The 57,136-nt window shown below is 45.1% G+C and carries 37 protein-coding genes, 1 tRNA gene and 1 rRNA gene; 23 read left to right on the top strand and 16 right to left on the bottom strand.

Annotation, left to right across the window (positions count from 1 at the left end; genetic code table 11):
* Window positions 1-75, top strand: a 5S ribosomal RNA gene (gene rrf / locus ACVBIL_RS14945); the annotation flags it as partial.
* Window positions 76-1,333: 1,258 nt separating this feature from the next.
* Here rrf and mutT read toward each other — a convergent pair.
* The 9 genes from mutT to nadC all read right to left on the bottom strand — a co-directional run bounded on the left by mutT (window position 1,334) and on the right by nadC (window position 10,165).
* The gene (gene mutT / locus ACVBIL_RS14940) at window positions 1,334-1,723 is read right to left on the bottom strand and encodes an 8-oxo-dGTP diphosphatase MutT (RefSeq protein ID WP_447167767.1); all 390 of its coding nucleotides are present in this window, start codon (window positions 1,721-1,723) and stop codon (window positions 1,334-1,336) included.
* A complete protein-coding gene (gene yacG / locus ACVBIL_RS14935; RefSeq protein ID WP_447167766.1) occupies window positions 1,720-1,959 on the bottom strand; it encodes a DNA gyrase inhibitor YacG in 240 nt (79 codons plus the stop codon). Before yacG ends, mutT begins: the two co-directional genes overlap by 4 nt.
* Before the next feature lie 59 nt (window positions 1,960-2,018).
* Complete coding sequence (gene zapD, locus ACVBIL_RS14930) at window positions 2,019-2,753, bottom strand: cell division protein ZapD (protein WP_447167765.1); 735 nt, start codon at window positions 2,751-2,753, stop codon at window positions 2,019-2,021.
* An 8-nt stretch (window positions 2,754-2,761) separates the two neighbouring features.
* A complete protein-coding gene (gene coaE / locus ACVBIL_RS14925) occupies window positions 2,762-3,367 on the bottom strand; it encodes a dephospho-CoA kinase (protein ID WP_447167764.1) in 606 nt (201 codons plus the stop codon).
* 27 nt (window positions 3,368-3,394) lie between these two features.
* Window positions 3,395-4,306 (bottom strand): prepilin peptidase, encoded by a 912-nt coding sequence (locus ACVBIL_RS14920; protein ID WP_447167763.1) that lies wholly within the window; start codon window positions 4,304-4,306, stop codon window positions 3,395-3,397.
* A gap of 64 nt (window positions 4,307-4,370) precedes the next feature.
* Entirely contained in the window at window positions 4,371-5,639 is a 1,269-nt protein-coding gene (locus tag ACVBIL_RS14915) for a type II secretion system F family protein (RefSeq protein ID WP_447167762.1), read from the bottom strand.
* Window positions 5,640-5,783: 144 nt separating this feature from the next.
* Window positions 5,784-7,493, bottom strand: a complete 1,710-nt coding sequence (pilB, locus tag ACVBIL_RS14910) for a type IV-A pilus assembly ATPase PilB (RefSeq protein ID WP_447167761.1) — start codon at window positions 7,491-7,493, stop codon at window positions 5,784-5,786.
* A gap of 69 nt (window positions 7,494-7,562) precedes the next feature.
* Window positions 7,563-8,003, bottom strand: coding sequence for a pilin (locus ACVBIL_RS14905; protein ID WP_447167760.1), 441 nt, complete (start codon window positions 8,001-8,003; stop codon window positions 7,563-7,565).
* A gap of 1,277 nt (window positions 8,004-9,280) precedes the next feature.
* Entirely contained in the window at window positions 9,281-10,165 is an 885-nt protein-coding gene (gene nadC / locus ACVBIL_RS14900) for a carboxylating nicotinate-nucleotide diphosphorylase (RefSeq protein WP_447167759.1), read from the bottom strand.
* Between the two features lie 253 nt (window positions 10,166-10,418).
* On the opposite strand from nadC, the gene ampD reads away from it, so the two are divergent.
* From ampD to ACVBIL_RS14860, 8 genes are all read left to right on the top strand, one after another.
* Window positions 10,419-10,961 carry a 1,6-anhydro-N-acetylmuramyl-L-alanine amidase AmpD gene (ampD, locus tag ACVBIL_RS14895; RefSeq protein WP_447167758.1) on the top strand — a complete coding sequence of 181 codons (543 nt, stop codon included), beginning with the start codon at window positions 10,419-10,421 and terminating at the stop codon, window positions 10,959-10,961.
* A 93-nt stretch (window positions 10,962-11,054) separates the two neighbouring features.
* Complete coding sequence (gene ampE / locus ACVBIL_RS14890) at window positions 11,055-11,906, top strand: beta-lactamase regulator AmpE (protein WP_447167757.1); 852 nt, start codon at window positions 11,055-11,057, stop codon at window positions 11,904-11,906.
* A 362-nt stretch (window positions 11,907-12,268) separates the two neighbouring features.
* Window positions 12,269-13,021: a pyruvate dehydrogenase complex transcriptional repressor PdhR gene (pdhR, locus tag ACVBIL_RS14885; RefSeq protein WP_447160783.1), complete on the top strand. Its 753-nt coding sequence runs from the start codon at window positions 12,269-12,271 to the stop codon at window positions 13,019-13,021.
* A gap of 110 nt (window positions 13,022-13,131) precedes the next feature.
* Window positions 13,132-15,792, top strand: coding sequence for a pyruvate dehydrogenase (acetyl-transferring), homodimeric type (aceE, locus tag ACVBIL_RS14880; RefSeq protein ID WP_447167756.1), 2,661 nt, complete (start codon window positions 13,132-13,134; stop codon window positions 15,790-15,792).
* A 13-nt stretch (window positions 15,793-15,805) separates the two neighbouring features.
* Window positions 15,806-17,692: a pyruvate dehydrogenase complex dihydrolipoyllysine-residue acetyltransferase gene (aceF, locus tag ACVBIL_RS14875; RefSeq protein ID WP_447167755.1), complete on the top strand. Its 1,887-nt coding sequence runs from the start codon at window positions 15,806-15,808 to the stop codon at window positions 17,690-17,692.
* A 243-nt stretch (window positions 17,693-17,935) separates the two neighbouring features.
* The gene (gene lpdA / locus ACVBIL_RS14870; protein ID WP_447167754.1) at window positions 17,936-19,363 is read left to right on the top strand and encodes a dihydrolipoyl dehydrogenase; all 1,428 of its coding nucleotides are present in this window, start codon (window positions 17,936-17,938) and stop codon (window positions 19,361-19,363) included.
* 212 nt (window positions 19,364-19,575) lie between these two features.
* Window positions 19,576-24,039 (top strand): EAL domain-containing protein, encoded by a 4,464-nt coding sequence (locus ACVBIL_RS14865; RefSeq protein ID WP_447167753.1) that lies wholly within the window; start codon window positions 19,576-19,578, stop codon window positions 24,037-24,039.
* Window positions 24,040-24,132: 93 nt separating this feature from the next.
* Window positions 24,133-26,349, top strand: coding sequence for a patatin-like phospholipase family protein (locus ACVBIL_RS14860; protein ID WP_447167752.1), 2,217 nt, complete (start codon window positions 24,133-24,135; stop codon window positions 26,347-26,349).
* Window positions 26,350-26,728: 379 nt separating this feature from the next.
* On the opposite strand, the gene hxpB is transcribed toward ACVBIL_RS14860, so the two are convergent.
* Window positions 26,729-27,409 (bottom strand): hexitol phosphatase HxpB, encoded by a 681-nt coding sequence (hxpB, locus tag ACVBIL_RS14855; RefSeq protein WP_447167751.1) that lies wholly within the window; start codon window positions 27,407-27,409, stop codon window positions 26,729-26,731.
* 403 nt (window positions 27,410-27,812) lie between these two features.
* Between hxpB and acnB the strand changes: the two genes are divergently transcribed.
* Window positions 27,813-30,410 carry a bifunctional aconitate hydratase 2/2-methylisocitrate dehydratase gene (acnB, locus tag ACVBIL_RS14850; RefSeq protein WP_447167750.1) on the top strand — a complete coding sequence of 866 codons (2,598 nt, stop codon included), beginning with the start codon at window positions 27,813-27,815 and terminating at the stop codon, window positions 30,408-30,410.
* A gap of 169 nt (window positions 30,411-30,579) precedes the next feature.
* Here the strand turns inward: acnB and rsd are convergent, their stop codons facing one another.
* Window positions 30,580-31,047 carry a sigma D regulator gene (gene rsd / locus ACVBIL_RS14845; protein ID WP_447167749.1) on the bottom strand — a complete coding sequence of 156 codons (468 nt, stop codon included), beginning with the start codon at window positions 31,045-31,047 and terminating at the stop codon, window positions 30,580-30,582.
* 529 nt (window positions 31,048-31,576) lie between these two features.
* Between rsd and hemE the strand changes: the two genes are divergently transcribed.
* The 3 genes from hemE to ACVBIL_RS14830 all read left to right on the top strand — a co-directional run bounded on the left by hemE (window position 31,577) and on the right by ACVBIL_RS14830 (window position 36,305).
* On the top strand, window positions 31,577-32,641 hold the full coding sequence (hemE, locus tag ACVBIL_RS14840; RefSeq protein WP_447167748.1) for a uroporphyrinogen decarboxylase: 1,065 nt from the start codon (window positions 31,577-31,579) through the stop codon (window positions 32,639-32,641).
* A gap of 376 nt (window positions 32,642-33,017) precedes the next feature.
* Window positions 33,018-35,405, top strand: coding sequence for a putative bifunctional diguanylate cyclase/phosphodiesterase (locus tag ACVBIL_RS14835; protein ID WP_447167747.1), 2,388 nt, complete (start codon window positions 33,018-33,020; stop codon window positions 35,403-35,405).
* Between the two features lie 96 nt (window positions 35,406-35,501).
* A complete protein-coding gene (locus ACVBIL_RS14830) occupies window positions 35,502-36,305 on the top strand; it encodes an SDR family oxidoreductase (protein WP_447167746.1) in 804 nt (267 codons plus the stop codon).
* A 31-nt stretch (window positions 36,306-36,336) separates the two neighbouring features.
* Here the strand turns inward: ACVBIL_RS14830 and ACVBIL_RS14825 are convergent, their stop codons facing one another.
* The 4 genes from ACVBIL_RS14825 to purH all read right to left on the bottom strand — a co-directional run bounded on the left by ACVBIL_RS14825 (window position 36,337) and on the right by purH (window position 43,368).
* Window positions 36,337-36,555, bottom strand: coding sequence for a hypothetical protein (locus tag ACVBIL_RS14825; protein WP_447167745.1), 219 nt, complete (start codon window positions 36,553-36,555; stop codon window positions 36,337-36,339).
* Window positions 36,556-36,788: 233 nt separating this feature from the next.
* A complete protein-coding gene (locus ACVBIL_RS14820) occupies window positions 36,789-39,779 on the bottom strand; it encodes a hypothetical protein (RefSeq protein WP_447167744.1) in 2,991 nt (996 codons plus the stop codon).
* Window positions 39,780-40,251: 472 nt separating this feature from the next.
* Window positions 40,252-41,553 (bottom strand): phosphoribosylamine--glycine ligase, encoded by a 1,302-nt coding sequence (purD, locus tag ACVBIL_RS14815; protein WP_447167743.1) that lies wholly within the window; start codon window positions 41,551-41,553, stop codon window positions 40,252-40,254.
* A gap of 225 nt (window positions 41,554-41,778) precedes the next feature.
* A complete protein-coding gene (gene purH, locus ACVBIL_RS14810) occupies window positions 41,779-43,368 on the bottom strand; it encodes a bifunctional phosphoribosylaminoimidazolecarboxamide formyltransferase/IMP cyclohydrolase (RefSeq protein ID WP_447167742.1) in 1,590 nt (529 codons plus the stop codon).
* 367 nt (window positions 43,369-43,735) lie between these two features.
* Between purH and zntR the strand changes: the two genes are divergently transcribed.
* The 10 genes from zntR to selB all read left to right on the top strand — a co-directional run bounded on the left by zntR (window position 43,736) and on the right by selB (window position 56,761).
* Window positions 43,736-44,212 (top strand): Zn(2+)-responsive transcriptional regulator, encoded by a 477-nt coding sequence (gene zntR / locus ACVBIL_RS14805; RefSeq protein ID WP_447167741.1) that lies wholly within the window; start codon window positions 43,736-43,738, stop codon window positions 44,210-44,212.
* 29 nt (window positions 44,213-44,241) lie between these two features.
* On the top strand, window positions 44,242-45,651 hold the full coding sequence (locus tag ACVBIL_RS14800) for a permease (RefSeq protein WP_447167740.1): 1,410 nt from the start codon (window positions 44,242-44,244) through the stop codon (window positions 45,649-45,651).
* Between the two features lie 191 nt (window positions 45,652-45,842).
* Window positions 45,843-46,499, top strand: coding sequence for a thiol:disulfide interchange protein DsbA/DsbL (locus tag ACVBIL_RS14795; protein ID WP_447167739.1), 657 nt, complete (start codon window positions 45,843-45,845; stop codon window positions 46,497-46,499).
* A gap of 54 nt (window positions 46,500-46,553) precedes the next feature.
* Window positions 46,554-46,940 (top strand): thiol-disulfide oxidoreductase DCC family protein, encoded by a 387-nt coding sequence (locus tag ACVBIL_RS14790; RefSeq protein WP_447167738.1) that lies wholly within the window; start codon window positions 46,554-46,556, stop codon window positions 46,938-46,940.
* Between the two features lie 726 nt (window positions 46,941-47,666).
* Window positions 47,667-50,684, top strand: coding sequence for a formate dehydrogenase-N subunit alpha (gene fdnG, locus ACVBIL_RS14785; protein WP_447167737.1), 3,018 nt, complete (start codon window positions 47,667-47,669; stop codon window positions 50,682-50,684).
* A gap of 2 nt (window positions 50,685-50,686) precedes the next feature.
* The gene (gene fdxH, locus ACVBIL_RS14780; RefSeq protein ID WP_447167736.1) at window positions 50,687-51,589 is read left to right on the top strand and encodes a formate dehydrogenase subunit beta; all 903 of its coding nucleotides are present in this window, start codon (window positions 50,687-50,689) and stop codon (window positions 51,587-51,589) included.
* 5 nt (window positions 51,590-51,594) lie between these two features.
* Window positions 51,595-52,239, top strand: coding sequence for a formate dehydrogenase subunit gamma (locus ACVBIL_RS14775; RefSeq protein ID WP_447167735.1), 645 nt, complete (start codon window positions 51,595-51,597; stop codon window positions 52,237-52,239).
* Window positions 52,240-52,241: 2 nt separating this feature from the next.
* A complete protein-coding gene (gene fdhE, locus ACVBIL_RS14770; protein ID WP_447167734.1) occupies window positions 52,242-53,255 on the top strand; it encodes a formate dehydrogenase accessory protein FdhE in 1,014 nt (337 codons plus the stop codon).
* Between the two features lie 117 nt (window positions 53,256-53,372).
* Window positions 53,373-54,857 carry an L-seryl-tRNA(Sec) selenium transferase gene (selA, locus tag ACVBIL_RS14765; protein WP_447167733.1) on the top strand — a complete coding sequence of 495 codons (1,485 nt, stop codon included), beginning with the start codon at window positions 53,373-53,375 and terminating at the stop codon, window positions 54,855-54,857.
* Window positions 54,854-56,761 (top strand): selenocysteine-specific translation elongation factor, encoded by a 1,908-nt coding sequence (gene selB / locus ACVBIL_RS14760; protein WP_447167732.1) that lies wholly within the window; start codon window positions 54,854-54,856, stop codon window positions 56,759-56,761. The genes selA and selB overlap by 4 nt, the downstream gene beginning before the upstream one ends.
* Here the strand turns inward: selB and ACVBIL_RS14755 are convergent.
* Window positions 56,739-56,833 (bottom strand) — tRNA-Sec (locus ACVBIL_RS14755). The genes selB and ACVBIL_RS14755 overlap by 23 nt on opposite strands.
* Window positions 56,834-57,136 lie beyond the last annotated feature (303 nt).

Here is a 57,136-nt window from a genome sequence, read left to right as displayed (position 1 = left end):
GAACTCAGAAGTGAAACGCAATATCGCCGATGGTAGTGTGGGGTCTCCCCATGTGAGAGTAGGTCATTTCCAGGCGCTAAATACAAAAAAGCCCGCTACGATGTAGCGGGCTTTTTTACGTCTTGAATTTGTCGTTTCCATACGTACTCCAAGTTCAATAGTGAAAAAGCCACCTACGCTTTATACGATAAGAGCGGGTGGCTTTTTTGTACAGGAAGTACTTATCCTTGAATGCCATGGATGGTATAGGAGAGGAGTTGCGTTTGGGTGTTTGTAAAAATAATGCATGTGTAACTTAGATTGTTAATCTCTACCCGTTAAGGCGACAGCTTCACTTATAGTAGGCATAAATGTCATTCTTGATAAAGAGTCGATGTCGAGTCGATTATTGCTCCTGCATAACCGACACTTCCGTCATCTGATGTTTAGGATTAACAAATGCCTTGGTGGCATGGATGCCAAGGAAAGGCCTTGGCGGTCACCGCTTCTCCGCGTTCACTCTTCACTTAAAGCAGAGGGGCTGAATACTACGTATTCAAAGCGCCCAACTTTCACCCCCATGTGTTCGCTGCGCGAACCGAGGGCGATTATATGCTCCTCGGTAACTGCTCCTGCGTTACTCTACCTCCTATATCCATATAGTCGTGCATAATCGACACTTCCCACATCCATTTGGGTCGTAGGTCATTTCCAGGCGCCACTTTTATTTCACTTTTGTAAAAGTGAAGACAAAAAAGGATTCTCAAAAGAGAAGTGAGAAAGCCCGCTACGATGTAGCGGACTTTTTTACGTCTGGAATTTAGAAAATGACCCTGCTGCCTCAGCCCGCTTTCAGCTAGTTCGGGCTTTTTTCGTTTAACGACTTTTGAAATGACACTAGTACATGGGGAAATAAAGAGTCCGAATGCAGTGAGGCTCAATACCCATGTGGAGTAGGGCGAATATCGCGCTAGCGATGTGTTTATGATCGCGAAGCTTTAGCGTAGCTGGCCATTTCCAGGCTTTAAGTAATGCCATTCCATCTTAACATCCAGTCATTCTTGCCCGGTATCTTCGACATAACGACATCACTCTCTTTCTATAGCTGATGAAATTATTCTAGGCTTCAGAACACGCGTTCATTATATCCTCATAAACTTGAAAGCAGTGGTTTGCTAACTGGTGCTGTCGCAACCAGCTCCATACTTGCTATATCGGATTTAGCTCCGGTGAGTATGGTGGTATAAAGCATTACAAGAGGGAAATAATATAGAAGGGAGAGTTGTAGTAAAAGCTGAGCCACTTTTGTGGCTCAATGCTGTTTATGGCTCAAGGCTGTTTGCAGATAAAGTTACTAGCCGAGGATTTTGGTTAAGATGGCTTTATTGGCTTCGGGGAATTCATACTGAGTAAGCTTTTCTTTATCAACCCACCTAACCTGCTGGCCTTCTAAACCTTGTGCTTCGCCGCTAAAATGGGTTACCCAGTGGATATCTAAGAAGACTTGTTTATCACCATAGTCATGGTGGATCTCCATCATCGGCTCAGTGCTTATGACATCTAAATTTACTTCTTCTTTAAGCTCTCTGATTAGTGCCTGCGAGGTGGTTTCAGCATCTTCTACCTTACCACCAGGAAACTCCCATTTTCCACCTTGGTGCAGATGTTCGGGACGTTTAGCCAGCAAAATCCTTTTAGTTGAATCTTGGATGACTCCCACGGCGACGTGGATCAGTTTGCTCATCGGTTTTTGTCTTCGTCGAAGTTGCTTTGGTCTAGAAAAAAATCAGCTTCATCGTAGCCTAACTGATCAAGCATGTCAGGATCGAATTCTGGTTTGACTGGAATGGCATTTTTCTCTGACGCCCAATCTCCAAGATCGATTAATTTACAGCGGTCACTGCAAAACGGCTTGAATTTAGATTCAGCATTCCAGATTACGGGCTTTTGGCAAGTCGGACATTTTACTGTTAAAGACATAATGAACCTTGTCAGTTTACAAGCTGACGTTTAGAAGTGTATGGGTAGATTTTAAAGCGTTAAGGGCAGGTTGCCAACTCGAAATCGATAGCTTGATCAGAATGCTTCTGTTGGTCGAACTGTACAAAGTGTATGGCGTAGCGGTTTCTGTGGCCACTAATGGTGGGGTAACAACCTTGTTCAGCGGCGAGTTTGACTCTTATGAGTGATAAAGGTTGATCGCTATTACCTTGAAAAAAGCCGCCACTAGCTTGTTTTACTTGGTATTCTGTTGCCTGTCTCGTTAGATCAAGCAGTAAGTTTATTGGTGATAGTAAGCTCGCAAAGTGACTTACCCAATCTTGATACTCACTTTGGCGCACTTGCCAAGGTTTGGCTAACCAATAATGCAGCTGCGGTAAGTCGAAATTACAACTTGCGCCGGGCATATTGAATCTTTGTCTGAGGGCTGACAAGAAGCGATCTTGTTTTAGTTCATGCCCCGGTCGCTGAGAGGCTTGGAGTATGTCTCTGCAAGTTGTTAACTTGGTTATATAGAGCTCTACTTGCTCATCTTTTATAGAGGGCAGAGATTGCCATTTTGACAAGGCAAACAGTTGTCTATCTAGGTCTTTGAGCACTTCGCCGCGGTAATCGCAACGTTCGCTGAGTTCACATAAGGAGAAAAGTGGATAAAAACAGCGGTGCTGATGATCTTGCTCGAGATTAGCCTGTACCTGCTGCGCCAAATATTCTAGGCGCAGGTAACTCCGAGTTTTTTCATTTAGAGGCTGTTCATAGATCAATTTAGTCATGGCGTTATTCAAGAATTACTGGATAATTTTAAATAAAAGTTATGTAGTGCGTGTACCTTGCACTTTAACGCCGATATCTCTCCCTGGTTGTCTATGACATCATCAGCTTTTGACAGTTTCTCGGCTCTAGGAGCCTGACTGCCTATTATATTTTTTACCTGCAGTGCAGTAACAGCATCTCTGCTAACCGTTCTTTGCTGCTGCAGCTCCGGTGAAATATCCACCAGAAGTGTTCGTTGTACTAACCTATCTAACCCGTTCTCAAATAGCAAGGGTACAACCATAATTACATAATCTGATTGTGCATTTTTGCACTGTCGCAACATTGATTCTCTGATCATTGGGTGTAATAGGTTGTTTAACCACAGCCGCTCAGTGTTATTTGAAAAAATCTTTTCTCTGAGCATAGCTCGATCTAGATTGCCGTCAGCAAGTAGTGTGTCTGAGCCAAAGTGCTCTGTAATCTTTATAAGGCCTGTTGAGCCTTTAGCTACCACTTCGCGGGCGATGATATCGGCATCAACGAGTGTAATCCCGAGCTCAGCAAAAAGATTTGCGACTGTTGTTTTTCCGCTACCTATCCCGCCTGTTAGTCCAACTATATAGTCAGCCATAGTGACTCCTTTGCTCTTTATGACCTTTTATAAGGTAGAAAGATACCAGTTGGTGATGCTTTCGCCCCAGATCATCGCTATCCAGCCTGCTGCAGCGATGTAAGGCCCAAACGGGATTGGGTTACCATGATTTAATTTTTTGAACACGATAAGTGCGATACCCACTACGGCGCCAACAAGCGAGGAAAGTAATATAACCAGAGGCAGCACTTGCCAGCCAAACCAGGCGCCAAAAACGGCTAACAGCTTAAAGTCGCCATAGCCCATGCCGTCCTTGCCTGTAAGCAGTTTAAACAGCCAAAACACGCTCCACAAACTTAAGTAACCCGCAGCTGCACCAATTAACGCATCAGACGTTGTCGCAAAGGTGCCACTTAAATTAACGATGAGCCCAAGCCATAATAATGGCAGGGTAATCTGGTCAGGCAGCAGCATTTCGTCTAAATCGATACCAGTTAAGGCGATAAGGCAAAATGTCAGTAAAGTGGTTAGCGCGAACTCTAAAGTTGGGCCAAAATGCCAAGCTAAAAAGGCAACGAGTACGCCAGTAATGAGTTCAACAATAGGGTAGCGAGCCGAAATAGGATTGCTACACGCCGCGCATTTGCCCTTTAGCATTAACCAGCCAAGAATGGGCAGGTTATGCATTGGCTTGATATTGGTTTTGCATTTAGGGCAAGCAGAGCCGGGCATGACCAGATTATACTTTTCAGGGAAAGCATCGATTGGCGCTTCAAGCTGTTTTTTATTGCTATCGAACACTTCTTTTTTGTATTCACTTAAATAGTGATTACACTCTTGCTGCCACTCACGCTTCATCATCACCGGCATACGGTGAATAACCACGTTTAAAAAGCTGCCGATAACAGCGGCAAACACAAAGCTTAAGCTTATAAAAAGCCAAGGGGTCAGGCTAAAAACAGAAATTAGTTCAGTCATTATTATTCTTAAATTGTAAAGACGCGACAATAATTCCGCGTCTTTGGTATTTATTAAAGAGGCCCTATCCTACAACATTACCCATTTCGAAAATAGGCAGATACATACCGACAATTAGGCCGCCTACAACAGTACCAATCACCACCATCATAACTGGCTCAATCAGGCTTGATAAGCCATCAACGGCATCATCCACTTGCATCTCGTAGATATTAGCCACTTTGTTGAGCATGTTATCAAGTGATCCTGACTCTTCACCAATCATCACCATCTGAATTAGCATATCAGGGAACAAACCGGTTGTGCGCATGGCGACGTTCATCTGCATGCCCGACATCACTTCGGTGCGAATTTTTAAAATCGCTTTCTTGTAGACGGCGTTACCCGATGCGCCAGCGGCAGACTCAAGGCCATCAATTAACGGCACACCTGCAGCAAAGGTGGTTGCAAGCGTTCGGGCAAAGCGGGCCATAGCGCCTTTGTGTAAAATGTCGCCAATAGCAGGGATTTTTAGTATTAGTTCATCGACTCTATCGCGAAACATCTGCGAGTTAAGGTGTGCACGCTTAAAGCTCCATACGCCAACAATGATGGCGATAACGAAAATGTACCAGGACGCCTGTAACCATCTGGAGATATCGACTATTAACTGGGTAAAAGCGGGAAGCTCTGCACCAAAACCTGCAAAGATGCTTTCAAATTGTGGTACTACAAATAACAGCAGTAAGGCGGTTACTAAGATAGCCACAATCACAACCGCGGCAGGATAGAACATGGCTTTTTTTATTTTGGACTTTAAGGCTTCTGATTTTTCTTTATAAGTGGCGACCCTATCGAACACTTGGTCTAGCGAGCCGGAGTGTTCACCAGCACCGACTAAATCCACATAGAGGTCATCAAAGTATTGTCGATGCGGTCTTAACGAGTCAGAAAGTGGAATGCCTGATTGTACATCGTTAACTATGGTTGCTAACAGTTCACGCATTTTGGGTTTTTCATGGCCTTTACCGAGCATCTCTAGCGTGGTCACAATGGGGACACCTGCTGCCAACATGGTCGCTATTTGCCGGGTCATCATGGCGATGTCCATCGCGGTGATTTTCTTTTCTGATTTAAATAGCGGCGCCGACTTTTTACGAACCGCCTTTGGAATAACCCCTTGAGCTTTGAGCTGAGCCCGAATTTCGGCGCTGGAAATCCCTCGTAATTCACCTGAGGTTTTACCGCCATCGCGGTTGGTACCGCTCCAAGTATAGGTAACCACTTTAGGCTGAGTTTTTTGCGTTTTTTTTCGCTCTCTTACTTGCTTGGAGCTTTTGGTTGCGATTGCCATGGCGGCCCTTTATATCGTTATTCTATTTTGTTATTTTATAATCGTTATTTTAGGTAACGCTTCATGTCGGTTAATTTTGAGCTGCACATTTTAAGGCTGAACCATTTTATTGTGTCTATTAATGATGTCTATTAATGGTGTCGATTAAAAGCTGGTGACGCGGTTAATCTCTGCAATGCTAGTGACGCCCTGGATGACTTTTAACAGGCCGGAATCACGCAAATCACGCATACCTTGGCTTTTGGCTTGCTTGAGGATCTGCAAGGAGTTGCCGCCTTCCATAATGGTGCGGGCAATTTCATCTGACATTTTCATCACCTCATAAATACCGACACGGCCTTTATAACCGCCAGAGCAGAGATCGCAGCCGACAGGTTTATGTGGCGTAATGCCAGCATCGACTTGCTCTTGATTGAAACCAAGCTTTAATAGTTCCTCTGCGGGGATTGTTTCTGGCGCTTTACAGTTAGGGCAAAGGCGCCTTGATAGACGCTGGGCGATGATTAAATTTACCGAGCTGGCAATGTTGTAACCGGGTACGCCCATGTTGATTAAACGGGTCAGGGTTTCAGCTGCAGAGTTGGTGTGCAGGGTCGATAGCACCAAGTGACCAGTTTGCGCCGCTTTAATGGCAATTTCAGCGGTTTCTAGGTCTCGAATTTCGCCCACCATCACCACATCAGGATCTTGACGCAGGAATGAGCGCAGCGCCGAGGCGAAGGTTAAGCCAGCCTTGAGGTTAATGTGGACTTGGTTTACCCCTTCTAGGTTTATCTCTACTGGATCTTCGGCGGTCGAGATATTGCGCTCTTCGGTATTAAGAATGTTAAGGCCGGTATAAAGCGATACGGTTTTACCTGAGCCCGTAGGGCCAGTCACCAAGATCATTCCTTGAGGCTTTTGCAGCATCTCTTCATACAGTAATCTCTGGTCATCTTCATAGCCGAGCTTTTCGATGCCAAGCTGGGCTGATGATGAGTCTAAAATACGCATTACAATCTTCTCGCCCCAGATGGTGGGCAAGGTGCTGACGCGAAAATCGATAGATTTAGTGCGAGATAGCTTCATCTTGATGCGGCCATCTTGCGGTACGCGGCGCTCGGCGATATCAAGTTTTGACATCACCTTTAAACGAGCTGAGATTCGATTGGAAAGATTAACCGGTGGCTCGGAGACTTCGTGCAGAATGCCATCGATGCGAAAGCGGATGCGGTAACGTTTCTCATAAGGCTCAAAGTGTAAGTCTGACGCGCCTTTACGGATAGCATCGGTGAGAATCTTATTAATATAGATAACGATTGGCGCATCGTCTTTACCGCTACCATCTTGCTCTTCATCACGTTTACTGGTATCAGTAACTTCGATGCTAGCTAGTGCTTCTGCATCGATATTATCAAGATCTAGGCCGCTGATATCATCTTCTAACACTTTCTCTAGCGCTTTAGTGAGCTTATCATCTTCAACTAGAATCGCTTCAGCGTGCAGACCAGCGCTAAATTGAAAATCCTCTAGCGCTGCGATATTGGTGGGATCGGACGTAGCGATATAGAGGCGGTTACCGCGTTTAAACAGTGGTAGACATTTATGCTTCTCTATAAGTTTCTTATTGAGAAACTCTTCTGGAATAGCGCCGATATCAAATTCATTGAGATCAAGTAATGGGGTGCCATATTCTTCATAGCAAAGCTCGGCAATCTCACGTGCGGAGATAAGTTTGCTGCTGATTATGGTACTGACTAAAGAGGTCTTGTTTTTACGAGAAGTGGTTACAGCGGATGCAATCTGTTCTTCGCTAAGTAAACCTTTGCGAATAAACAGGGTGGATAAACCTAGGTGCAGTCCAGTGGTAGGCATCGGTCGTCCTAAGTTGCTGATTTAAAATGTGAAAGAGGAGTGCGTCCTCTTTCACATTGTGAGCTTATTCTAGCAAATGGCTGGCGAAGCTGTTGTACATGTACCGCCTTTAGTCCATGTTACTTTTCCATTACCATCAATCGCAGCTTGCATCGTGTATGTTTCATCACCGTCGAAACCATTGCCACTAGGTGCTGTAGCTGTAATCAAACCAGCTAAAACAGATAGACCTGAAACTGTTGCTGATCCAGTAATATCTGCAGGTATAGACCAGCCATTACCATTGCCTAGTGCAGTACATGTTGCTACAGCACTTAAATCCATTGCGCAAAGTTCAACCTGAGTCTTTATAGCTGATGTGCTGATAACAACTTCTGAAAACTTGGCTTTTTGCGTGTAATTCTGATAAGCAGGCAATGCGATTGCTGCCAAAATACCGATAATCGCCACTACGATCATCAATTCAATTAGGGTGAAGCCCTTAGCATTATTCATTTTTGACTTGTTCATGTCTATCTCCATTAGAAAAACGTTGAAATCACGTTTGAACGCTGCTTACTGGCATTCAAATCGCTATTCATACTGTTATATCACTGTTTATATCAGTGCTTATTATGAGTAAGTAGTGCTTCAACCCTGCTTAATGCTCCTGCGCCAGCGCGTCGCAACTTCCTATGCCAATTAGTCACTTAATATTGTTACCTGCAACCTGCAACCTGCTACTTGCAACTCATAATGCAGATGTAGGTAACTCATTAGCGGTGATCGGCGCGACTTAAGGTATCCGTGTCTATCTTAATATAAATTATTAAATTTAAGCTCCGCGGTCATTATTAGGCTATTTTGGCTCTTTCTATATCTTCTACATCTATAGATAAAGACTGAATTTAAATATTTATTCAAAGTTCAAAACTTATACCTCTAAGCGGTGTTTGCCTAAAGTGAGGTTTCAATTTAACTAAAATCTAGTCGATTTTTGGTTAATAAATATTCTATTCGATCTGAATAACGTCAAAATAGTTGTTGTATCAATAACGAGTTAACCAAGCTGGCAATTTTGCCTAAGTGCAAGTTAGTACAAAGTTATGAAAAATGGAATAGCAGTTTGCAATAAAGTGGTGTTCTGATTGTGATTTTTCTAAAAGTAAGTGTTTATTGTGCAAAAAGTTATAACCGTAGCCTGTCGGTGGTTAAAATATTGACGAATGTGGTCTCGGTGTCATTTTTATGGTGTTTTGTCTTGGATTTTATTTTTAGCTGTTCGCCTTGAGTATATTGAGGTGAGCTTTTAATGGATTTGGCCAGTATTTAGGCCCTTTTTAAGACCGAAATCGCTTGGCGAGTTATCTATCTAGGCCTGCTTTACTGCTAGTGGCGTCGTTTGGTTTAACATTTTCTTTACTGAGGCAAAGCGGAGCAGCCAAGATTATGCCAGTTGTTTGGTTATTGTCGAATCTTGTAAATGAGATCGCCGGGAAATTAAAACCTGCTCTGTGTGCACGCTATTTTGGCTTGTTACAAATGCAATAAGGATGGGGTTAGGTTAGCTATTATTAAGCTGATTTTCTAATTATGTTGAAAACTTGGATTTTATATTTGCGTTTAAAACGCATCTTTATTCATTTGTGGTGATTATCGGCTATGCTGCTTATTCTCGTTACCTGTGAGCCTTAGCTCAGATACTTATGGCAGCGATTATTCAATTGAATAGATAAACAGAGTGGCGAGACTAGTGTAATAAAAGCCTAATTATTATTAGGCTTTTTAAGGATAAGCTCTATGGTGGGTTACTTAAGTCTTAATGACAGATCCAGTGCGCGTACATGTTTGGTTAACGCGCCGACGGAAATAAAGTCGACACCGGTTTTGGCAAAGTCAGCGATAGTGTCGATAGTGACGTCGCCTGAGACTTCTAATTTTACGCCTAGGCCTCTGGCTTTGTAGCTGTTGTTTAGCTCTACCGCTTCAAGCATTCGGGTGATATCGAAGTTATCTAGCATAACGATGTCGGATTGTGCGTCGAGAGCCTGTTTTAGCTCATCAATACTTTCGACTTCTACTTCGACAGGTTTATCGGCGCGTAAGGCTCTGGCCGCTGCAATTGCCTTGGCTATGCTGCCACAGGCCATGATGTGATTCTCTTTAATCAGAAATGCATCGAATAAACCGATGCGATGATTTTGGCCGCCACCACAGCTAACGGCATATTTTTGTGCTGTGCGCAGGCCGGGAATCGTTTTACGAGTATCTAATAGGCGGGTATGGGTGCCTGCAAGCTTATCAACATAATGCTTAGTGAGGGTGGCCACACCAGATAATGTTTGGATAAAGTTCATTGCCGTACGTTCACCCGTTAGGATGGCTCTGGCTGGACCTTCAAGCTCACATAAAAGTTGATTAGGCAGGACTAAGTCGCCGTCATCGACATGCCAATGCAGTGCAACTTCGCTGCCTAATTGATTAAAAACTTGCTCAGCCCACGCCTTGCCACAGAATACGCCTTCTTCTCGAGTGATTAGGTTTGCCTGCGCAATTTTGTCGGCTGGAATAAGCAGTGCAGTGATGTCTGCATCGGATCTCTGTGTTGAAGTTAGATTTGAGTTGGCATCTTGGTGGCCTAAATCTTCATCCAAAGCGGCTTTGACTGAAAGTCGAATATCATTTTCAAGCATGGTGGCTGTCCTTACTGACTTATAACTGACTTATAACGGGCATCTAACTGCGGTTATAACTGTTGTATATGGGGCACGCTTTAATAGTGGCTTTAATCTTAACATAAAGTTTTACCAAGAGAGTTAGCATTATTGCGGCTTATACTCTGGAATTGTTGGTTTTTTTAGGGTGATAAATCTCAAAAGCACGACTATATTCATAGGGTTAAAACTGCTAAAGTGAATTTAATATTTTTGCTTTAGGAACTCTGCTTTGTCACTGAATTTACTTGATGGCTGGGTGACTCAGGCGCGATTTTGCCTTTCACCGCATGCTAATATAAGACCCGATAATGAAGTCAGCTTGCTGGTGATCCATAATATCAGCCTGCCTGCGGGGTGTTTTGGTGAGCCCTATATCGACCAGTTATTTCAGGGGACGCTTGATATTGATGCCGATGCGAGTTTTAAAGATCTGCAAGGCTTAGCTGTTTCTGCCCACTTTTTAATTCGGCGTGATGGCGAGCTAGTGCAGTATGTTTGTTGTGATGATAGGGCCTGGCATGCGGGTGTGTCTGAGTTTGCAGGTCGTAGCAATTGTAATGATTTTGCAATTGGAGTTGAACTCGAAGGGACTGATACATCGGCTTATTCTGAGCAACAGTACCAAAAGTTAATTGAGCTGACTCAAAGTTTGATGCTCAATTACCCTGACATTACGCCTACGCGTATTACAGGGCACAGTGATATTGCGCCGGGGCGGAAAACCGACCCTGGTGCAAGTTTTGATTGGCAGCGTTATAAAGCAGCACTGTAACAAGGGCTGTAACTAGGGCTGCAATTAGGGCTGATGAGTGACCAAACTGAAACGAGGTCACTTGTTAGCGGGTTAACATTTAAGGTAAATGCTATGGCTTTATTTGCGTTATTAGTTGCAATTTTAGTGGAACGGTTACGATTACTGCCTGATTCCTGGCAGTTCGATGCCTTGTTGTCGAAATATCATAAATCCTTGGTTAATGAGCAACAGCAGCAATCGCTACTAATGATGACTGTCGCGATTTTGCTACCGGCAATAATCGTGTATCTGTTGTCATGGCTCGCATCGGGTATGTTATGGGGGGCTGTGAGTGTTGCCTTATGGGTAGCGATAGCGGTGTTGTGTTTTAGTCATAATGCCCAAAGGCAGGCATTTAAACGCTATATTCAAGCCGCTTGCCGAGCAGACTCTCAAGCCTGTTTCAATTACGCGAACGAGCTGGACCCGAGCCAAAGCCTAGAGTCAGTGAATGAAAAAGAACTGGGTGAGAAGGTTGGCCAAAGTGTGACGTGGATTAACTACCGTTATTATGGAGCAATAGCACTTTATCTCATTATATTAGGGCCTGTCGGTACTGTACTTTATTGCACTGTACGTTTTTATAGTGAACAGAGTCGTCAATATGAAACTCCGCTACCGTTAGTCGATAACCTCTTGTTTGTACTTGATTGGATCCCTAGTCGGGTGTTCTCATTTGGATACGTATTAAGTGGTCATTTTAGGCACGCTATTTCGTCTTGGGTGTCACACGCATTAAGCCCTAAAGCTTCAGCACGTGACATCATTACTCACGTTGCAGTTGCTGCTGAGACGTTGCCTGAGTCATCATCGGCCCCCATTTGTTTACAATCAACTATTGCATTATTGCAACTAAGTAAGCGCAATTTTATTTTGCTTATTACGGTACTTTCACTAATGACGATATTCGGTGTGGTTAATTAATGAGCGGGTGATTGTGTTTTTAATGAAAAATTAGCAGAAGTTAAATTTAGTTTTACCGAATTACCTAAACCGACGATTGCGCGATTTATCAACTTTTAACTGATCGCGCATTCTCTTTTAATCCTTATCCATTTACCAAAAATCTCTCCATGTTTAATTGCTTATAATAATTATTATCAATGCGCTAATAATCAAATTTGGCACATTGGTCTGACCCCATAGTGAAAAAAATCAGCTATGCTCACACATCGAGCATAGATTTGATAAAGATCACTAACTGGACTTCCAAAGTGTGATTTGATAAAGTGCGCTCAGTCAATTAAATTGGTAAGACCAATTTACAATAGGAGCTGAGGCCCAGTATGGCTTATAGCAAAATAAACCAGCCAAAAATTTCTGACGTCATTATGGGACAGTTGGAGCAGATGATCTTGGAAGGCAGTATTCAACCAGGACAAAAGCTTCCACCAGAGCGTGAACTCGCATTGCAGTTTGAAGTCTCTCGACCTTCTTTACGTGAAGCGATTCAAAAGTTAGAAGCAAAAGGCTTGTTGATGCGTCGCCAAGGCGGCGGAACCTATGTAAAAGAGCAGCTTTGGCAAAGTCTTGCCGATCCAATCGTTGAACTTATGCACTCAGATTCAGAAAGTCAGTATGACTTGCTGGAGTTTCGTCATGCCACAGAAGGCATGATGGCGTATTTTGCAGCGCTTCGTGGTAACGATGCCGATATGCAAAATATCAAGCGCACTATTTTAGAAGTAGAAGCCGCGAAAGAGATTGAAGAGCAAGCTAATGCCATTGTGCGTTTTTACCGCGCAGTCGCCGAAGCATCACATAATGTGGCTATGCTGCATCTTGTATTAAGTTTATCCCCTGTGCTGCATAAAAACGTGGCGCAAAACCTAGAGCTTTTAAGCCGACGCGAAGAAGCCTCTACCACGGCCAATGATCACCGCCGAGCACTGCTCGCAGCCATCATTCGCCGCGACCCAGAAGCTGCACGCGAAGCCTCCAATGAACACTTAAGTTACATTGAAGAAGTGATGCTGGCAGTACGGGAAGAAGACAGTCGACTGCAGCGTAGCCTGCGTCGCTTAAAGAGTGGTGTTTAAGCTAGCTCTGTTTTGAGCAATAGCTTGTTACCGAACTAATTTTTTATTATTTAAATACACTGAGCACTGCAGTAGTGACTTAGGTATTACGTATAGGAAAGGACTGCAAAATGTCTGAACATATGCTAAACGACGTAGATCCACTAGAAACTAACGAGTGGTTGTCAGCTCTTGAATCTGTTGTACGTGAAGAAGGTGTTGAGCGCGCTCAATATCTACTAGAACAAGTACTTGAGAAGGCTCGTCTAGACGGTGTCGATATGGCGACAGGTATTACTACCAACTATATCAACACTATTCCTACGAGCCAAGAGCCTGCATATCCTGGTAATACGACGCTTGAGCGCCGTATTCGTTCGATTATTCGTTGGAACGCGATCATGATCGTGCTGCGTGCGTCTAAAAAAGATTTAGACCTCGGCGGCCACATGGCGTCTTACCAATCGGCTGCTTCATTTTATGAAATGTGTTTTAACCATTTCTTCCGTGCTCCGAACGACGTTGACGGTGGTGATTTAGTTTATTACCAAGGTCATATCTCTCCAGGCATCTACTCTCGTGCATTTGTGGAAGGCCGTTTGACTGAAGATCAGTTAGACAACTTCCGTCAAGAAGTTGATGGTAAGGGCATTCCTTCATACCCACATCCAAAGCTAATGCCTGAGTTTTGGCAATTCCCGACAGTATCTATGGGCCTAGGTCCAATGTCGGCAATTTACCAAGCACGTTTCCTTAAGTACCTTGATGGCCGTGGTCTAAAAGATACTTCTGCACAGCGTGTGTATGCCTTCCTAGGTGATGGTGAGATGGATGAGCCAGAATCTCGTGGTGCTATCTCTTTCGCGTCACGTGAAAAGTTAGATAACCTATGCTTCCTGATTAACTGTAACCTGCAGCGCCTTGATGGTCCTGTTATGGGTAACGGTAAGATCATTCAAGAGCTTGAAGGTCTGTTTAGAGGCGCAGGTTGGAATGTGGTTAAAGTGATCTGGGGTAATAACTGGGATTCACTATTAGCAAAAGACACGACGGGTAAGTTACTGCAGTTGATGAATGAAACAATTGACGGTGATTACCAGACATTCAAATCTAAAGATGGTGCTTATGTACGTGAGCATTTCTTCGGTAAGTACCCAGAAACTGCGGCGCTTGTGTCTGATATGACAGATGCCGAGATCTTCGCACTTAAGCGTGGTGGTCATGAGTCATCTAAGTTGTTTGCTGCATTTACGAATGCGCAAGGAACTAAAGGCAAGCCAACGGTAATCCTAGCTAAAACAGTTAAAGGTTACGGCATGGGTGAAGCGGCTGAAGGTAAGAACATTGCTCACGGCGTGAAGAAGATGGACATGACCCATGTACTTCAGTTACGTAACCGTTTAGGCCTTGAAGACTTGCTAAGCGATGAAAAAGTATCTGAACTACCTTACGTCAAGTTAGAAGAAGGTTCTGAAGAGTATAAGTACTTACATGCTCGTCGTGATGCTCTGCACGGTTATACACCGCAGCGTCTACCTAATTTTACTAAGCCGCTAGATCTACCTGAAGTGGAAGAGTTTGCTCCTTTGCTTGTTGAGCAAAAGCGCGAAATCTCAACCACTATGGCGTTTGTTCGTACCCTAAACATTTTGCTAAAGAATAAAGGCATTGGTAAGAACATCGTTCCTATTATTGCTGACGAAGCACGTACTTTCGGTATGGAAGGTCTGTTCCGTCAAATCGGTATTTACAACCCGCATGGACAGGAATATACCCCTGAAGATCGCAGTGTTGTGTCTTACTATAAAGAAGCGACTTCTGGTCAAGTATTGCAAGAAGGTATCAACGAGCTAGGTGCGATGTCGTCATGGGTTGCTGCTGCAACATCATACAGCACTAACGATCTACCTATGATCCCGTTCTACATTTACTATTCAATGTTTGGTTTCCAACGTGTTGGCGACATGGCATGGATGGCGGGTGATCAGCAAGCACGTGGCTTCCTATTAGGCGCTACAGCGGGTCGTACAACATTAAACGGTGAAGGTCTGCAGCACGAAGATGGTCACAGCCATGTTCAAGCGAACACGATTCCAAACTGTATCTCTTATGATCCTACTTTCGCTTACGAGCTAGCCGTCATCATGCAAGACGGTATCCGTCGTATGTATGGCGATCAAGAGAACGTGTTCTACTACTTGACGCTAATGAACGAAAACTACGCAATGCCAGCAATGCCTGAAGGCAGCGAAGAAGGTATCCGTAAGGGTATTTACAAGCTTGAGTCGTACAAAGGTAGCAACAAGGTTCAGCTAATGAGCTCGGGTACTATCATGAATGAAGTGCGTAAAGCGGCTCAAATTCTAAGTGATGAGTACGATGTTGCTTCTGATGTTTACTCTGTGACTTCATTTAACGAGTTAACGCGTGAAGGCCAAGATGTTGAGCGTTTCAATATGCTGCACCCTGAAGCTGAGCAAAAGACCGCGTACATTACTCAAGTTATGGGCACTGAGCCAGCAATTGCGGCAACCGATTACATGAAGAACTATGCAGAACAAGTTCGTGCATTTATGCCTTCTGAATCATTCAAAGTATTAGGTACAGATGGTTTCGGTCGTTCAGACAGCCGTGAAAACCTACGTCGTCACTTTGAAGTAAATGCTGGCTACGTTGTTGTAGCAGCACTGAATGAACTCGCTAAACGTGGCGATATTGAAAAGTCAGTGGTTGCACAAGCCATTGCTAAATTCAACATCGACGCTGACAAGACAAACCCGCTATACGCGTAAGAGGCAATACAAAATGACAATCGAAATTAATGTACCTGACATTGGTGCCGATGAAGTTGAAGTGACTGAAATCTTGGTTAGCGTAGGCGACAAGGTTGAAGAAGAGCAATCACTTATCTCTGTTGAAGGCGATAAAGCGGCAATGGAAGTTCCAGCTTCTGCTGCGGGTATTGTTAAAGAAATTAGAGTTGTAGTGGGTGACAAGGTGTCTACCGATTCATTGATTATGATCTTTGAATCTGAAGGCGCAGCGCCTGCTCCTGTAGCTGTAGTCGAGTCTGCAGCTGTTGCGGCTCCTGCTGCACCAGCCACGGCTGAGCTAAAAGAAGTTCAAGTGCCTGATATTGGCGATGACGAAGTTGAAGTAACTGAAATTTTGGTTAATGTTGGCGACAGCATTACAGAAGAGCAGTCACTCCTTAGCGTTGAAGGCGATAAAGCCTCAATGGAAGTACCCGCACCATTTGCTGGTGTACTAAAAGAAATCAAAGTGAATGTAGGCGACAAAGTCTCTACTGGTAGCTTAGTGATGGTTTTTGAAGTGGCAGGTTCTGCAGTGGCTCAAGCGCCAGTGCAAGCAGCTGCTCCTGTTGCTGCGGTAGCATCAGCACCATCAGTACAAGATATTAATGTACCTGATATAGGCGGTGATGAAGTCGAAGTGACTGAAATCATGGTTAAAGTGGGTGACCTTGTTACTGAAGAACAATCACTTATCAGCGTTGAAGGCGACAAAGCGGCGATGGAAGTGCCTGCACCGTTTGCGGGTAAAGTGTTAGCGATTAAAATCGCTCAAGGTGACAAAGTGTCTACTGGTACTTTGATCATGACGTTTGAAGTGGCTGGCAGTGCTCCTGCGGCAGCTGTTGCTCCAGTACAAGCTGCTGCGGCGCTTGCTCCTGTCGCGGCACCAGCACCGACATCGACTCAAGCACCTGCATCTGCAGCGAAAGAAGATTTCGTTGAAAACAGTGCTTATGCTCATGCTTCACCCGTTATCCGCCGTATGGCGCGTGAACTAGGGGTTAACCTAGCAAACGTTAAGGGTACAGGTCGTAAGAACCGCGTAGTGAAAGAAGACGTTCAAAACTACATTAAAGCGGTGATTAAACAAGTACAGTCAGGCAGTGTTAAAACTGCAGCTGCTGGTGGCGAGTTAAATCTACTTGCATGGCCAAAAGTTGATTTCAGTAAGTTTGGTGAAACCGAAGTTAAGCCTCTATCACGCATTCAGAAGATTTCAGGTGCTAATCTACACCGTAACTGGGTGAAAATCCCGCACGTTACTCAGTGGGATGATGCAGATATCACTGAACTAGAAGCTTTCCGTAAGACGCAAAATGCTGCCGAAGCGAAGAAAGAGTCAGGCATGAAGATTACGCCTCTTGTATTCATCATGAAGGCTGTTGCTAAGGCGCTAGAAGCCTACCCAACCTTTAACTCTTCACTTTCAGAAGACGGCGAAAGCTTGATTTTGAAGAAGTACGTTAACGTGGGTATTGCAGTAGATACGCCAAATGGTTTAGTTGTTCCTGTATTTAAAGATGTGAACAAGAAAGGCATTCATGAGCTTTCTGATGAGCTAAAAGAAGTGTCTAAGAAAGCCCGTGGCGGTAAGTTAACAGCTGCAGATATGCAAGGTGGTTGTTTCACTATCTCAAGCCTTGGCGGCATTGGCGGTACGGCATTTACGCCAATCGTTAATGCACCAGAGGTCGCTATTCTTGGTGTGTCTAAGTCAGACATGAAGCCAGTATGGAATGGTAAAGAGTTTGAGCCACGCTTAATGTTGCCATTGTCACTGTCTTACGATCACCGCGTGATTGATGGCGCCGATGGTGCGCGCTTCATCACGTACTTGAATAACTGTCTGTCAGACATTCGTACCTTAGTGCTTTAATCCAAATAGGCTGCTTGATTCAAGCAGCCTATTTTCTAGGTCGCTTATCTAAATCGCTTAGCTAATTTGCTGAATTGGCACTATTAGTAAACATCAGCAAGATTAAGTGTTTCTAGGATTGTGATCAGCATCAAACAAAGGTTAAAATGCGGCCACCTTACAAGATTTGGCCACAGTTTTCGTTGAGTCGGTACTTATCGTTAAGTCAGTATCACCAACGACATAAAAAGAATAGAGGAAAACATGAGTAACGAAATCAAAACTCAGGTAGTTGTACTAGGCGCTGGCCCTGCTGGCTATTCTGCTGCATTCCGTGCTGCAGATTTAGGTCTAGAAACTGTTATTGTTGAGCGTTTCAGCACATTAGGCGGCGTATGTTTAAACGTCGGTTGTATCCCTTCTAAAGCTTTACTGCATGTTTCTAAAGTCATTGAAGAAGCAAAAGCGGTTTCTAGCCACGGTGTTGTTTTTGGTGAGCCACAGATTGATCTTGATAAGCTACGTGAATACAAGCAATCGGTAATTGGTCAGTTAACTAACGGTTTAGGCGGCATGTCTAAGATGCGTAAAGTTAACGTAGTTAACGGTCTTGGTAAGTTCACTGGCCCTAACACGCTAGAAGTACAAGGTGAAGATGGCGTTAAAGTTGTTCACTTTGAGCAAGCAATTATTGCTGCAGGTTCTCGCCCAATTAAATTGCCATTTATTCCGCATGAAGACCCACGCGTATGGGATTCAACTGATGCACTAGAGCTTAAAGAAGTTCCAGGCAAGCTACTGGTTATGGGTGGCGGTATCATAGGTCTAGAAATGGGTACCGTGTATTCATCACTCGGTAGCGAGATTGACGTAGTAGAGATGTTTGACCAAGTTATTCCTGCTGCAGACAAAGACGTTGTTCGCGTATACACCAAGAAGATCAAGAAGAAGTTCAACTTGATGCTTGAAACTAAAGTGACTGCGGTTGAAGCGAAAGAAGACGGTATTTACGTCACAATGGAAGGCAAGAAAGCACCTGCTGAGCCAGTTCGTTATGACGCAGTATTGGTTGCAATCGGCCGTGTTCCAAATGGTAAAGGCTTAGACGCTGAAAAAGCGGGTGTAAATGTTGATGAGCGTGGCTTTATCAATGTTGATAAGCAGATGCGTACTAACGTAGCAAACATCTATGCTATCGGTGACATCGTTGGTCAGCCAATGCTTGCGCACAAAGGTGTGCATGAAGGCCATGTGGCTGCAGAAGTGATTTCTGGTCTTAAGCACTTCTTCGATCCGAAAGTTATTCCATCAATTGCCTACACAGACCCAGAAGTTGCTTGGGTTGGTCTAACTGAGAAAGAAGCGAAAGAGCAAGGTGTTGCTTACGAAACTGCGACTTTCCCTTGGGCTGCAAGTGGCCGTGCAATCGCATCAGATTGTGCCGACGGCATGACTAAGCTAATTTTCGACAAAGAGACTCACCGCGTAATTGGTGGTGCTATTGTTGGTGTTAATGGCGGCGAGTTACTCGGTGAAATTGGCCTAGCAATCGAAATGGGTTGTGACGCTGAAGACTTAGCACTAACAATCCACGCTCACCCAACACTGCATGAGTCTGTTGGCCTAGCGGCTGAGATTTATGAAGGTTCAATTACTGATTTGCCAAACCCAAAGGCAAAGAAGAAAAAGTAAACTATTTAGATAAGTAGTTTCGGACCCAAAAAAGCGCTCTTATGAGCGCTTTTTTATTTTCAGTTTTTAATCATTTACTTATATTGATTGGAATAACAAGAAGGATTGTTTTACTTTCATCTGCTCGGAAGAGTGCTTTTTAGGCAATCAAAGGGTGAATCTATGTTATCTAAATGCTACATTCAGGTTAATCTGAAAATGCTATAAAGCAGATGAGAATAATAATCAAAAGAATCTGGCTTAGTTTACTGTTATTAACCATTACGATCGCAGTCCCTGCTATGGCTGGCGGTGTCGTGAAGCGGGTATTTGATGCGAACGATGGACTCGTTAACGCAACAGTATGGGATATCAACTTCGATGAACATGGCTTTACTTGGCTGGCAACCGAGGAGGGCTTATATCGCGTTAGTAGTAATAACGTCCGCCGTATCGATAAGGTCGGTGTAAATTCAAAGCTCAGTGATAGTATTCTCTATCTGGTTGTGCCTCTTAGTCAGCGTCATATCCTTGTTAGCGGTGCTTATAAAATCTATCTTTATGATATGTATGCCAATGAGTTTATTGAGTTTGGCAGCCCTCAATTATTCCCTGAGTACCGTGGTGGTGGAATAGTCTCTCAAGTTCAAGAGGATGGTGGCGATCGGATTTTTTTAACTTATGATGGCGAACTGCTTAGATTTAATTATCAAAGTATGTCTCTTTCGCGGATCAATTTTCTCCCGAGTAATCCGGATCACCCATGGCGGATTATGTTATCTCTGTCTGAAAACCATCTGCTAGTAGGTAAAGAAAATTATCTAGAAATTCGCGATCTCAATGGCGTTAGGTTGAAAGTGCTACCATGGCATAACGTTTGGGGAGATATCAAGAATGTCTATAAACACTCCAGCGGACGAGCGTGGATAACCTCAAGTAAAGGCTTGTTTGAAATAGACCTAAAGACCTTTTCTATTAAAAAAGTCGAGCAACTCGAACATTATATCACCAATATTACCGAAGATAAGCAGGGCTATTTATGGCTCTCAACCCGAGGCGGTTTACTGCGATGGCTGCCAGATGCAGAAACAGGCACGCTTTATGGTAACGAATTAAAGCTCAAATCCAACATAGATTACACTTACGATATTGCGGTAGATGATACCGGGCTTATTTGGATCGGGGGCTCTGGTGATGGGGTGGCTATTTTAATGGTCGAGCCTGATTTTTTAAAAGAAAAATACACTAAAGGCCCACCTTTCTACATAAAAGATGAGGTGATCTGGACTATTTTCGCTGAAAATAATCATGTGTGGTTAGGTACTGATGCGGGGTTGATACTGGTTGATAAGCTGGCGCAAGAATCCTATTTAATCAACCCTCATGGTATTGCACTCAACGACAGCATTTATAAAATTGATTCGTTAAATAAAGACTTTTTATTGCTATCGACCACCAATGGCTTATCAGTGGTCAACAAGAACACATTTCATACTCAAAGTTTTGCGAGTTGGTCTGGCGGACAAAGTTCGCTTGAATATAAAGTTGTTTTTAACACTTACTTTGATCCGTTAATCGAAGGCCGTATTTGGTTTGCAACCAGTAGTGGCCTTTATTATTGGGAGCAAGGTTTTGCTGCGCCAAAGTTGGTACGTATTGGCAGTGCTCTTAATAGTAATATTACGGTGGAAATTGTGGCGGTTACTCGAGATAGTAGCAACCGTTTATGGCTCGGGGGCAACCGTATATTTGGCTATTTAGACTCTAAGCTTACCTTCCATCCTATGATGGAGCCCTTATCAAGCCAAGATGTTGAATCTAGCGTTCGTTTTATTAAAGAGGTTGCTGTAAATGAGCTGTGGTTAGGATTGGAGTCTCATGGCTTATTATCTTTTAATACGCATAGTGGTGAGATAGAAAACTTAACCGAAAAATGGGATGTGACTTGTCATGGGATCTATTTCCTAGAGGAGTACAGCCATTATCGTTTAATTGGTTGCCCTCGATCTATGATCCGCCAAAATGTGATTGATGGCGAGATAATATCGGTTTCACCTTTGGATGGGCTGATAAGTGATGAGTTGAACGAAGCGGCATATTTTGCATCTACAGAAGGGGTTTATCTCGGAACGCCTGATGGTGGTATGTTGCTCGATGTCGATTTACTACAAAATAGAGTCGTTAACGAATCGATATTGTTAGAGTCGATAGAGGTCTATTATGAAGATCACACCGAACTAAATCTCCTGCCTGCTAACGGTTACTCTATTTTGCCCGGAGCACAGCTAGTCGGCTTTCAGTTAGCTCGTAACAATTATCTTGACGCGACACCTATGCCACTTAAGTATCGTTTACGACGAGGTGGCTTAGATGACCAAGCGAGTTATATTTTTCTCGATGGTAAATCTCAGCTTAATATCTCTGGATTAGAATCAGGCTCCTACGTGCTTGATATTATCAGCCTAAATAACGATATTTGGTCTAAAACGCCGGTTTCATTTAGCTTTTACGTTGAACAATATTGGTGGCAGAGCTCTTGGTTCAAGGGACTACTTTTACTTGGCCTATTGCTGCTTGGTTTAGGGGTTATTTATATTCGTCAGCGGCAAGTTAAAGCGTTTAAAGTCATTAATACTGCACTTACCGACAGTGAAAATCGCTTAAAGCAAGCGCTTAAGGGTAGCCATTCCGAGCTATGGGAGTGGCAACTCAGTAGCAATCTATTTTGTTTAGAGAATATAGGGAGACGGTTGAGCGGAGCCGAGTCGCAAATTTATCTTAAGTTAGAGCAGTTCCCTATTCACAGTGAAGACGCTAATGAAGTGATGGCTGCGTGGCAAGACATGCTAGAGGAACGTACCGATAGATTCGAGGTCGAGTATCGTTATCGTAGAGCAGATTCTTGCTGGGGTTGGGTTAGAGTTATGGGGCGCCCCGTTGAGCGTAATAAGCTCTCTGGGGGGATAGAACGTGTCGCCGGTATATACAGTGATATTACTGAGCAGAGAAAACTAAAAGATGATGTTTATCTACTGGCTCAAGCGTTTGAAAATACCTCTGAGGCAGTGCTTATTTTTGACAGCAAAGAGAAGGTTCAAGTTTCCAATAAAGCTGCTGAAAATATGATGACACTTGATTCTAATAGCTTAATTGGACTGTCGTTTTCGCAAGTGTTGCAAGCTGATGGAGTTAAGTCGACGATTACTCTGCTGCTGGAGCAGGGGCTTAGTTGGGCTGGTGAATGCCAGGTTAATGCGCCAGATTGCCAAAGCTGCGCCGTTTGGCTTAATGTTTCAGCTATTTTGAATGCTAATGGCGATGCGACACATTATGTAGTGGTATTTTCCGATATTACCGAGCGAAAGCGCACGGAGGCTGACTTACGCAGGCTGGCTAATTATGATGTGTTGACGGGATTATCTAATCGCTCCTTGTTTTCAAGCAAGCTTTCACAATCTATATATCAGGCTGAAAAAGACGGCAGCAATTTAGCTCTGCTGTTTTTGGATCTGGATAGATTCAAACACGTTAATGACTCCTACGGGCATAGCATGGGAGATGCTTTACTGGTTGAAGCGTCTAACCGCTTACAGGCGTTAATTGCAGATGAGCATGTGTTGTGTCGCTTTGGTGGCGATGAATTTGTTGTCTTGCTGCGTGACAGCCCTAATGTCGATATGATCAACCATCTTTGCGAGAGGCTACTGGCAAGTATCGAGTTGCCTTTTGAGCTTTATGGCCGAGAGTTTTATATCTCAACTAGTATCGGTGTCAGTTTGTGGCCTGAAGACGCTAAGCAACCAGAAACGTTGATTAAGAATGCTGATTTGGCTATGTATCATGCAAAAGAAGAGGGCAAGGGTAACTTCAAATATTACTCTGAGGAGCGAAATGCTGAAGCGCTTTATCACCTTCGCCTCGAAGCCGATCTGCGTAAAGCCATTGAACGTAATGAGCTAGAGCTGCACTTTCAGCCTCAGACGGATATCTTACAGAATGACAAATTAGTGGGTGTTGAAGCGTTGCTGCGTTGGCATCACCCAAAAGATGGCTTTATTCGTACCGATATTTTTATCAAAGTGGCAGAAGCCTGCGGCCTTATTGTTGATATCGATCGCTGGGTAATGCGCGAAGCCTGTATTCAGGGGGCTCGCTGGGCTGAACTGTTAGTTGAGCCGATTAATGTCTCTGTGAATGTGTCAGCACTACACTTTCGTCAGCCAGATTTCATTAAAGGAGTTCAGCAGATCTTAGCTGAAACGCATATGCCAGCGGCGCTCCTATCATTAGAGATCACTGAAGGCGTATTGATGAAAGAGCTTAACGTGGCCAAACAGCATCTTAAAGAGCTTAAGGTATTAGGGATTGATGTGGCGATTGATGACTTTGGTACCGGTTACTCATCACTGGCTTACCTGCGCCACTTTGAGGTTAACACGCTTAAAATTGATCGTTCTTTCCTCATTGATATTGCCACCAATAAGGCGGATCAGGCGATAGCCAGTAGTATTATTGAACTCGCCAGAAACCTTAAGCTAGATGTGGTTGCAGAAGGCGTTGAAACTCATGAGCAGTTAGAACAGGTCTTTAGTCGCGGTTGTTATGTTATTCAAGGGTATTATTTTGCTAAGCCTATGCCACTTGCTGAGATTGAGGAGTATATGGGATTAGAACAAGCCGTAAGCCTAGAGGGTTAGGCTGAATAATAGCCGTGATTGTGCGCTATATCTTGCGTATGACCGATAAATAAAATACGTTAAGACGTCAATAGAAGAGTCGAATAAGTCATTATGATACATAGAATAATCATTCTTTGTTTAGCTATCGTTAGCCCTCAGTGTGCTTTTGCAGAAGAGCGCCCAAAAATAGGTTTAGTCTTGAGTGGTGGTGGTGCTAAGGGCGCTGCACATATCGGGGTGCTTAAAGTACTCGAAGAAAAGCAGATCCCGATCGACTACATAGCGGGTACCAGTATTGGTGCTTATGTGGGGGGCATGTATGCACTAGGTTATAGTGCTGCTGAAATCGAAGCTATCATGATGAACACAAGGTGGGACGGTGGTTATTCAGATACCATTCCCCGTGAGGCATTAAGCTATCGCGATAAAGAGACTCGGGACCAGTTCAATATTCCAATAAATGTGGGTTATAGTGATGAACAGGTGAAGATCCCCGCAGGCCTGCTGCGTGGCCAGTCTATGTCGCTATTACTGCGTAGCTCGACCAATCTGGTGCATCAGTTTGGTGACTTTGATGATTTAGCCATTCCTTACCGAGCGGTAGCGACTAACCTCGCCACTAGCGAACCGGTTGTTTTAAGCTCGGGTAGTGTCGTTGCGGCAATGCAGGCATCAGCTTCTGTGCCAGGAGCACTGCAACCAGCGGTTATTGATGGGGACTTATTAGTCGATGGGGGTATTGCTAACAATATGCCTGTCGATGTCGTTAAAGCGATGGGAGCCGATATTGTTATTGCGGTTGATATTGGCTCGCCATTAATGAAGCAAACAGAACTTGATAGCACCATTGCAGTACTAAATCAGCTTTCCACTATTTTGACTAATGCCAGTTCTGACAGACAAAAAGCACTGTTAACCGATCATGATATTTTGATCCGTCCTAACATTGGTGTACTCAGCACCACTGATTTCAGCGCAATGCCTATTGCGCTACCTTTAGGCGAGATCGCTGCTCGAGAACAAACCGACAAGCTTGAGCAGTACAGCGTAGATAAGCATGATTACCAACACTATATCACGAGTAAAAAAACCAAGAGCCAACAATGGTTAGATGATATTGATAGGCCATTGATTAAAGTGATTTACGACAATGATTCTAAGGTTAGTGAGAAGCTACTGGCTGATAACTTAGGGTTAGATGTAGGCGATCGTGTCACAGTAGAGGCATTAGAGGCTGGTTTAGATAACATTTATGCGCTTGATAAGTTTGAGCGTGTGGATGCTGAATTTACCGATACTGCAGAGGGCCGGGTATTAACGGTTAGCACTAAGGCAAAGTCTTGGGGGCCGAATTACTTTCAACTTGGATTCAGTTGGGAGGATGATTTTAGCCTAGATTCTGTTATCTCGCTTGATATGGCTTACACCATGACAGAGCTAACTGAAAATGGTGGCGAGTGGCGTAATGAGTTGTCTCTAGGTTTTGACAAGTTAATCGCATCTGAATTTTACCAACCCCTGGAAAAGGATCAGAGTTTCTTTAGTCGTGCTAGGGTCGAGTATGAGCTGAAAGATTGGGGTTTCTTTGAAAATAATAAACGTATTTTTGAACTTAGGCAGACTGCGTACCGAGCGGAGTTAGGCATTGGTATTAACTACACCCAAAACGGTATAGTTGAAATTGGTGCGCTCGGTGAAATGGGTGATCTAGAAAATGATGTTTGGGGCTTGGGTAAGGTCGATTATGACGGTTATGGCGGTTACTTCAAGTTCGCTTATGATGACTTAAATAGTATTAACTTTCCGACATCAGGCAATCGTTTTACGTTCAATGTCTACATGAGAAAAGAGAGCTACGATCTTGATGACGTTGGCGATTCTTCAGATTTTTCCATTCAGTATGAAGCTGATTGGCGTGGCGCAGTCAGTGTTGGTAATCATGCTTTTGTGGGGATAGCCTCTTTGGCTACAGTCGATAAAGATGGTGCCTTTACGGTTAACGTATCTGAACTGGGCGGCTTTTTAAATTTATCTGGCTACCACAAGAATGCGCTTTATGGTTCACATAAGGTATTTGGCGCGTTTGTTTATCAGTATGACTTAGGCCGAGATGTGCTTGGGATGACAGAGTATCCACTTTATTTAGGTACGAGCCTCGAGGCGGGTAACGTATGGAACCAGAAAGACAGTGTGTCTCTCGATGATTTGATTTACGCCGGCAGTTTATATTTAGGTATTGATACTAGTGTCGGTCCTGCAGCATTCGGTTTCGGAGCATCAGATAATGGCGAGAAAACCGTGTTCTTATTTATTGGTAAGAACTGGTAATAGGCTGCCTTGTAATGCAATGGCCTTTTAAGCCATAAAGGTACATGTGATTCAGTGCTGTGTTAGAGCCCATCGAAAGATGGGCTTTTTGTTTTCAGTCCTAAACCTGTTACTTCAGTAGGTGGATTGCTATTACAGCCTAAATAGGTGAACGCTTTATGCCGACAGGTCTACAGCTTGAGCTTTATATATGGCAGGTAATGTGTCGCTTATACCCAAACGACTTGAACATGCTCATTTCAGAGGCCTTGCGCAAAGCCTTCTTCGATGGGGTTTAATGCACTTTCTGCTGCGTTATTGATCTTGCTAAGGGAACAAGCATTAACTGCAATCAACGCCTTGCTTAAAGCGCATTAAATTCCCACTGAACCCTGCATCTTCAGGTGGCTTGGGTATAGCGGTACGTCGCCAAAAAATGGGGCAAGGCTTCTAGGCTAACGAGTTGCTGGTGGGCAATTGCCCACTTGCTTAGCGCTGCGTGCTTAGCTTCAGGTATCACTATGGTCTGCATATTGGCCGCTCGTGCGGAGACTAAGCCATTGAATGAATCTTCAATGGCTAAGCAATGTATAGGATTAATATTGAGTGCCTCTGCGCAATTTAAATACACTTCAGGGTGAGGTTTACCATAGGCCAAATACTCTGCAGACTTAATCGCTTCAAAGTAAGGCTCTATGGCTAACTTGTTTAAAACAGCCTGAATAATATCAGTTGAAGATGAGGTCGCTAGACCTATTTTAAGGCCGTATTTTTGGCAAGCTTGTAATGCACTAATTACGCCTTTCATCGGCTTACCATCGGCGTTAATGTGACTTACTACGTGGTGAACAATAGCATTAGCAGTCTCTTGGTTGCGATAATTTGGCCATGGAAAGCGTGCATGCCAAAAAGCGACAACTTGGTCGATTCTTAAGCCTGTTGTTAACGCCATATCTTGCATTGATACGTTTAAACCCAGTTCAGTCATGACCTCAAAAATGGCTATTTGCCAAACGGGTTCGGAGTCGATTAATACGCCGTCCATGTCAAAAATAACGGCTTTTAGCTTGGGGTTGGCCATAAGTATCCAATTATGTTCATTATAACTTTGGTGAATATTAGAGGTTTGAATGCTCAGCTTTGCGAATAATCATACTGTTAGCACCTTAATAATGACAAGGTTTTATGCGTAAAGCTTGCCATGTTAGAACGAGTTTAGTCATTTTAAATGTATGATTTATATAATTTAGATCAAGGTTTCACACTATGGTCTAGTTTTCTTTTTCGACGAATAGATTTACTGTATAGCTCGAGATGTCGATTGAGTGTTGTTTTACTTTTGCCGAAGTGTGATCGGATTCATACTTTTGTGAAGCTGTAGTATAATAACGCTCGAAATAAGGGGTGAGCCTGCCGAGCTGTCAGTTTCAATGTGAAGACGAGCAGTTTCGCTGTTAGAACGCCAAACAAAGAGGAAGGTTGCCGTGCTAGAAGCATATCGTAAACACGTCGCAGAACGTGCTTCAGAGGGCGTAGTCCCTAAGCCATTAGATGCCCAACAAGTGGCACAGTTAGTTGAATTGGTAAAGAATCCACCTGCAGGTGAAGAAGCTGTACTTCTTGAACTGCTTGAAAATCGCATCCCTCCGGGTGTTGATGAAGCCGCTTACGTTAAAGCGGGCTTTTTAGATGCCGTCGCACAAGGCGAAGTATCATCTTCTATTTTATCGTCTGAGCGTGCCGTTGAACTGCTTGGTACGATGCAAGGTGGTTATAATATTGACCCACTGATTGCACAGCTAGATAACGAAGCGCAAGCACCATTAGCCGTTGAAGCGCTGTCGCACACGCTATTGATGTTTGATTCATTCCACGATGTAGTGGAAAAAATGCAAGCGGGTAACGATTACGCTAAGCAAGTTGTTCACGCTTGGGCTGATGCAAAATGGTTCTTATCTCGTCCAAAGCTTGCTGAAAAAATCTCACTGACGGTATTTAAAGTGTCAGGCGAGACCAACACCGATGACTTATCTCCTGCACCAGATGCATGGTCGCGCCCAGATATTCCACTGCACGCATTAGCGATGCTTAAGAATGCGCGTGACGGAATCGTGCCTGATGAAGCGGGCGCTATCGGTCCAATCAAAGAGATTGAATCACTAAAGACTAAAGGTTTCCCGTTAGTTTACGTGGGTGATGTGGTTGGTACGGGTTCTTCACGTAAGTCAGCAACTAACTCAGTGCTTTGGTTCATGGGCGATGATATCCCTAATGTACCAAACAAGCGCGCGGGTGGTTTCTGTTTGGGTGGTAAGATTGCACCGATCTTCTTTAACACTATGGAAGATGCGGGCGCACTGCCTATCGAGCTCGATGTTAGCAAGATGGAAATGGGCGATGTTATCGATATCTACCCATATCAAGGCATCGTTAAGCGTCATGGCACTGATGAAGTCATCTCTGAGTTTTCTCTTAAGACTGACGTGTTGATGGATGAGGTTCGTGCTGGTGGTCGTATTCCACTCATTATTGGCCGTGGTCTAACCGATCGCGCACGCGAAACGCTAAATCTTGAAGCATCGATTGAATTTGTTCGCCCTAAAGATGTGGTTGATACTGGTAAGGGCTTCACCCTTGCACAGAAGATGGTTGGCAAGGCATGCGGTGTTAGCGGTATTCGTCCTGGCCAATACTGTGAACCTAAGATGACATCTGTAGGTTCGCAAGATACAACAGGTCCTATGACCCGTGATGAGCTAAAAGATTTAGCCTGTCTTGGTTTTAGCGCCGATTTGACCATGCAGTCTTTCTGTCACACCGCGGCTTATCCAAAGCCAGTTGATGTGAACACCCACCACACGTTACCTGATTTCATCATGAACCGTGGCGGTGTTGCCTTGCGTCCGGGTGACGGCGTTATTCACTCGTGGTTAAACCGTATGCTGCTACCTGATACTGTTGGTACTGGTGGTGACTCACATACACGTTTCCCTATCGGCATTTCGTTCCCAGCCGGTTCAGGCCTAGTCGCCTTTGCTGCTGCAACGGGCGTAATGCCGCTTGATATGCCGGAATCAATTTTGGTGCGCTTTAAAGGCGAAATGCAACCTGGTATGACGTTACGTGACTTGGTACATGCAATCCCACTTAAAGCGATTGAAATGGGTCTGTTAACGGTTGAGAAAAAAGGCAAGATCAATGCTTTCTCTGGCCGTGTACTAGAAATTGAAGGTCTTGAGCAGCTTAAAGTTGAGCAAGCATTTGAGCTTTCAGATGCATCTGCTGAGCGTAGTGCCGCAGGTTGTACTATCAAGCTAGATAAAGAGCCTATCATTGAGTACCTAAACTCAAACATCGTTATGCTTAAGTGGATGATTAGCGAGGGTTACGGCGATCGTCGTACTATTGAGCGCCGTATTACGGCAATGCAAGAGTGGCTGGATAATCCAGAGCTTATGCAAGCTGATAGCGATGCCGAGTACGCTGAAATTATCGAAATCGATTTGAATGAAATCAAAGAGCCAATTCTTTGTGCACCAAACGATCCAGATGATGCGATTCTACTTTCATCTGTAGTTGATACTAAGATTGACGAAGTATTCGTTGGTTCTTGTATGACTAACATCGGTCACTTCCGTGCAACCGGTAAGATGCTTGATAAGTTTGCTTCAACACTGCCAACGCGTTTGTGGATCGCGCCGCCAACTAAGATGGACCGCGACCAGCTAACAGAAGAGGGCTACTACGCTATCTTCGGCCGTGTTGGTGCACGTATCGAGATCCCAGGTTGTTCACTGTGTATGGGTAACCAAGCACGTGTTGCAGAAGGCGCGACAGTCGTTTCTACTTCTACGCGTAACTTCCCTAACCGTCTAGGTACTGGTGCTAATGTTTATTTAGCTTCTGCCGAGCTTGCGGCTGTTGCTGCATTGCTGGGTCGCTTGCCATCGCCTGATGAGTATCAGTCATACGCTAAAGAGTTAGATGCAACTGCAGCTGACACTTACCGTTACCTGAACTTTGATCAGATTGCATCGTACACAGAAAAAGCCGATGCAGTGATTTTTCAATCAGCGGTATAAACCTGATTGATACACTGAACTTGGTGCTTTGAAATTGATGCTTTGAAGTCGGAAAACTAAAAAGGCCTGCTAAATTAGCAGGCCTTTTTGTTAATTAATTTTTAATCTTTGCTAGAACCTAGAACCTAGAACCTAGAACCTAGAACCTAGAACCTAGAACCTAGAACCTTTAAGAATGCTTAGCGTGCAGCACTTCTAGCAATTTGTCTTCAAGCTCAAAGCGTGTTTCCATTGCATGACCAAGAGATGACAAATCTTTATCTAAATGAAACAGCACTTGCTCATCTTCGGCTTCGGTATATTTGTCATTGAAGTCTAAAGCGGTATCCGTTGTTTCGCTAATCTGCGGCACTAGCTGCTGAGCAACCTCCTGGCTAGAGCTGCCATTTTTCTCACAGGCGGTGACAACTTGGTTGTAGATCTCAAAATGGCCTTCTGACACATAATCCATTAATTGGTCACAAAACTGTTTTACGGACGTAAAGGCGGGTAGTGACTTGTCGGTCTTCTCATATGGCGGGATCCCAGCAATCTGGCAATAGTTAATCAGCAGGTTACGCCGATTATTTAACCATTGATCTATAAGAGTATTTGAACCGCCCCATTTTTGTTCGGCTTTCTCTAGATTTCTAAGCATGATCTTCCCCGTTAAGAATCCTTCTCTGTATCTCTAATGTAGGGGCAAAACGTAGTTTTGATCAACCATTATTGGATGATTTATGAGGATTTGCTAAATGGACAAACCAGAGGGGAATGTAAACGAAGTGCTAAAAAATAAAATGCCCAGCGATAGAAAGCTATCGCTGGGCGAGTAAAGTTTGTAGCGGGCTCGATGCGACGAGCTTCTTGATTGTTCTTGCTAGCGCAGACTTTTTATACCAAAGCTAGCAACTAGGTGCAACTTTTTTCTGTCATATTGGGAATCGTACAGCATAGGTTAAGCTAGGTTGTGAACCTATTTCACGTTTTTGGTTAAAGCTGTGAAGTGTTGCAGAGTAGCCCCAAATACTAAGGTGAAACAGCTCAATAATGTTAACTACTTCAGAGTTGGCAGAATTTGTCGCGTTACTTGTCACATTATTTTACCGTTACAGGTTACTTTATTAACGTAAATGCTAAACTACTGCCCCAAGCGGATATCACTATAAGTTTAGGAATCAAGCCAAATGGCAGAATTAAAGAATGATCGTTATTTACGTGCGTTATTAAAACAGCCTGTCGACAGAACTCCTGTCTGGATGATGCGTCAAGCTGGTCGTTATCTTCCTGAATATAAAGCCACCCGCGCAGAAGCTGGCGACTTCATGTCTCTTTGTAAGAACCAAGACTTAGCTTGCGAAGTAACACTTCAACCACTACGTCGCTATGACTTAGATGCTGCAATCCTGTTCTCTGACATTCTGACTATTCCAGATGCTATGGGCTTAGGCCTGTACTTTGAAACTGGCGAAGGCCCACGTTTCGAACGTCCAACAGACACCATAGATTCAATCAAAAAGCTTTGCATCCCAGATCCAGAAGACGAGCTTGGCTACGTCATGCGTGCTGTAAGCACGATTCGTCGTGAACTTAAAGGTGAAGTGCCACTAATCGGTTTCTCTGGCTCACCTTGGACACTAGCGACTTACATGGTTGAAGGTGGTTCAAGCAAGGCGTTTGAAAAGATTAAGAAGATGGCGTACGAAGAGCCAGCGACTCTACACATGCTGTTAGACAAGCTAGCAGACTCTGTAACATTGTACTTGAACGCTCAGGTTGCAAACGGTGCACAGTCTCTTATGATTTTCGATTCATGGGGTGGCGCGCTTTCTCACCACGCATACCGTGAGTTCTCGCTACGTTACATGCAGAAAATCGTTGATGGCCTAACTCGTCATGCAGACGGTCGCCAAGTGCCAGTCACTCTGTTCACTAAAGGTGGCGGACTATGGCTTGAGTCTATGGCTGAAACGGGCTGTGATGCACTAGGTCTAGACTGGACTATTGATATCGGTGATGCACGTCGCCGTGTAGGTCATAAAGTTGCACTACAAGGCAACATGGACCCATCAGTACTTTATGGAACACCAGAGCGCATTCATCAAGAAGTGGATCAAATCCTATCTTCTTATGGTGAAGGCACTGGCCACGTATTTAACTTGGGCCACGGTATTCACCAGCATGTTGATCCTGAGCGCGCTGGCTCGTTCATTAACTCAGTGCATGAGTTATCAGCTAAATACCACAAGTAATTAACTCGACCATAAGCGAATTGCTTTACCATTGATTGGTATAAATAAGGGCTCAGTTTACTGGGCCTTTATTGTTTCTGCTGTTTAACTCTTCTTTGCAATCTATGGTCTCTGTTTGGCAAGGGAATACTTGCTAAGTATCGTTTGTTCGCCCTCAAAGTATAATCATTGAGCTAGTGTAAATAATCAGCAGTTTTCAGTGAATTAGAGTCGACTATCATGAGATTTGATAACGATAGTTAGTTTGTTGATGTTTTTATCAACGGCTGTAACGAGTCTAGGTATTATCTAGTGCTGAAATGGGGTACTTTGCTAATACAAACCAAGTCGTGGCCAGATTGACTGGCGGGTTTTGAATTAGAGAAGTAGTCTTCAGATGCAAATTGGCAAGAAAGTTGTCTTAGTGATATTTGGGATCTGTATCCCACTGCTGGTCGCTGCCTGCTTAACCGGAATGGCTTGGTTACATGGCGAAGCCAACACTATACGCAGTCATGTCATTGAAAGAGAACTTGCGAGCATTGAATCGCAAATCAATCGAGAACTCGCGCGTTTTCAGCGTCTACAAGCTGATTATCAAACCGATTATCAAGCGGAAAAACAGGCCGGTTCAGAACGGCAGGTGATAGTTAGTCTGCTTAATGATGATTATCTCGAAACGTTAGCCAAGGCTCATTTTGCGACTCAAATAAAAATAGCGGCAGGAAGTGCTAAGCCTGATGTTTTACTCGGTAATTTATTCGACAACTTATTTGTTGATACGGTTACTGCTGAATTAAATCTTCCAGCGCTTTTAAATCAACAACAAGCTCACCTAGTTATTACCTTCTCGAACCAATTGTTTTCACGCATGGCATGGCAGTTTAACCTGTTGCTATTTGGTCTGTTGGCGAGTGTTATTGCATTACTGTTAGCTGGGTACTTTTGGCTTCGCGTCTCGGTGTTGAAGCCTTTAAATCGATTTAGCGCGCAATTTATAGGCCTAGAACAGAACGCAAAACAGCGGTTACTGATTAGTCGTGAGGAAGGCGGAGCATTTGAGGTGCTCACTCATAACATTACGCAAAACATTAATCTGCTACTCGATAGCGTCTATCAACAAGATAGGCAATCTCAAGTCATTTTGCAGTCGATTGCTGAAGTGGTTATCTTGACCGATATTAACGCTAACGTGAGTTATATCAATCCGTACGCAGAGCGCCTATTAAAGCTGAGTAGTCTGCAGGCACAGAGTAAAAAACTGCATGAGTTATTACCAGGTAATCAAAGCATAAGCGATAAGGTTACTCGCTTCTTGCAACGTACATCGACTCACACCGAGTCTATACATCTGCGCCTCGATAACGGTATGCCTAAGTTAATGAGTGGCAGCCTAGCGCCTTTTTCTAACGATTCAGGTGAGGTTATTGGTGCAGTATTGGTATTAAAAGACAGCACTCAAGAAATCCTGCTGAAACGACAACTGCAGCGACAAACCCATTTAGACCCTGTTACCAACTTGCTTAATAGAGCCGCGTTTGAAGATCGATTTACTGCTTTTTCTCACACTTCTCAATCCTTAGCCGTCGTTTATTTCGATTTGGAACAGTTCAAATTAATCAATGATTCATGTGGTCACACCGTTGGCGATAAAATGCTGAGTAAAGTGGCCAAGGCGATTGAATCATGTTTGCCAAGCAATGTGCTTTTTGGCCGTATTGGTGGTGATGAGTTCGGATTAATCCTGAAGGACTGTTCTGCGCTAAATGTCGCTAAGCTAATTAAGCGCATTATTGCCAGTGTGGCTAGCCAAATGGTGACGCATAACGACACGGGCTATCGAGTCGGCGTGAGTGCCGGTGTCGCGCTGTCGAGTTTAAATAAACAAACCAATTTACTCGAATTGCTTAAAGATGCTGATATTGCCTGTCATGCCGCCAAGCGTAAGGGCTGTAATCAAGTACACTTTTATGATGCCCGCGATCAAGACTTAAGTTATCAACGTAATGCACCCAAGTGGGCGGTTAGAATTGTACAGGCGATAGAGCGCAATGAACTGATCCTCTATTATCAAAAAATCAAATGTCTTTCTTCTCATAGTCAAAGGCAGCGCCTTGAGATCTTGCTCAGGATCCAAGAGCCAGGTGGCAGAATTTTACCTCCTGCACAGTTTATCGCAGCAGCGGAGCGCTTTAAGTTGATTGTCGATGTTGATAAAGAGGTCATTAGAAAAACCTTCTTGTGGCTGTCTTTAAATGAACCATTGTGGGATGACCATTGCTTGTCGATCAACTTGTCTGGTAACAGTCTGGGCGCAGAAGGTATGGTCGATTTTATCTTAAAGCAGCAACGTCGATTCGGGATCCCGAGTAGCTGTATCTGTTTTGAAATTACTGAGACGAGTGCCATCCAAAATCGCAGTCGTGCGATGAAGATGTTACTCGATCTACGAAAGCGCGGCTTTGCTTTTGCATTGGATGATTTTGGTAGTGGCTTTGCATCTTATGGTTACCTCAAAGAGATGCCGGTCGATTACGTCAAGATTGATGGCTGTTTCGTTAAGAATTTAGCTCATAATGCTAAAGACTACGCCATCGTTAAATCGGTCAACGATGTCTGCCGCGTGATGGGAATAGAGACTGTGGCTGAGTTTGTCGAAAACCAAGAGATTATCGATAAACTCGAAGTGATAGGGATTAACTATGCCCAAGGCTACGGCATTGGCCGACCACAAGCATTAGAGTCCTACCTGAGTGAGTCTGTCTCAGCGCAACAATTGGCGTAGCCTCACGTAATGAATGGATAATAAGAGATTTGCGATTATGGCGTTTATGTGTGAGCTTTACTGCTTAAGCATAAAATATTGGATAGTTGGCCATACATGGAAAATCTTAATGGTAAAGTCGTTATTATCACTGGTGCGTCAGAAGGAATAGGCCGGGCACTCGCGTTGGCACTGGCCGCTCATGACTGCAGATTGGTGATAAGTGCCCGTAACCTTGAGCGATTACAATCTTTAGCGGCAGAGATTTCTACACTCGGTCATACGCCGTTGGTGCAGGTGGCTGATGTGGCAGAACAGCTTGAGTGTGAAGCCTTAATTCATGCTTGTATTGCCCATTTTGGTAAGCTGGATATTTTGGTCAATAACGCGGGTATGACTATGTGGTCGCGATTTGATGAGCTCAAAGACTTAAGTGTGCTATCCAAAATTATGCAAGTTAACTATCTTGGTCCAATCTATTTAACCCATGCCGCCATCCCCTATCTGAAACAGACTCAAGGGCAAATCGTAGCCGTTGCCTCTCTTACTGGCATGACGGGGGTGCCATTACGCTCAGGTTATGCGGCATCAAAGCATGCCGTGATTGGTTTTTTTGATTCATTACGGATAGAGCTAAGTGATGATAAGGTGGCGGTAACCGTTATCTGTCCAGATTTTGTGGTCACTCAAACTCACAAGCGTGCCTTGGATGCTCACGGGCAACCGTTAGGTGAGACCCCAATGCTGGAAGCTAAGATTATGACTGCCGAGGCTTGTGCTCAGATGATGTTGCCTGCAATCGCGAAACGGCAGCGATTACTGATAACCTCATTTAGAGGCCGCATTGGTCGTTGGTTTAAAATTATCGCCCCAAGGCTTATTGATAAAATTGCACGTAGGGCGATAGAATCGGGTCGCTAGTTCAATTCTGATAAACAGCGTAGAGTTGAGGCTACTTATTTAGGTGTTTAACAATCGCTGCTGCCGCTTCAGCTTTAGTGGCTTTCTCTTCGCGGGTCTCAATGTGAGCCGTCGCACTATGGCCTGTCATCTCTTCGGCAATATGTAACCAATCTGGGTGCCAATAAAAAGAGGTTCCAGAAAGCGTATCCCAGTTATGCACACCTGATGTTTCGCCTTGATAGATAAGATCGCCAATTGAATATGTCATAGTTAACCTCTGATACGTAAGTTTAAATAATTGAAATTTGTTAGCGTATATCACTCACTTCGATAAGTATGAGCTCAATTGCTGGTGTGCCTAGAATGCGCTTTCAAATTACGGTTTTGTGCTACTTAGATCACAAAAATATCGATTGCTTGATGTTAGCGAACATATTGGGATAGGGTGAAACAAGCGTTGTAGATAATAAAAGCCCAGTAGAAACTGGGCTTATCCATGAACTAGTGGTTGGTTAAATCAAGGTTGATCAGCCACCAAGCCCTAGCTTGAATATCTTCAGCTTCAATGACTCCGCCGCTACGATAAGGCTTGGCAAAATGCACCAGCACAATTGGTGAGCTTGTCTGGTAGCGACCAGACTCAGTGAACCAAGCATTAAAAGCATCTTCTTTGTTGAGGCTAACCGTCACCTCAGAGCTAATAGGTTGGCTCAATCCCGGGCAGGTATGGATAGTTTTAGAGCTGATAGGGAAGGCGACTTGACTACCATCACTACAACGACTGGTTTTTTGCAGCCTTAACGTGACTAAGGTGCAATCCTTCATATTGATAGGATCTTTACAGACTTGAGCGACCATGGTTGAGTAGCCACCGCTATGCTCATCGCTGGGCTGATTGGCTAATTCGCCTCTAGCACCAAAGGCAGTGAAGTAGGAAACTTCATTGGCGGCGATCTCAACAGGAGAGACTATTTGCTGGTCAGAACCATTGAAATCTACACTGGCTTCTTCACCTAACCCCGCCTCGATTTCTGAGATAAACAGTTTATAGGTAGCCGATGAAGACTGATAATTTTGTCCACCGTCGTCGGTTACAACGATACCGAAGTAGTTATTCTCTCGAGACTTAGGGTAGGTGTGTACCGTGATCTCACCATTGGGCGCTAACTCGGCAAGCTCTGGAGAGACGACAGTTTCAAGCTCATAGCTCAGCTTACCGAACTGATCCCTTGTAGCTGGAGCCTTAATAACACGGTCAGGGTAAAACACGACATTTTGAATATTGGTCTCTAAGGCTAGACCGGGATGCTTGGCCTTTTCAATATTCACAATGAACTGACGCACGGTACGTTCGAAGTTCCTACTTTGCTCTACCACGCTAATTTGCGTAAGACCGGCTCCATTAATGCTTAGCATACCGCTTACTGGATCTATGCTGGCAATGTGGCTGGTTTGTAGGTCGCTGTAATAGCTAATTTCACTGCCTACTCCTCGCCCGGTTATCGTTGGAGAAGCAAGTGTCGCTCCATCGGCAAACTGTGTATTGAGCAGTGCAGTTGAAAGTTCTAGCTCGGTATTTTCCGTGGCTTTATCGATAACAACCGTAAATTCAGCCTTTTGGGAAACATGCCCAGCATCGCCTTTGTCTGTCACTATGTAGCTTGCAGAGCCCGCATTGTTAATCGTGAATGTTCGTGCGGCCTCATTAATGGTAATGACATCATTTTGCCCATGTTTAAATTGCCACTCAAGCTCGCCGATACTACCAGAGATAGGGATGTCGAGGGTTCTTGCTGCTGAGTAGCTGGTACGAACCGGGGTAATAGCTAGTGTGCCATGCAGGGGAGAGACATCGACATAAAACCGCTCTGTAACAGGAGCGAAATAGTCATTTCCCGAATCAACCGCTGTTAACCAGCCTCGACCTGCGCCGATTATCCTAATCACACCTGTCTCGGCATCTTGCTTGAGTACTGCGTCACCATCATCGATGCTAAAGCGCAGATCACCTTTGCTATTTAACACAATAGGTCTGAAGACGGCATTCTCTGCATAGTCGATGCGGGTGTTGGTTAAAATCAGCTCGTTGTTGGTTTGTTTATCAATGGTGACGGTGAATTTCTTCTGCTGGCTAGCCCAAAACTCACCACCATCATCTCTGACGATGACTTCCACCATGCCAGGTTTTAACACTGTCATCACGCCAGTTTCTGCATCAATCGCTATGACATCTGTTGGGCTGTCATTGGCCAAGGCATAGGCTAGTTGTCCATGGCCACCTATCACTTGAGGCTGAATGATTTGGTTCTCTTGATAGCGGGTCTGAATATCTAAACTGTCTAAAGAGTCAGAATCGATCCGTATGACCTCAACATTGATTGAGAGACTCTCAGGTAGATAGTTTTTGTTACCTGTGTCGCTAATGGTTACTTGTGTTTTTCCAATTCCGGTAAAGCTAAAAAGGCCTTTCTCTGCATCAATGATATCGATGACTTGGGAGGGGGCGTTCTCAGATAGACTAAAAGAGAGTTTTCCTTTAGAGCCGATTATCTGAATCGTTTGCTGGGCACCTTCATCATAAGTGGTCGTAAGATCTGCGGCTTGCAATGCAAGGTTTTTCGCACGCTTGATCTGCACTTTAAATATTTGAGGCGCAACTATGTCGTGATGCTGTGGGGCATTTTGTATTACTTGAACCTCAGTTTCGCCAGCCCCAATGACAAGCATCTCACCGCTGGCTTCATCTATCTGTACTACATCTGTATTCGTGCCATCGACTAGAGCATAGTGAATGCTTTGTGTTGGCGTTCCGCTGTACACGGGGAGCAGCTTTGCCCCTAATAGAAAAGGTTTATCTATTACATCACTGAATTGAGCAAACTCGGTTTGAGCCGTTTCTATCGTGATCGTAAATTGCTGGGTATCAGCTTGATAGTTGCGACCACCATCATCAGTGACATCAATAAGTACACTGCCGCTGCCCCAAACAAGGAACTCTCCGCCACGTTCAATCAGCACGACCTGATCGCTCTGATCTGAGGCAAACTCATATTCTAGCTCGCCAATGGCCCCGCTAACGCTAGCTTGATGGCGTGCAGCTTCTTGATAGGAGAGGCTGAGATCATTGGTAACAAGAGGGAGGCGGGGGGCTTTTTCGATAGTGACGGTGAAGTGGGTGCTAGCTGAGAGGTATTGCTCGTTACCGGGATCGGTTGCGATGAGTTCGGTGCGACCCGAATTGAGTATTGTCAGGCTCCGCTTATCTGCTGAGATCTGCACCACGTCATCTGTCGCGCTATCAGCTAGCCGATAACTGATGCTGTCTAATGTGCCCTCAATATTTGGGGTGATAGCGATGTTTGGTGAAAACTGCTGTTTGATATCAGCCGCTTTCAATATTGGATGAGGTTCTTTCTTTGGCTCCGTTGAATCAGACTCTCCACCTCCACATGCGGTAAGTAAGAACAGCAACAACAGACTTAGGTACTTCATAATGCCTCCAGCTTAAAATTGAAGCGGGAGTATACGGGTGTGGTGAATGTGCTGCAATTGGGTGAAGAGTTGTTATTTACTGCTAATTAATTGAAGTTACCTGGTTGGAAATTTTATATGCGATATAGAAGTTGCATATAAAAACAATGTTTTAGCTTAGTGGTTGAAAGATACCAAAAAGCGCTAAATATCCCCATAAAGTGAAAGGGCTTTTATGCAGGTAATTTGCATTTAAAAAAAAGTGCGACCTATCTCGCATTTTTGGTTTCTTATGTTTTAGCGCATGAGTCATTAGATGAAAGACATAAAAAAGCCCTGAGTGAACAGGGCTTTTAAGCTAGCTTTTGTCTTGTTAACGGGAAGGTTGTTTAACCTTCGCCGTTTTCACGAGCACATATTACACGGTAGGCAATGTCTGTTTAGCTATAACAGTCGTCATTCCAATAGCTTTAAGTAGATTAGTCTTTAACCTTTAGCTTTCGCCATTCTCTCGGGCAATGGCTCGGTAAGCAATATCGGTGCGAAAGTAAACGTCATCCCAGTGGATAGTATTCACTAAGTTGTAAGCGTCTTGCTGCGCTTCGGTGACAGTGTTACCCAAGGCTGTAGCACACAGTACGCGACCGCCATTAGTGACTACGTGACCGTTTTCCATGCTAGTACCCGCATGAAACACTTTAGCCTTGTTATTACCTAGGCTAAGACCTTCAATCACATCGTGCTTGCGGTATGCATCAGGGTATCCGCCAGCCGCCATCACCACGCCAACAGCTGCTCGTGAATCAAACTCAGCCGTGACTTGGTCAAGCTCACCGCGAGTCGATGCTAGGCAAAGTTCAACAATATCAGACTTTAGGCGCATCATAATCGGCTGAGTTTCTGGATCGCCAAAGCGGCAGTTGTACTCAAGCACTTTAGCGCTGCCATCAGGTGAAATCATCAATCCTGCGTATAAGAAGCCGGTGTAAACATTACCTTCGGCCGCCATGCCATCAACGGTTGGGCGAATAACATTTTCGATAGTCCAATCGTGAACCGCTTGGGTCACAACCGGAGCGGGTGAGTAGGCCCCCATACCGCCAGTGTTTGGACCGTTGTCACCATTATCGCGCGCTTTATGATCTTGGCTGGTGGCCATAGCAAGAATATTTTTACCATCCACCATCACGATGAAGCTGGCTTCTTCGCCTTTTAAGAACTCTTCAACCACAACCCGTGAGCCCGCTTCGCCAAATAAGTTACCCGCAAGCATATCGTCGATTGCGGCATCAGCTTCACTTTGGTCAGCCGCTATGATCACGCCTTTACCTGCTGCTAGGCCATCAGCCTTAATCACAATAGGAAAACCGGTAATGCTAGTCACTTGCTTAACATAGGCTTTAGCGGGTTTAATTTCGGTAAAATTAGAGTAGGCCGCTGTCGGAATGTGATGACGGGCCAAGAAGTCTTTAGTGAAGGCTTTAGACGATTCTAGCTGCGCCGCGCCTTTCGTTGGGCCAAAGATAGGCAGACCAGCTTCATTGAACGCATCAACCACGCCTAGTGCTAATGGCACTTCTGGACCAACAATCGTAATAGCGATTTTTTGCTCTGTGGCGAAGGCAACTAATGCCGAGATGTCTTCAACATTAATCGCTACGTTTTCAAGCTTTGGCTCAAGCGCTGTACCAGCGTTACCAGGCGCTACAAAGACGGTTTCAACTTGCGTCGATTGCGCTGCCTTCCATGCCAATGCATGTTCACGACCGCCGCCACCAATAATCAATACTTTCATTTTTTAATCCTTAATCGCTTCTTCATCGGTCCTTGAGCGGCATCAAACATGCTCACGTATTGGCATTTTTTACCAACAAGAATCTGCGCGTGCTTTCTTTGCTCAATAACCGATGACTTTGCGCTAAACGTTAAAAATCAATTTTTAGAAGCTTTAGATAAAGGTTCTAAAACCTAGAACCTAGAACCTAAAACCTAGAACCTAGAACCTAAAGCTTCATATAAATTAATGACGGAAGTGACGCATACCGGTAAATACCATTGCCATGCCGTGCTCATCTGCAGCAGCGATGATCTCTTCATCACGAATAGAACCGCCTGGCTGGATGATACAGCTGATGCCAGCTTCTGCTGCAGCATCAATACCATCACGGAATGGGAAGAATGCATCTGATGCCATTACTGAGTCTTGTACTTCTAGGCCTTCGTCAGCGGCTTTGATACCTGCAACTTTAGCACTGTATACGCGGCTCATTTGGCCCGCTCCGACACCGATAGTCATGCTGTTTTTGGCATAAACAATCGCGTTTGATTTAACAAACTTGGCCACTTTCCAGCAGAACATTAAGTCTTTCATTTCGCTAGCGGTTGGCTGACGTTTAGAAACAACTTTAACGTCATCCAAATCTACCATGCCTTGGTCGCGGTCTTGCAGCAATAAGCCGCCGTTAACGCGCTTGTAATCTAGGCTTTTTGTTTTAGTTGTCCACTGTCCGCACTCAAGTACACGTACGTTAACTTTTGCAGCAATAATGTCGCGTGCAGCTTGGCTGACTTTAGGAGCAATGATCACTTCAACAAACTGGCGCTCAACAATCGCACTTGCTGTTGCTGCATCGAGCTCGCCGTTAAAGGCGATGATGCCACCAAACGCAGACGTTGGGTCGGTTTGGAACGCACGGTTGTAGGCTTCAAGTAGGTTTTCGCCAATAGCCACGCCACATGGGTTAGCGTGCTTAACAATCACACAAGCTGGCTCGTCGAACTCTTTTACGCACTCAAGTGCAGAGTCGGTATCGGCGATGTTGTTGTATGAAAGTGCTTTACCTTGCAGCTGAACGGCTGTGGCAACAGAGGCTTCATCAAGTTGTGTATCTATGTAGAAAGCGGCAGTCTGATGGCTGTTTTCGCCATAGCGCAAGTCTTGCTTCTTCACTAACTGAGTGTTGTAAGTGCGTGGGAATTTAGAGTCTGCGTGACACTCATCCTTGCTGTGTGCAGGGACTTTTGTGCCGAAGTAGTTAGCAATCATGCCATCATAAGCGGCAGTATGCTCAAACGCGGCAATCGCTAAATCGAAACGCGTTTCAAGTGTTGTGCTACCTTCGTTTGCTTGCATTTCGGCAATCACGCGGCCGTAGTCGCTAGCGTTAACGATAATGGTAGTGTCTTTGTGGTTTTTAGCGGTAGAGCGAACCATAGTCGGGCCGCCGATATCGATATTTTCGATAGCGTCAGCTAGCGTGCAGCCTTCAGCTGCAACAGTGGCCGCAAACGGATACAAGTTAACCGCAACCAAGTCGATAGGCTTGATGTTGTTTTGTTCCATCACGATTTCGTCAATACCGCGACGCGCTAAAATACCGCCATGCACTTTAGGGTGCAGGGTTTTAACGCGACCATCCATAATCTCTGGATGGCCAGTATAATCTGATACTTCAATGACAGGCACACCATTATCAGCCAACAGGCGTGCGGTGCCACCAGTAGAAAGTAACTCAACACCTTGAGCATGCAACGCTTGTGCAAACTCTAAGATTCCGGTTTTATCTGAGACGCTTAACAGCGCGCGACGAATAGGTCTGGCATTATTCATTGTAGGTACAGGGTCCAGTAGTTATTATTAAGGATCTTTCGGAAAACAGAACAGTCTCACGCTCTATGCGCCTACACTGCTTTCCAAAAGTCCCTCAAGTTACTCTCCCGTCACGGCGCGCGTATTTTACCGTAAATTTACACATGGCGGTGTTTTTTTCTGCGCGATTTCACAATACGTTCAGCAGAACAAGCTTTCTTTACTGTTTCAGCGCAGAATAACTCTTGACCTTGGATACAACTCCAAGGTTTATACTCAAGCCATTACAGTGACAAAAACCTGCCAGTTTGTTGGGGTTGTCACTGGATAATGTTTGAGTTTAAAACTGAATTGTAAACAGGATTCTAGATTAATTTGGAGCTAAGGCATGTATCGAATTGGTGAGCTTGCACACTTGTGCGAAGTCAAAACAGATACCTTACGTTTTTATGAAAAACATGGTCTTTTGTCACCATCATCTCGCACCGATTCTGGTTACCGGATTTATTCCGAGGCTGATGCTGAGCGGCTGCGGTTTATTCTGCGAGCAAAGGCGGTAGGTTTTACCTTAGCCGAGATCACTGAGCTGCTGTCTATTGAATTGGATAAGTCTAATTGGGCATGCGCCGATGTGAAGGGATTAGTGGATGACAAACTCGCCAATGTAGAAGCTAAAATTGCCGAGCTAAACCATTTTCAATTGTCACTGCAGCGCCTGTCTCAAGCCTGTTGTGGTGGGCCTGAAAGCGCTGAGCATTGTTCAATACTCGAAGCATTGGAGTCGAATACTGACAGTATTCGTTGTGAAAATAATAAGCATAGTCACGGTGAGCATGAATTCACTAAGACCTGCACTGATAAATAAAATACTCAGAATACACGTGAGAAGTCGTTATGTTATTTGAAAACTTTATTGAGTTGTTTTTAGAATCGGCCCCATGGCTTTTATTGGGTCTAGTGTTAGCGGGCATGTTGAAAATGTTCGTGCCGATGGCGTGGATGCAAAAGCAATTAGGCGGCCACGGTTTTAAAACTGTGGTAAAAGCTGCGGTACTTGGCGCACCTTTACCGCTATGTTCTTGCGGCGTTATTCCCGCAGCGGTGGGTTTACGTCGTAGCGGTGCATCGAAAGCTGCGACTACTTCATTTTTAGTGTCGACCCCTGAAACTGGCGTGGATTCGGTAACCGTATCATATGTTCTGCTTGGTCCATTTATGGCGATAGTAAGACCCATCGCGGCGGTGCTGAGTGCCATCGTAGCGGGTTTACTGGTTGGTCGTGATGACGATGACGGCAAGCCCGTTGCTAACGCTACGGTTAGTGGTGAAGCTAAACAAACAGAAGCCAAAGTAGAGCAAGTAAGTTCATGTTGCAGTAAAAAAGTAGAGGAGCAAGTTGCGCCAGTGGCTTCATGCTGTAGTAGTAAAAAAGATGAGCCAAAAGTTGCAGCGACAGCTGAAAAATCATCGTGCTGTTCAAGTAAAAGCGCGGCAGAAGTCAGTATGAAGCCGATGACGGATGCGAGTGTGATGGCGATGAAAGTGCCCGATGCTACTGTAGAGCCTGTATCTTCTAGCTGCTGCTCAAATAAAAAGCAGACTGCTGCAGAAACTAAATCATCATGTTGCAGCAGCAAAAAGGCCGATTCAGTTAATCATACACATGCAGCTGGCGAAGCAGACAGTTGCTGTGAGTCGACCAGAGATGTGGCGACAGAATTAAAGGGTACCTCTGTTATTAGCCGTATTGGTAAGGGCCTGCATTACGCTGCAACCGATCTCGTACGTGATACGACTATTTGGCTATTGATTGGTTTGTTCTTTGCGGCATTGGTACAAACCTATGTGCCAGCTGATTTTATGGCGAAGTGGGGCGATGGCATTCTAGCCATGCTAGTGATGGTACTCATTTCTATCCCTATGTATATCTGCGCCACAGCGTCTACACCTATCGCCGCCGGACTGCTATTAGCGGGCGTTTCACCGGGCGCCGTATTAGTGTTTATGTTGGCTGGTCCCGCTACCAATATTGCGACTTTAGGTGTGGTGACCAAAGAGCTGGGTAAGCGTGCATTGTATGGCTATTTAGGTGGGGTATTGGGGGTCGCCTTAGTGTCAGGCATCTTAGTCAATTATCTAGTTGATACTTTTGGTTTTGAGGTTATGCCGCAAATTGGTGAGCATCACGAGCTATTGCCTGTAAGCATTGTCTACACTTCAGGTGTGGTACTTGCAATATTGATGGCTAAGGTGTTCTTAGATAAGCTCCCTAAAAATTGGTGGCGCCGAGACTGCTGCTCATAACTCGCACTAAACAATCTTTGCAGGGAATTGTTTGATAAGGTAAGGCACTCATTCGAGTGCCTTTTTGTTTTGGCAGTTAATAGGCTAAAGTTTGATTACTGGTTAGTGAGAATAGAGTAACGACTCGCTTCTTCAACCGATGAAATGGTCTATTTATGCTCGCATAAACCCACTATACAAAAGGATGTGTTATGAACAAAATACTCGCTACACTATTTCTGTCTTTAACTTTGGTTGCATGTTCTGAGCCTTCCACGCTTGATGCAGACGGCAATTATGTTGAGGGTGTGCACTATCGGACTTTAGCTACAGTTATCCCAGCCAGCAGTAATGATATCTCGGTAACCGAGTTTTTCTGGTATGGCTGCCCTCACTGTGAGTTGTTTGAAAAGCCACTACACGATTGGGAAACAACTATGGCTGAGGGGGTCAGCCTAGTGCAATCGCCTGCAGTGTGGAGTGAGGCAATGAAACTGCATGGCAAAGTCTTCTTTATTGTGCAGCAGATGGCAAACAAGCAGCAAGTACACGCCGCGCTGTTTAATGAAATAATGGGGCTGCGTGAAGTCAAAAGCCTTGCAGAGCAGCAAGCTAGGTTGGCGAAATTTTTAAACGGTTATGGATTATCAGAGCAAGAGTTTACTGAAAAGTTAAGTTCAGACGATATCGTGTCAAAGCTTAAACACGCGATGCAGTTGATGTCGTCAGCCGAGATCCAAGGCACGCCAACAATCGTGGTTAATGGCCGTTATATCATTGTTAATGAGTCGGCGAGTTCTGCGGAGCAAGTGATGGATATCGCCAGCTATTTAGTTGGACTGGAAAAAGCTAGGCTGGCGGGCCAGTAATGACGATTTTGCCTATAGCCAATGGCTTATCTTGTTTGATAGGCATAAGCGAGTATGTCTGAAGCGCAGGCTATCATCATATTTGATGGAGTTTGCAATCTGTGTAATGGCGCGGTGCGTTTTATTACGCGCCACGATCCTAATGAAATGTTTAGGTTTGTGGCTTTGCAGTCAGAGCAAGGTCAAGCGCTGCTTAATCAGTATCAGCTTAGCCACGTTGCTCTCGACAGTGTTATTGTTATCAAGCCTGAGCGTTGTTATTTACGTAGCGATGCGGTAATAGAAATCGCTAAGTCGCTTACCGGTATAGCTGTGATTTTTCGGTGGCTAGGTTTCTTGCCTAAACCATTAAGAGATCGCTGTTACGATCTTATTGCCAAATACCGCTACCAAATATTTGGTAGAAGAGTGCAATGCGATCGACCAACAGATAACGAGTAACGCTCGGCAGAACGTTTGCTTCAGTAACGTTAATCGGCTTTAAAAACGGCTTTAAGAGCCCGTCTGGTTGTAATTCAATCTACTTTTCCCCACCTATACAGGTACACATGCAAATCACTGCAACGGCAAATCTAGCTATTTTTGAGACGCGTTGCCATTTTCACTAAAAATAGTGCGCTTGCTTATGTGCCATATTGTCTAACTACCGCCTTTGAATCTAAATCATGTGTTTAAGCACTTGTAACGATAATGATGAAATAACAAATTAAATGGTGTCGTGTTGCTGCTTAAAGCGTGTTGCAAAGGCTTTCTACAGTGAGTGAAGCTGTTTCTCCGACGAATAAGTTAACCAATATCCTTAATTACGCCTGAGACAATTTGTCTTTGTGTAACTAGCCAGAGTGTCCGCGGTCGATATTTGTGGGTTAATCAGTGTTTTATCTTGCTTTCGTCATTGGGTGGTTGACGCCTTGGCGGTTTAGGCTGTTTTTGCTTGGTGTTTCCGATGATTATGCTTTTGCTGTTTTTGTGTGATCCCTGTCGCGTGTTATTAATTGTTCGTATAGCTGACTTTAGGGATAATTCATTCGCATTAATTAGCCTGTGTTTAGTATTTACTTAAGCGTGATGCTCTAGGCATAAAGGGCGAGTTAATGACAAAAACAAATACAGCGCCGAGATGAGATTATCGGCCTGAGTAGAAAATACTAATTGTGTGAGGGTGATATGGACAGACGACAGTTTTTTAAACTGTGTGCCTGCGGAGCGACCACATCAGCAATAGCCGCGTTGGGATTAATGCCCGGCACTGCGATGGCTGCGCCTCGTGAGTATAAGTTGTTGAAAGCAAAAGAGACCCGCAATAACTGCTGTTATTGCTCAGTGGGTTGTGGCTTGTTGATGTACAGCTATGGCAGCAATGGTAAAAACGCCGAAAAAGCGATTTTCCACATTGAAGGCGACGCTGACCATCCGGTTAACCGCGGCGCATTGTGCCCTAAAGGCGCAGGCTTAGTGGATTATGTGAATAGCCCTAACCGTAACTATTTCCCAGAAGTGCGTGAAGCAGGCTCTAACGAGTGGAAACGCATTAGCTGGAACGACGCATTTAGTCGTATCGCCCGTTTGATGAAAGACGATCGCGATGAAAACTTTATTGAAAAAAATAGCGACGGCATCACAGTAAACCGTTGGTTGACGACAGGCATGATGACCTCGTCTGCACAGCCAAACGAAGGTGGTTTTATTACCCATAAATTTGCTCGTTCTCTTGGCCTAGTGGCCATTGATACTATTGCGCGTAACTGACACTCCCCAACGGTAGCAAGTCTTGCTCCAACATTTGGGCGCGGTGCCATGACCAACCACTGGATCGATATTAAGAACGCAAGTGTCGTGGTGATCATGGGCGGTAATGCCGCCGAAGCACATCCTGTCGGTTTCGGTTGGGTAACGGAAGCAATGGAACACAATAACGCCAAATTGGTGGTTGTTGATCCTCGCTTTAACCGCAGTGCAGCATTAGCTGACTGTTATGCACCACTTCGTAGTGGTACTGATATCGCATTCCTTTTAGGTCTAAGTCGATACCTCATTGAGACCAAACAGATTAACTACGAGTATGTCAAAGCGTACACCAACGCCAGTTACATTATTCGTGAAGATTTCGAATTCAATGAAGGCCTATTTAGTGGTTTTGATGAAAAGAGTCGCACTTACGACAAGGATTCTTGGTACTACGAATTAGATGAAGATGGTTACGCCAAAGTTGATGAGACTTATGAACATCCGCGTTGTGTGTGGAACTTATTAAAGAACCATGTCGATCGCTATGATTTTGAAACCGTAAGCAATATTACCGGTACGCCCGTCGAAGATTATGAAAAAGTGTGTGCCCTAATTGGTAGCACACACGTTCATGACAAAGCGGCCACCTTTATGTATGCGTTGGGCTGGACCCATCACACTAAAGGCGCGCAGAACATCCGTTCTATGGCATTGGTGCAGTTGCTGCTGGGTAATATCGGCGTATTAGGCGGTGGTGTTAACGCACTGCGTGGTCACTCAAACGTACAGGGCGCGACGGACATGGGCCTGCTATGTCAGAACCTGCCGGGTTACTTGAAGCTACCCAATGATAACGATACAGATTTAGCCACATACCTAGATAACTACACGCCTAAAGCGTTGCGTCCAGGCCAAACAAACTATTGGTCTAACTATCCAAAGTTCTTTGTGTCGCAGATGAAGAGTTTCTGGGGTGAAAACGCAACGGCGGCCAATGGCTTCGGCTATGACTGGTTACCTAAGTGGGATATTCAGTACGACTTTACTAAACACATCGACATGATGTACCACGGTCAAGTTAACGGTTACTTCATTCAAGGAGTTAACGCGATTAACTCTATGCCGAACCGTAATAAAACCTTAGCGGCATTATGCAAGCTTAAGTACATGGTGGTGATGGATCCGTTAGCGACAGAGACCTCGGTTTTCTGGCAAAAAGCGGGTGAGTTTAATGATGTTCAGCCAAGCGAAATTCAAACAGAGGTGTTCCGTCTACCGACAACACTATTTGCTGAAGAAGAAGGTTGTATCGTTAACTCGGGTCGCTGGATGCAATGGCATTGGAAGGGCGCAAACCCACCAGGCGAATCTAAGCCAGATGCTGAGATTTTATCTGGCATCTTGATGAAGCTTAGAGAGCTTTATAAAGACGAAGGTGGCGTATTACCAGAGCCGATTGAAGCGATTAACTGGGGTTACCATAATCCACACTTCCCACATGGCGAAGAAGTGGCAAAAGAGCTTAACGGTATCGACCTTAAAACAGGCAAACAGCTCGATAGCTTTAGCCAGTTAAAAGATGACGGTAGTACGGCGTGTGGCTGTTGGATTTACTCAGGTTGCTGGACTGAAGAAGGCAACATGATGGCACGCCGCGACAACTCTGATACCTCAGGTAAAGGTATTACGCCAGGTTGGGCATTCTCTTGGCCGTCAAATCGCCGCGTGCTGTATAACCGCGCATCGTGTGACGTTGATGGTAAGCCTTGGGATCCAAAGCGCGTCATCGTTGAGTGGACTAATGGTAAATGGCATGGCATCGACCAAGGCGACTTCAATATGAAGTTACCACCAAAAGAGTCGGCGCACCCGTTCATCATGCAGCCTGAAGGTGTGGGCCGTTTCTTCGCGCTTAAACATCTAGCTGAAGGGCCATTCCCTGAACATTACGAGCCAATGGAGACGCCAATCGGCACCAACCCATTGCACCCGAATGTGATCAGTAACCCTGCGGTGCGTATGCTACCTGGCGTGGCCGAGACATTAGGTTCACACACTGAGTTCCCTTATGTATGTACCACTTACTCGCTAACAGAGCACTTTAACTTCTGGACGATTCACTGTCGTTTAGCGGCTATCTCTATGCCTGAAACTTTCGTCGAACTCGATGAAATTCTTGCGGCGAAGAAAGGTATTGCCAACGGCGATTGGGTACGTGTTAGTTCTAAGCGCGGTAGCTTGTTAACTAAGGCATTAGTCACTAAGCGTCTACAACCGCTCAAGGTGCATGGCCAGATGGTACACACTGTGGGCTTACCACGTCATGGTGGCCATAACGGTTTAACACGTAGAAGTTACAGCTGTAACGTACTGACCACTGAAGTGGGTGATGCGAATACACAGGTGCCAGAGTTTAAGGCATTCCTTGTGGATATCGCTAAGGCTGAGGGAGTTTAATCATGTCTGCTCAAGATATCATTTTAAGCTCTGGTACATCAGAGCTCACTCCTGCAGCGCAGGTACGACGTAAGTTAAGCAAAGTGGCTAAGTTATTCGACGCCACTAAGTGTAACGGTTGTAAGGCTTGCCAGGTGTCTTGTTCTGAATGGAACGACCTTAGAGCCCCAGTGGGTAGCTTCCAAGGTTCGTATCAGAACCCAATGGACTTGTCTTCAGAGTGTTGGACACTGATGAAGTACCAAGAAGTGGAAGAGAACAACAAGCTAAATTGGCGTTTTGCTCATAGTGCATGTATGCACTGTGATGACCCTGCCTGTTTAACGGCTTGTTCTACCAAAGGTGCCATCGTTCAACGCGCTAACGGCGTTGTCGATTTTGACTCTGATAAGTGTACGGGTTGTGGTTACTGCGTATCGGCTTGTCCGTTCGATGTACCAAGACTCGACCCTATCGATCAGAAGGCCTACAAGTGCAGCATGTGTTCAGACCGTCTACAAGTGGGTCAAGAGCCTGCATGTGTGAAGTCTTGTATCACTAGCGCTTTGAAGTTCGGTACTCGTGAAGACATGTTGTTTATTGCAGATCTTAGAATCAAAGAACTGCATAAGCGCGGCTTCGTTAATGCCGGCTTATATAACCCAGAAGGTGTGGGCGGTACAGGCATGATGATGATTCTGCATGATATCAATCAACCGCAGAATTATGGCCTACCAGCCGATCCAAAAACGAGTGTGCCAGTTAAGTTATGGCAAGACGTGGTTAAGCCATTGGGTGCGGCGGGTATCATCGCAACTGTGGCAGTTGCCTGTCTACACCGTATCACTGTCGGCCGTAACCTCGTTGAAGAGGACGAGCCAGCACAGTTTGATCACACTCACTCAGATAAGTCAGATAAGGAGTAACGCTCATGCATAAGCAGAATATGATTTTGCGCCATAAGTTGTTCGACCGCATCTGTCACTGGTTTGTGGTTGCTACAGGTTTGGTGACATTCCTAACCGGCTTTGCTTTCTTCTTCCCGTCATTTCAATGGTTGGGGTCGATTGCAGGTACGCCGCAAATGGCGCGCTTTGTTCACCCAATTGCCGGTTTGATGATGTGTCTGCCGTTAATGGTGATGCTCGTTCGCTACTACCACCATAACAAGTGGGAAAAGAACGACCTAACATGGATGTTAGCCATTAAGGATGTGATGTTCGAAAACGAGGACAAGATCCCCGCTATCGGCCATTACAACCCGGGTCAAAAAGTGCTGTTTCGTACCTTCGTGGTGACCTCAATCGCATTGACGATTACCGGCATCATGATGTGGCAGCCTTACTTTGCTCCTTACTTTGAAGCAAGCGCTATTCAGTGGGCCATTTTGATTCATGCAGTGTGCGCAGTGATCATGTTGATCTTTGTGATTGTGCATTTTTGGATGGCAACGTGGGTAGAGGGATCGGTTGCTGGCATGTTGTACGGCTATGTGTCGCGGGCTTGGTGCAAGAAGCATCACCCTAACATGCTAAACGATCCTGAATTAAAGACTAATAAGCAGGAAAAACACTAATTATGAGCACAGCAATACTCGACGCTGAAAAGATCCCCGGCCAGTCACTGGATATTAAAACCGTGATCGCAGCTGACCCAAAAGCCGTTTATCAATTTAGAGCGCTGCGACTCGCTGAGCTAGCCGAAGAATCTGGATTAACAGAATACTTTGGCTTACTCGAGCAGTTAGTTGGCGCGCAACAAAAGGTAGCGGCACTGTATGGTGAGGCGGCAAAGAGCTGCTTTGGCCCCAAACCAAAGCTAGATCTTAGCCAAAGCCAACCCATGGCGCAGCAGCACTTTGAGTGGGGCAACTATTGGCAGTCGGTATTGCTGGAATTGATTAGTGATCTAATGCCAAAAGTCAGTACTGACTTGCATGGGATACTAAAGGAACTGGCTAAAGCTGAAGCCGATGTGTTGCAAGGCTACGCCAAGTCGATGCTTGGTGGCCGCTTTGCCGAAGTCCCTGCGCAGTACAGCCTGTTTATCTGGGCGGCGCTGTCAGTGTACTGGTCGCATTGGGCGGTAGAGGTTGCACAGGGGTTAGCCGATGCGGCACAGGCACATAAACGCTTATGCCCAGTTTGTGGCAGTCACCCAGTCGGTAGCGTTATCAAGGAAGAGCCTCGTGCTGGACTGAGATACCTGCATTGCAGCCTGTGTGAAACACAGTGGCATGAAGTGCGCGCCGAGTGCACATCATGTGGCGAAAGCAAGGGCGTATTCTTGTGGGCTGAAACCGAAACTAATGCGGCAATTCGGGTTGAAAGCTGCGACACCTGTAACGGGTATACCAAGATGTTCTTTACCGACATCAACCCAAGACTGGAAGTTGCGGCCGACGATTTGGCGACCTTAGTGATGGACAGCCATTTGGTTGAGCAAGGTTACAGCGTAACCACGGTAAATCCGTTGCTGCTGGCTCATGAGCAAGAGCCTCAGCTTGATAAAGAGCTTCAGCCAAGTGAAAAGCCTCTGCTTGATGAAGAGCCTCAGCCACATCAACAGCAAAAGGTTGGCGACATCCACTAGCCAGCTTTAACAAACAGCTAGTAAGCAAACTGTAAGTTAATTTGTAAGCAAGAGCCGCATTTCGGTGCGGCTCTTTTATGCACCCATTTCATTTATTTTACGACTAGACGAAGACCTATGACTCAAGCTATCAATTCCACTCAAGCCCTATACCGTTGTTTACCTGCAATGGACAGCTTGCTACTGATACCTCAAGTGATAGGTTTTATCGATCAGCAGGGCAAGCCCTGGATTAAATCGTTATTGGCGCAAATGCTTCAAGATGCACGCCAACAAATAGCACAGCGACAAAGCTTGCCAAGCTGGAGCTTAGATTTAAGCAATATCATTACCGAGTTAGCCCGCCGTATTGGCAACGCTCAGCGTCAAAGCATGACGCCAGTGATTAACCTTACCGGCACCATATTACACACCAACCTTGGGCGCTCGCAGATGTGTGAAGCAGCGATTGATGCGGTTACCCAGGTGATGCGCAGCCCGGTGCCGCTTGAATTTGATATGGGCCAAGGCAAACGTGGCCACCGTGACAGCGCAATATCGGCGCTTATTCATGAGCTAACCGGCGCAGACACTTGTTGCATCGTCAATAACAACGCCGCAGCAGTATTGTTGATGTTAGCGGCGACCTCGGCAGGCAAAGAGGTGATTGTATCGCGCGGTGAGCTGGTGGAGATTGGCGGCGCATTTCGTATCCCCGATATTATGACGCAGGCGGGTTGCAAGCTGGTGGAAGTGGGGTGCACTAACCGTACTCACCTTAAAGATTACGCCGCTGCCATTACCGAAAACACCGCCGCGATCATGAAGGTGCACACCAGTAACTTTCACATTAGTGGTTTTACTAAGGTCACCGAAGAAGCAGAGTTAGCGGCTTTATGTAAAGAAAAAGGCATCGCGCTGATCTCGGATCTTGGTAGCGGCGCGCTGACTGATTTATCGCGCTTTGGTTTATCAAAAGAGCCGATGCCGCAGCAGATGCTGAGCGATGGGGTAAATCTGGTGAGCTTTTCAGGCGACAAGCTACTTGGCGGCCCGCAAGCTGGGTTAGTGGTGGGCGATGCGAAGCTGATTGCCAAGCTACAAGCGCATCCATTAAAACGTGCACTGCGCTGTGACAAGATGACGCTAGCGGCGCTCGAAGCCACCTTAATGCAGTACCGCAACCCACAAACGCTAGATACTCAGTTACCCATTTTTAGAAAACTGTCGCGTCCATTAGCTGAGCTTGAAACGCTGGCGCAGCAACTCACCACGGTATGTAGCCCGGTACAAACACAGTTTAATGTGACGATAAAACCTTGCCAAACTCAGGTGGGAAGTGGTTCGCAGCCTGATGTGCTGCTGGACTCAATCGCGCTGTGTTTCGCTGTTAATCCTGCGACAGCCAAAACCCACAGCACACTAAGTGTGTTGCAACTGGATAAGTTTTTTAAAGCGGCAAGTTTGCCGATTATCGGCCGTATTACTGCCAATCAGTTGTGGCTTGATCTGCGCGGCACTGACAAGGATAGCGAGCTTATCGATGTCCTGACAAAAAACTTAATCGCGTTTGAACAAGCTCATAGCAATACATCTGCCAAATCTGTGGAGGTCGCGTCATGATTATTGTTACAGCAGGCCACGTTGACCACGGTAAAACCAGCCTCATTCAAGCGCTCACGGGCACCGATGCCGACCGTTTACCGGAAGAAAAGCAGCGCGGCATGACTATTGAGCTAGGTTACGCTTTCATGGACTTAGCCAATGGCGAGCGCTTAGCCTTTGTTGATGTGCCGGGCCACAGCAAGTTTATCAATACCATGCTTGCAGGGGTGAGCTGCGCCAAACATGCACTGCTAATTATTGCCTGCGATGATGGGGTGATGCCGCAAACTCACGAGCATTTAGCCATTTTACAGCTGCTTAATCTAGAGCACTTAATCGTGGTGCTCACCAAGCAAGATAAGGTCGATAGCGCCAGAGTAGCTGCTGTGACGCTGGAGGTGAATGAGTTACTGAATCAACACCAGCGCGAGAGTCATATTTATCTGGTGTCGGCGCGGACCGGTTTTGGTATTAGCGAGCTTAATCAAGCGATTGGCACATTGGCGCAGTCACAGCTAACCCGTTTAAGCCAGAACAGTGAGCAAGCAAGCTTTCGTATGGCGATTGATAGAGCCTTTAGCGTTAAAGGTGCGGGGTTGGTGGTTACGGGTACCGTGATTAGTGGCCAAGTGAGCCAAGGCCAAAACCTGTATCTATCAGGCCAGCGAAAACCTGTAAAAGTCAGAACCTTACATAGCCAAGGTAAGCTGAGTGATAGTGCTCATCATTGTCAGCGGGTGGCACTTAACCTTACTGGCGTGGATCAACACCGCGGCGCAGAGCGCGGTGACTGGTTAACTGCACTTGCCCCTATCGAAGCGCCAAAAGTAATTTGTGGAATATTTGAGTCTTGCCTGCCGTTTAAACATTGGCAAAGTGTGCAGGTTCATTTAGGCAATAGCCACACCACGGCGCGCTTAGGTTTACTGCAGTCATTAGCCGATGGCAAAGCCTTGGTTGAACTGCAGTGCGAGCAGGCACTGGCGGCCGTTGAGCAAGACCGCATTATAGTACGTGATAGCGCAGCCAAAACCACCTTAGGTGCGCTGCGAGTGCTAGATATTAATCCGCCTAAACGTGGCAAGCGTAGCCCTGAACGCATCGAGTATTTACAAGCTCTGGCAGATTGCCGCAGCGTTGCTGCCAGTTTAGCGGCGCAGACTCAAGCTAAGTGTATCGAGCAGTCGAGCTTTATGTGGGCCAATCAGCAAGGCGATGTAAGCGCTGAGTTACTCAATGACAATCAGGTTATTGCGTTAGACGGTTTTTTATTATCCCAATCGCTTAAACAGCAGATTGAGGCGCAATTGCTCGCCCTGCTCGACCAATACCACCAAGCGTCGCCAGAGCTGTTGGGGCTGAGTATTAATCGTCTGCAGCGTATGACACACAACCAATATCCGCTAAGCGTATTGCTTAAGTTAACCGCTAGTCTGCGCGAGCAAAATTTACTGCACAGCAGCCGTGGCTTACTGCATTTACCCAGACACAGTTTGCAGCTAACGGCTTCAGAGCAGCAACTTTGGCAGTCGATTAAGCCATTGATGCTAGCCGCTCAAGGGCCGCTGTGGTCATCCGATTTGGCTAAGCAATTGAATTTAGATGTGAGTGTGGTGCGTGCGTTGTGCCGTAAGTTGATTCAGCTGGGGTACTTGTCAGCAATTATCAAAGACCGCTTTATGTTAACCGAGAGCCTGTATTTCTATGCCGATGTGATCCGTCAGCAAATTAGCTTGAGAGGCGAAATCCAAACGTCTGATTTCAATTCGATTATTCAGCTTGGCCGCAAAGCCAGTATTCAGCTTTTAGAGTTTTATGACCGTAGCGGATTAACGTGGCGCAAGAAGAAAGACAATTCGAGAGTGATTAGAGATGGCAGTATTTTCATCGCAAGTGATTTGGCGGAAGAACATAGGAGTTGAACCTACCCGGGACTGCTGGCAGCCCCACCTGGATTTGAAATCCAGACGTTTCACCGGAAACGACGTTCTTCCGTATCACTTGCGGCGAATAATAGGCAATTGCTTTTGACTAAACAATATTGATGGCGAGCAAACTTTATTAATTGTGAGTCCAAATTGTATTTATCGATATTAATCATGATGAGTGGGACATTATTTACCAGGCCAATAAAGCGTTGTGATGACAGCGCTCTTATTTGTTAGTTGATATTAATAGACTTATATGTTTACCAAGTGTGATCTTTTTTTACATCTATCCATTTATCGATATTAATCATGATGAGTGGGACATTATTTACCAGGCCAATAAAGCGTTGTGATGACAGCGCTCTTATT

It is taken from the genome of Shewanella sp. 125m-7 (assembly GCF_052977045.1).
The sequence above is the reverse complement of the archived record's forward strand: the minus strand, read 5'-3'. Positions and strand labels throughout refer to the sequence as shown.

What these genes read in the sequence shown, in the direction of transcription:
- ACVBIL_RS14905 (WP_447167760.1), bottom strand. Translation starts at nt 8,003, where the DNA reads ATGAACAAGTCAAAAATGAATAATGCTAAGGGCTTCACCCTAATTGAA.
- ACVBIL_RS14825 (WP_447167745.1), bottom strand. Translation starts at nt 36,555, where the DNA reads ATGACATATTCAATTGGCGATCTTATCTATCAAGGCGAAACATCAGGT.
- yacG (WP_447167766.1), bottom strand. Translation starts at nt 1,959, where the DNA reads ATGTCTTTAACAGTAAAATGTCCGACTTGCCAAAAGCCCGTAATCTGG.
- ACVBIL_RS14860 (WP_447167752.1), top strand. Translation starts at nt 24,133, where the DNA reads ATGATACATAGAATAATCATTCTTTGTTTAGCTATCGTTAGCCCTCAG.
- fdxH (WP_447167736.1), top strand. Translation starts at nt 50,687, where the DNA reads ATGTCTGCTCAAGATATCATTTTAAGCTCTGGTACATCAGAGCTCACT.
- nadC (WP_447167759.1), bottom strand. Translation starts at nt 10,165, where the DNA reads ATGCTTGAAAATGATATTCGACTTTCAGTCAAAGCCGCTTTGGATGAA.
- ACVBIL_RS14790 (WP_447167738.1), top strand. Translation starts at nt 46,554, where the DNA reads ATGTCTGAAGCGCAGGCTATCATCATATTTGATGGAGTTTGCAATCTG.
- ACVBIL_RS14920 (WP_447167763.1), bottom strand. Translation starts at nt 4,306, where the DNA reads ATGACTGAACTAATTTCTGTTTTTAGCCTGACCCCTTGGCTTTTTATA.
- ACVBIL_RS14865 (WP_447167753.1), top strand. Translation starts at nt 19,576, where the DNA reads ATGAGAATAATAATCAAAAGAATCTGGCTTAGTTTACTGTTATTAACC.
- pdhR (WP_447160783.1), top strand. Translation starts at nt 12,269, where the DNA reads ATGGCTTATAGCAAAATAAACCAGCCAAAAATTTCTGACGTCATTATG.
- zntR (WP_447167741.1), top strand. Translation starts at nt 43,736, where the DNA reads ATGTATCGAATTGGTGAGCTTGCACACTTGTGCGAAGTCAAAACAGAT.
- purD (WP_447167743.1), bottom strand. Translation starts at nt 41,553, where the DNA reads ATGAAAGTATTGATTATTGGTGGCGGCGGTCGTGAACATGCATTGGCA.
- ACVBIL_RS14915 (WP_447167762.1), bottom strand. Translation starts at nt 5,639, where the DNA reads ATGGCAATCGCAACCAAAAGCTCCAAGCAAGTAAGAGAGCGAAAAAAA.
- ACVBIL_RS14800 (WP_447167740.1), top strand. Translation starts at nt 44,242, where the DNA reads ATGTTATTTGAAAACTTTATTGAGTTGTTTTTAGAATCGGCCCCATGG.
- lpdA (WP_447167754.1), top strand. Translation starts at nt 17,936, where the DNA reads ATGAGTAACGAAATCAAAACTCAGGTAGTTGTACTAGGCGCTGGCCCT.
- aceE (WP_447167756.1), top strand. Translation starts at nt 13,132, where the DNA reads ATGTCTGAACATATGCTAAACGACGTAGATCCACTAGAAACTAACGAG.
- ACVBIL_RS14820 (WP_447167744.1), bottom strand. Translation starts at nt 39,779, where the DNA reads ATGAAGTACCTAAGTCTGTTGTTGCTGTTCTTACTTACCGCATGTGGA.
- rsd (WP_447167749.1), bottom strand. Translation starts at nt 31,047, where the DNA reads ATGCTTAGAAATCTAGAGAAAGCCGAACAAAAATGGGGCGGTTCAAAT.
- coaE (WP_447167764.1), bottom strand. Translation starts at nt 3,367, where the DNA reads ATGGCTGACTATATAGTTGGACTAACAGGCGGGATAGGTAGCGGAAAA.
- ACVBIL_RS14795 (WP_447167739.1), top strand. Translation starts at nt 45,843, where the DNA reads ATGAACAAAATACTCGCTACACTATTTCTGTCTTTAACTTTGGTTGCA.
- hemE (WP_447167748.1), top strand. Translation starts at nt 31,577, where the DNA reads ATGGCAGAATTAAAGAATGATCGTTATTTACGTGCGTTATTAAAACAG.
- zapD (WP_447167765.1), bottom strand. Translation starts at nt 2,753, where the DNA reads ATGACTAAATTGATCTATGAACAGCCTCTAAATGAAAAAACTCGGAGT.
- mutT (WP_447167767.1), bottom strand. Translation starts at nt 1,723, where the DNA reads ATGAGCAAACTGATCCACGTCGCCGTGGGAGTCATCCAAGATTCAACT.
- ACVBIL_RS14835 (WP_447167747.1), top strand. Translation starts at nt 33,018, where the DNA reads ATGCAAATTGGCAAGAAAGTTGTCTTAGTGATATTTGGGATCTGTATC.
- fdhE (WP_447167734.1), top strand. Translation starts at nt 52,242, where the DNA reads ATGAGCACAGCAATACTCGACGCTGAAAAGATCCCCGGCCAGTCACTG.
- ampE (WP_447167757.1), top strand. Translation starts at nt 11,055, where the DNA reads ATGGCTTTATTTGCGTTATTAGTTGCAATTTTAGTGGAACGGTTACGA.
- ACVBIL_RS14775 (WP_447167735.1), top strand. Translation starts at nt 51,595, where the DNA reads ATGCATAAGCAGAATATGATTTTGCGCCATAAGTTGTTCGACCGCATC.
- selB (WP_447167732.1), top strand. Translation starts at nt 54,854, where the DNA reads ATGATTATTGTTACAGCAGGCCACGTTGACCACGGTAAAACCAGCCTC.
- purH (WP_447167742.1), bottom strand. Translation starts at nt 43,368, where the DNA reads ATGAATAATGCCAGACCTATTCGTCGCGCGCTGTTAAGCGTCTCAGAT.
- ACVBIL_RS14830 (WP_447167746.1), top strand. Translation starts at nt 35,502, where the DNA reads ATGGAAAATCTTAATGGTAAAGTCGTTATTATCACTGGTGCGTCAGAA.
- pilB (WP_447167761.1), bottom strand. Translation starts at nt 7,493, where the DNA reads ATGCCTACCACTGGACTGCACCTAGGTTTATCCACCCTGTTTATTCGC.
- hxpB (WP_447167751.1), bottom strand. Translation starts at nt 27,409, where the DNA reads ATGGCCAACCCCAAGCTAAAAGCCGTTATTTTTGACATGGACGGCGTA.
- aceF (WP_447167755.1), top strand. Translation starts at nt 15,806, where the DNA reads ATGACAATCGAAATTAATGTACCTGACATTGGTGCCGATGAAGTTGAA.
- selA (WP_447167733.1), top strand. Translation starts at nt 53,373, where the DNA reads ATGACTCAAGCTATCAATTCCACTCAAGCCCTATACCGTTGTTTACCT.